Genomic DNA, 57671 nt, shown 5'->3' with positions numbered 1-57671 from the left:
TCAAGTGCTTGAGGACGCAGGAGTTCCATTACTGATTGTGTGAGGTTTATTTTTTCTAGCTTTTCCAGCTTTTCTAGTCTGGATTTCTCTTGTGGAGAATCTTCTTCTGGTTGTTCTTCTTTCAGTATCTGCATGCGTATGTCTTCTACATAATCCTGATGGTTTTCTTCAATTTTTTCGGTAATGCGTTTTTCAATTTTTTCTTCCATATTACGTCTAGCAATTATATCGGCAATTCTTTCAGTTATAGAAGTCAAAATAGAAGGTATTTCCTTGTCAGACGGAATGGCATCTAAAGTGGGATCTTCATAGACTATTTTTTGTAGTGCTAGAACTCGTTCATTATGGTTTTTGGATTGCAAGAGCTTAATAGCATCAAGTTTACCAGCTTTCAGGACAAGCTTTTCGGAGCCAATAATATCGACTAAAATATTATAAACAGCATCAACATCTTTTTCTAGGTGATTTAACAGCGGTTGTACCGCTGCTGAATTTGTATTATCCTTACTAGCAAAAATCATATTATTTTTGCCAGGAAAGTATTTTTGTAAAAAACTTTTTATTGACATATTAATTCCTTTACGAAAATATTATATAGTTTGCAATATGGTGATTAGCTTTATAATATACCATGCGCCATTAAGGAGCAATAAATAAATTTACTGTATGGCTGTATGTTTATTAGGTAGTAATTTTAAACAAAGCTATGGAAAAAAATAGTTTTAAGCAGATAAAAATATCCGCTTTCATCAATTGACAGCGGATATCTTGTAAGCGAGATTATCATTCGGCAATAATATGAACTGCTATTTTGGCGGTTATTTTAGGATGAATTTTTATAACGGCTTCGTAATCACCAATGCTTTTTATATCATTTTTTAAATCTATTTTTCGTTTGTCGATATCAATGTTAAAATCTTTTTTTAGGGCATCGGCAATATCTTTTCCTGTAACTGAACCAAATAATTTACCGCCCTCGCCCACGCGAACAATAATACTTACTTCAACTTTTTTTAGCTGCGCAGCCATTAAGCGGGCTTCATCGACTGCCTGTTGTTGTTTTCTTTGCTGGGAACCTTTTTTTGCTTTAGCAACATTTATATTATTATTGTTAGCTTCGATGGCAATATTTTTAGGTAAAAGAAAATTACGTGCGTAACCTTCTGAAACATCGACAATGTCTCCTTTTTTACCTACTTTTTTCAGATCCTGTCCGAGAATTACTTTCATTATTATCAGCCTCTCTTATTATATTTTTTGCCAATTCTACCGCTTTGTTCTTTATTTCCTCAAGGTTGCCATTTTTTATTTGTGCACCGGCGACATTTAAATGTCCGCCGCCGCCAAATGCTTCCATTAAGACTTGTACATTGAGCTCGCCTAACGATCTGGCACATATTCCCACTGTATTTGGTTCTAAATGAAAAAAAACTAAACTCATGCGCGCTTGATCAATACTTAAAAGGTAATCAGCTATTTGTGCTGAAAGGATTTGTATGTTTGACGCTTCGCTAGGGCATACGGCAGTTAATAGGCCACCTTCAAAGAATGTAGAGGTTGATATGGCTTTAGCTTTGACTAAATTAGTTGTATAATCTGTTCTGAATAACTGGTTGACTAACTGTGGATCTGCGCCATTACGGCGCAGATAGGCGACTGCATCAAAAGTACGGACGCCTGTTTGCACATTGAAATTTTTTGTATCCACAATAATACCGGCGTATAGCGCAGTGGCATCAATACGGGAAATAATGGGATCATCATTAAAGTACATCAGTAATTCTGTAACTAGTTCACTGGTTGAAGAAGAGGCTGGCTCGATGTAAATTAAAAGAGAATTTTCTATTACATGTTCTGAGCGGCGATGATGGTCTATTACGACGGTGTTTTTTATATAATCCAGCAGCTGTGGTCCGGCGACAAGATGTGGTATATGTGTATCAACAACAAACAATGAAGGATTAATGGCTGTCATATTCATTGCTTCATCTTCTGTAATGAACAAGCCGGTATATTCAGGGCTGTCTTTAACCAGCTCAGCAAATTTATCGATGCCTTCATTCATATCACTTAATATAATATGGACTTCCTTTTTCATGAATTTAGCCATAGCCGCAACACCGATAGCGGCACCAAGACTGTCGAAATCCTCGTTGTGATGCCCCATGACAAATACGATATCAGATTTATCAATGATTTCACTTATGGCATGGGCAACTACACGAGATTTTACGCGGGTATGTTTTTCTATAGCTTTGGTTTTTCCACCAAAAAATTTTACTTTGCCGTTTATATTAACTGCTACCTGATCACCACCGCGGCCCAATACTAGGTCAAGATTTGACTGGGCGAGCGCGCCAAGTTCTTCCATGGTCATTTTTTCACGTGCCTCAACCAGACTTATACTTAGAGTAATAGGGAATTTGTTGGGACCACGCATATTGCGTATTTTATCAAGTACATCAAATTTGTCAGTCATTGCCAATTCTAAAGTGTAATGTTCAAGCATAATGATGTACAGATCGTCATCAAGACGGCGGAGAAAAGCATTAAGTGATTGAGCCCATTTATCAAGAATGCTGTTGGCCTCAAATAATATAGATGTTCTTTGGGCATCGCTTAATCCTTGCATAGCATCATCATAATTATCTATTTGTATATAGCCAAACAACATCATATGGGCAGCAGTATAGCGCTTAAATTGCTCATGCTGCGTAACATCAACTATATAAAGAGCCATGAGTCCGTTTAAATCAGTATTTGTTGATACTGGCCGATATTTAAGCAGATAAAATCTATTGTTATTACTGAAAATTGTTTCACCTGTTTGTCCCCAGAAGGGCTCTAAATTAAGTTCGGGCCAGAATTCATGGATTACAGTACCAAGTTCAGGTTCTTTACCAAGCCACTTGACAAGTTCATTATTATGCCATTCTAAGCGGCTGTCATGATCAATAATAAGAATTACCTGAGGAAGCTGCTCTAAAGCCAGATTTGACAACTCATTGACATTTTTTATTACATTTTGATAATAATCAGATAGAGCTTTTTGTCTATCTTGATTGCGTTCACGTAAAAATAGCAGCAGGCATATGAGTAACAGTAATCCGGCAACAGCTAAATAGATATTATAGCACAAAAGAGTCAGCAGTAAGCCTGCAATAATAATCAACGTAATGCAAATGTCTATCCATGAAGATAATTTGCGCGGCATAATTACACTCCTTACTTAAATTACTAGTCCTTTTTAGAATTAGCAAAACGAGTTCTATAATCAAAAATCATATCAAATAAACCCGCATACATTATAATTTCCATAAAAGGAGTAAATATAACAAGGATAATTATCATAATTTTGGGGACAGTAGCAAGCTTAAAATGCTGCAGTCCGCAATATAAAAGAGATAAACCTTGCACACGACAAAACATAGAAGAAAAATAATTTAAATTAAACGAGATATTATATAATAAATTTATATGGCGTGTACTGCCCCAATACATACCTACGAGAGAAAAACCGAATAGAAATAAAAATATTATGGGCATACGCCATTCGGCAAAGGGGGGTAATCCGGGTAATTCAGTAGCATCAATTCTTTTTAAAAGACGATGTGTTAAGAGAAAGTTTATTAAAGTGATAAATATGGCAAATAAAATGATCCCGGCTGGTAGTGAAAGCATTATGAGCTTTACGATATTTTGTATTTGCTGTGTTTGTATTTGTATGTCAGCTGGTGATAATCCCATGGCCTGGTACATTTTAATAGATGTTTGAGTAGCTGTAGTTAATGTTGCTTCGAGACTGCTGAATATATTGATGTCCATTATCAGAGAACTGGCACTCAGCAGTATGCCAACAGAAATAATTGATGTTGCTGTTGCAATTAAAAGATTTTTTATAGGTGAAAAGTGGCGGAAACCAATACCAAGTGCTGGACTGGTAAAGGATGTTGTTATAAGAACGGACAGTGCAGGAAAAAAGCCAAATAAACTTCCCGTAATCAAGCTGGAAACAACAATAGAAATAAATCCCCAGCGTAGTCCATGGCGGAAAATATTTATGCTTATGGGAATAGGAAGAATATATAATAAGAAAAAAAACATCGGCAGTGCTGTTCCCGTTATAGCCATAATTACAGTTATTGCCGTAAGCATGGCGCCTTCGATAAGTGGTCGGGTAGAATTATTTACCATTAGTTGGTCCTCTCGGGTAAAATATAAAATATTTAAATCAAATAAAAATATGTATTCAAATATTTATTATAATATACTTTTTAAACTTATGCAAAACAATGTAATATGGGTGATTTTTATGTTAAATAAAAGTTAATTATATTACATATAACTTGACGTGATTTTAAGTGCATAGTATAATTCAATCTATCATGATGGTGATGGGGTTCGCCGTTAAATCTGCATTTTGCAGTGATGACTCCTGTTTTGGATGATGTTTTTTCAAAGCTGGAGTTTTTTTGTTGTTATTAAAAAAATAGCAGAATAAATTTTCATTAATAAATAAAAAGCAAAGGAATTTAATTATATGCTGACTAAAATTTCATGTGTAATGTTAGGCTGTGCTTTTGGTGGAGGTGCGAGATTTTATATTTCCACTATATTAGCACAAAAATACGGAACGCTGTTTCCCTATGGAACAATGACGGTAAATATTTTAGGCTGTTTTTTAATTGGCATGATATCAACTGTGTTAAATGAGAGGACGTTGGGGATTTCACCATATATAAGTCTGCTTTTAACAGTAGGTTTTTTAGGAGGATTAACTACATTTTCATCATTTAGTTATGATACGTTAACATTGGTAAGAATAGGAAATTTGACAGGTGCATTATTTAATGTGGCTGTTAATACAATAGGCGGTTTTTCAGCGGCGCTATTGGGGATATTCTTGATAAGATTCATTTAGATATAGCGAAGAAAATAGCGGAATAAATATTTATGGATACAGATAAAAATTATATTTTTTGTTAAAGTAAAAGGATATTGATTCAGTAATTAAAGAAAATAAATTATTTTATAAAAAACTTAAAAAAACGCAGTAAAAATAAGAGCTATAGACTATTTTTACTGCGTTTTTTTGTGTAAAACCTTCCATAATAAATAGTTTTTTTAGTTAAATATTTCACTATATTTACAATTTTTTACTAATTTGTTACAATTGCGGTGTAAGGAAAAATATGTCGCGAGCGATAAATTTATTAGTAAGTATCTATGATATTTACTAAAAACACCGTAAAGTTCCAGAGGGAATATAAGGTGTGTCTGGTAAATTTGCATAAGCAATTGAAACTGGACAGATACAATAAGGATAAGGCATTATCCTTTAGGGATAGAACAAGTATGATCTGTTTTTGGCAGACATGAGTTGTTGTTATTCCAGAATTACCCAGTTTTAATTATGGGGAATGATGCCAATTGATTCGCAGGTTAAAAAGATTAGCAGAAAAAGTTACATCTTTCATGGAGATGTTGGCTAAAAAAGCTGCTTATTCATCAGGTAAAATAAAAATTATTTTATTGGGGAGAAACAAAGATGAAAATACTGGTGTGTATAAAGCAAGTTCCAGGTACGAATAAAGTTGAAGTAGATGAGAAAACAGGTGTATTGAAAAGAAATGGTACTGACAGCAAAATGAATCCGTATGATCTTTATGCGTTGGAAACAGGGCTGCGGATAAAAGAAAAATATGGTGGAACAGTTAGCGTAATTACCATGGGTCCGCCACAAGCTAAAGCGGTCATTTATGAAGCATTTTCTATGGGTGCAGATAAGGGCGCATTAATAACAGATCGTAAATTTGGCGGAGCTGATGTTTTGGCAACTAGCCGGACGCTGTCGCAGGGAATAAAAAAATTTGGTAAATTTGATATTATTTTGTGTGGTTTGCAGACAACTGATGGAGATACGGCGCAGGTAGGACCAGAAACAGCAGAATTACTGAATATTCCGAGTATTTGCAATGTAAAAAAAATAGAAAAAGTAGCAGATGATAATATAATCGTTGATATGGATATGCCACAGGATATTGAAAGAGTAAAAGTATATTTTCCTTGTTTGCTGACAGTACAAAAAGACATTTATCAGCCAAGACTACCTTCCTATCGGAGAAAGAAACAAACAGAAAAAAATGATATAGATATTTTTACCTTTAGTGATATGGAAGAACAAGATGAAAATAAATATGGTTTATCTGGTTCGCCTACACATGTACAGCGTATCTTTCCTCCAGTTAGTGATAAAGTACAGGAACACTGGACGGGAACATCGGAAGAATTATCAGTAAAAATATATGAAACATTAAAAAATAAGAAATTTATTGCAGGGTAAAGAGGTATAAAATTATGGCTAAACTTGTTATACATCAAGAAAAAATAGAAGATGCCAAACAGTTTATAAAAATATGTCCTTTTAATGCTATGCAGGAAAAAGATGGAGAAGTTGTTATTACGGCAGCCTGCCGCATGTGTCGTTTATGTGAAAAAAAAGGACCAAAGGGTGTTGTAGAATACGTTGAAGATCAGGTGCAACCAGCGATAGATAAGAGTAAATGGCGCGGCATCACAGTCTATGTAGATCATGTTGATGGGGTGATTCACCCTGTAACATATGAATTACTTGGTAAGGCGCGTGAATTGGCAGCTAAGATTAAACAGCCTGTATATGCGCTGTTTATAGGTTATAATATCGAGCATGCAGCTGATGAACTATTGCATTATGGTGCTGACAAAGTATATGTATGTGATAAAAAACAATTGGAATTTTTTAAAATTGAATCGTATACTAGTGTGTTTGAACAATTTATTAATTCAGTAAAACCAGCAGCTATTCTAGTAGGAGCAACTCCTGTAGGACGTCAGCTGGCACCGCGTGTGGCTGCTCGATTTAATACGGGGCTTACGGCGGATTGTACGATACTTGATATAAAAGAAAGTACAGATTTAGTACAAATAAGACCGGCTTTTGGCGGTAATATTATGGCAGAAATAATGACACCTAACACACGTCCTCAAATGGCCACAGTGCGCTATAAGGTAATGGATGCACCTGAACGTGTTGACAATGCATGGGGCAAAATAGAAAAACTGGATGTTGATGATAAGAAACTATCCAGTCATATAGAAGTTTTGGGAGTGACAAAAAAACCCAAGGAAAAGACTATTGATAATGCAGATGTCCTTGTAGTTGCTGGCAGAGGGATAAAGAAAAAAGATGATATAAAAATGTTGGAAGAATTGGCAAATCTTTTAGGCGGTGAAGTTGCGTCAACACGTCCCTTGGTAGAAATTGGCTGGATGGATCCGAAACGTCAGGTAGGTTTAAGCGGTCGTACTGTGAGACCAAAACTTATAATAACATGCGGTGTATCAGGAGCAATTCAATTTGTTGCCGGGATGAATCATGCAGAAAATATTTTTGCGATAAATATTGATCCTAAAGCATCAATATTTAAAACAGCAAACTATGCTATAACCGGTGATATATACGAAGTTGTGCCAGAACTTATAAATAAAATAAAAATGGGGGGGACTATATTATGAAACCCTATAAGAAGATAGATGAAAATGATTTAAAAAATATAGCAGAATTTGTCAGTAGAGATCGTATTTTATGGAAAGATGAAGTAAATGAGGAATACAGTCATGACGAATTGAGCGCCGGACAGTATTATCCTGATATTGTAGTCAAGGCAGTATCTACTGAAGAAATATCAAAGCTGCTTAAATATGCTAATACAAATAATATCCCAGTTACACCGCGTGGTGCAGGTACGGGACTTGTTGGGGCAGCAGTTGCGGTAGAACAAGGTATAATGCTTGACACGACCTTGATGAATCATTTTTTAGAATTGGATGATCAGAATCTTACGCTTACAGTTGAACCAGGTGTGCTTTTGATGGAACTAGCTGATTATGTTGAAAAAAAAGGATATCTATATGCACCGGATCCAGGTGAAAAATCGGCGACAATAGGCGGTAATATAAGTACCAACGCAGGTGGTATGCGTGCTGTTAAATTTGGTGTTACACGTGATTTTGTTAGAGGATTGGAAGTAGTTCTGGCAGATGGAACGGTTATGACTTTGGGAGGAAAGACTGTTAAGGACAGCTCAGGCTATGACCTTAAAGATATGGTTATAGGATCAGAAGGTACTCTGGCCGTAATTACAAAGGCCATTTTAAAGTTATTGCCTCTGCCGAAAAAAAATGTTAGTTTACTGGTTCCCTTTCCTACATTGGCACAGGCTATTGGTGCTGTTCCCCCAATAATAAAATCTAAAGCTGTACCAACTGCTATTGAATTTATGGAACGCGAAGTAATTATGGATGCTGAAGAATATTTAGGCCGTAAATTCCCAGATAATCAGGCTGATGCATATTTACTGCTTAAATTTGACGGCAATACTATGGAAGAGATAGCATCGTATTATGATAAGGTAGCACAGATTTGTCTTGATGAAGGCGCTATAGATTTATTAATAGCGGATACAGATGAGAGAGCTGAAGCAATATGGAAGGCTCGTGGAGCATTCCTTGAAGCAATAAAAAGTTCTACAACAATGATGGACGAAGTTGATGTTGTTGTTCCGCGTAGTTTGGTTAATACTTTCGTTGAATATATTCATGAATTGCAGAATGAAATGGGCATAAGAATAAAATGTTTTGGACATGCTGGTGATGGTAATCTGCATGCATATATTTTGAAAGATGAATTATCTGATGAGCAATGGCAGAAAGTATTAAATATGACTATGGAAAAATTATATACAAAAGCTCGTGCATTAAAGGGTAATGTATCTGGAGAACATGGAATCGGCTATGCAAAAAAAGCATATTTAAAAGAATCTATGAACAGTAAGGCAGTTGACCTTATGCAAGGCATAAAGAAGGTTTTTGATCCTCAGAATATATTAAATCCACATAAAGTTTGTCAAGACTGATATAAATAAAATAGCAAGAGACTGTTGTATGTAAGTATTTTTATTCATAAATATGCAAAATGCGATTACCCTTATCATTCCTTAAAAAAAGGAATGATAAGGGTAATCGTTGCATTTATAATGGCAATGTTATTTATGTAGCAGTCTCCTGTTATTCTACAGGAAATCTTTTAAATACTTGGTTAGCATTAGTTTAAACTAACCTTGATTGTTGTTTGTGAGTAGTTCCAATTTTCCTGTATCTGGGTCTATAATAAAACCGTGTACTATAATATTACCTGGCAGATAAGGGGAGTTTTTTATATTATTAACAGAATCAATTACATTTTGTTGTGGCTGCTGAAAATTATCAGCCCAGTTTTTTAATAGGGGGATAATTTTTTTTATAAAAGCAGGAGTTATATGGGCGATTTTCATTTTTTCGGATAAACTAGAAGAAGTTGTCTTTTCCATGCCGCAGTGGCAGTGGCCAACAACCAGAATTTCCTTTACACCAAGCTCATAAACGCATACCATAAGACTTTTTATAACATCGTTTAAACCACCGCTTACCACATTGCCGGCAGTTTTGATCATTTTTACGTCACCACGTGATATTCCCATAGCAGGCTCCAAAAAATTAACAAGACGTGTATCCATACAGGTGACGATAGCAACATGCCATTTGGGTAGTTTGTCAAAGGGAATAGGGTTATTATTTTTTATAAATTTATCATTTGCAGACATAACTTTTTTTATGATATCCATTATTTTATACCCCTTTATTAATGTTTTTGCGATAGATGATTTTTTATAAAGTCAGAAAATTTATTCATATTGCCCTTAGAAAATCCAGCTTTTTCGACTATAAATGCACCTCTATTTTGAGTGAAAAACAAGTAAAAATATTTATCCTGTTCGACAATTTTTTGTATAGTATCATAGGAAATTTTTTCTCGCTTTTTTTCTGTTTCAACAAACATATTATGTTCGTAAAAATGCAGTTTTAAAAATTTGCCATTACGTTTTAAGAGAATAAACGTACTTGCGAAACTAGAGATAAAATACATTATAATCATTGCACCGATAAACATTAATACACGTTCTATAGAATGGCTGTTTTTGTATTCTAATAAGCTTATGATTACTAAAATAATAATGTACAGCCATATTTGTCGATGCAGATTAATATAATTGACAAAATCGTGGCAAAGCTTTTTAGTGAAATGAGTTTCCGTAATAAATTTTTCATTCATTAAGTATCAAATCCTGACTATAAAAAATAAGAGTTATTGTTAGAATGTTAGTTTATTTTTTAGAAAAACAGAAAAATTTAGGGCAGTTCCTACTGTAAATGAGTTTTTGTCTATGGTATAAATTATAGAGTTTCCTGTTTCTGTAGTTGTGAGAAAAAAATATTTTTTGTTTTCCCTAATTTTTTTTAAATTATGGTAAGAAACTTTAGTTATTTTGTGCGAGTTGTTTATGATCATATAGTCATCGTTGAATATAATTTGTATTATAGGATTGGTTTTTTTGTGGATTTTTCTGCCTATTAAGTATGGTGCAGATATTATTATTATTGTCAGGGCAATTCCAGGGATAAAACCGATGGCTGTGCGAAAGGCGTCATAAAGAGGGTATCCATCAAGAATATATCCAGGGAAGGTCAAAATAAGCAGCAGACCGATAAATAGGAATAATATAAATATCGGATTATGCCATATCATATATTTTGCCGTATCAATGCAGAGAGTCTGAGTTAAGGTGGTTTTGGAAGCAAAGTGAGTTGTATTCATGATTTTTTGTTAAAAAACGACATTGCTGTATTTATGCAATGCCGTTTTTTATTATCCTTAAAATATATTTTTTGCACATACGATGGTCTGGTTACGGTTTGGACCGACGGAAACAAAACCAATTTTTACTTCAGCTATTTCGGAGAGTCGTTTTAAATATGTTTTTGCCTGTTCTGGGAGGTCCTCATATTTTCTGATATTTGTAGTATCCGAATTCCAGCCCTTGAATGTTTCATATACAGGTGTCACTTTGCCAAAAATACGTAAATTAGCAGGCATTTCATCAATTATTTTATCATTATATTTGTAAGCAACACACATTTTTATTTCATCAAAGTGATCCAATATATCAAGACGGGTTATTGCAAGATAGTCTAAACTGCCTAAATAACCAGCATATTTAACCACACAGCCATCAAGCCAGCCAGTACGACGTGGTCTGCCAGTAACAGTGCCAAATTCATGGCCTACATTTCGTATTTGGTTGCCTATATCATTTAGCTGTTCAGTAGGAAAAGGACCTTCACCAACACGGGTACAATATGCTTTTACTACACCTACAGTAGTATCTATGTTTCTTGGGCCGATTCCTGCTCCGACGCATACGCCGCCAGCAATCGGGTGAGAAGCAGTGACATAGGGATATGTACCATAGTCAATGTCAAGCATAGTAGCTTGAGCTCCTTCAAAAAGGATCTTTTTATTATTTTTGATGGCCTTATTGAGATAAGATGGTGTATCAATTACAAATGGACGAAGTTTTTCAGCATAAACGGAATATTCTTCTAGAATTTTCTTATAGTTTAAAGGTGGTTGGTTATAGAGTACTTCAAGTTCGTGGTTTTTTATATCAAGTATGGTTTTTAATTTATCAGCAAATAGTTCATTGTCAATTAAATCACACATTCTAATGCCAATACGACGGTCACGATCCATATAGCATGGACCAATACCGCGTTTAGTTGTACCAATTTTTGAATTACCACGATTGTCTTCTTCTAGCCCATCCATCAGGCGGTGATAAGGCATAACAACCTGAGCACGGTTAGAGATAAGATAATCGGCAGTTTCAATCCCTTCTTTTTTTAATGAAGCTATTTCATTTAATAAAACTTCTGGATCAAAAACTACACCATCACCGATAACGCATTTTTTCCCTTTATATAAAATGCCAGAAGGCATAAGGCGCAGTTTAAATTCCTTGCCATCGACACTTACGGTGTGCCCGGCGTTACTACCACCTTGATAGCGGACTACTATATCTGATTGTTCAGCAAGATAATCAACTATTTTACCTTTTCCCTCATCGCCCCATTGGGTTCCTGTAACAACAACTGTTGACATGTAGTATCCTTCTTTCTATGACAGTCGGAGCTGTCAATGCTTTTATTTTATAATTATGTTTAGATGCCAAAACGACTTAGTATCATATCAACATGGCGTAAAAACCATTTATAATCGAAGCAGTTGTCAATTTCTTCTTTGGATAAATACTTGGTAATATCAGGGTCTTTTTCTATATTTGTACGGAAGTCTTCGCCTGCCATCCAGCGTTTCATAGCGTTTCGCTGTACCCATTTATAAGCATCTTCACGTAATACCCCTTTATTTACGATAGTAAGCATGATACGCTGACTATAAATGAGACCACCGGTTTTGTTCATATTAGCCATCATCGCATCAGGGTAAATAAGCAGTTTATCAACAATATTAGTGAATTTACGTAAGCAATAATCTACTGTTATTGTGCTATCTGGTAAAATTACTCGTTCAACAGAAGAATGAGAAATATCACGTTCGTGCCAAAGTGTAATATCTTCCATAGATGCCAAAGCATTGCCACGGACAATGCGGGCGAGTCCCGAAATTCTTTCACAGGTTATAGGATTACGTTTGTGCGGCATAGCTGAGGAACCTTTTTGACCTGGACTAAAATATTCTTCTGCTTCGCGAATATCAGTTCTTTGCCAATTACGTATTTCAGTGGCAAATCTTTCCAGAGAGCTGGCAGTGATAGCGAGCATTGTCATATATTCAGCATGACGATCACGCTGAACAACTTGGGTAGCAAGGGGAACAGGAGTAAGTCCCAACTTTTTGCAGACAATTTCCTCAATGCGCGGGTCAATGTTGGAGTACGTTCCGACTGCACCGGATAATTTGCCGACAGCTATATTTTTACGGGCATTTTCAATACGCTTTAAGTCACGACCTAGTTCTGAATACCACAGGGCAAATTTTAGACCAAGTGTCATTGGTTCTGCGTGGATACCATGTGTACGGCCGATGCACGGTGTATGCCGATGTTCATCAGCACGGCGTAGTAAAACTTGACGTAATTTTTTGATATCTTCGATAATTATATCAGCTGATTTTTTCATCATAATACCAAGTGCTGTATCTTTTACATCACTTGAAGTGAGACCTTTATGAATATATTTAGAATCATCACCGACATATTCAGCAACATTAGTCAGAAAAGCAATAATGTCATGATTAGTAACTTTTTCAATTTCCTTGACGCGGGGCAGATCAAACTTTGCTTTAGCACGAATATTTTTGGCAGCTTCTTTGGGAATCTGTCCAAGTTCAGCCATGGCTTCACATGCAGCTATTTCTACATCAAGCATGACTTGGAATTCATGTTGTAATGTCCATATATTACCCATTTCAGGATTTGTATAACGTTCAATCATCTGGTGGTGTCCTCCTAAGACAAAAAAATATACGGGGGCTCATTTACCCCCGTATATAATAGCATTGACAAGCTGTCATGTCAATTTAAAACTGAGTTCATAATTTATGTGTAAAAAGCAAAAAAATATTTATAAATGGTGCCTCAGAGCGGAATCGAACCACTGACACGGGGATTTTCAGTCCCCTGCTCTACCGACTGAGCTACCGAGGCATAATGATAAAAAAATAACATGGAAATCCATGTTATTGTAAACAAAATGGCGACCCGAATGGGATTTGAACCCATGACCTCCGCCGTGACAGGGCGGCATTCTAACCAACTAAACTACCGGGCCGAAATATGGTGGGCGATAACAGGATCGAACTGCTGACATCTTGCTTGTAAGGCAAGCGCTCTCCCAGCTGAGCTAATCGCCCATACTATGGTGACGCCTATGGGATTCGAACCCATGAACCCGCCGTGAAAGGGCGGTGTCTTAACCGCTTGACGAAGGCGCCATATCAATTGACAGCGTGACAAATATTTATCAGTCACGAGCAATAAATATTCTATCATAGTTAAATATAATATGCAAGACTTTTTTATAATAAAATCAATTTTTTCCAATTGCCTGATTCCCGCGTACAGGAACACTAGCATTATTTCCTTGTGATGGTGTACTATCTGCGCCAGAAGGTTCTTTAAATTCATTTGAAGTTTTATGGAGAGAATTTTTATCAAGTGATTTTTTGTTATCGATAGAACTGTTTTTATTGATATATTTTTTTGTGTTGTGGGAAGTATCTTCTATGTGGCCTATTTCATTATTTTTTCTAGGAAGTTCTTTGGCTGTTGCCGGGATAGAAGTTTTGTATTCTAAAGCTGTGTTTTCCATAGAGGAAAGCATGGCAGGGGTCATATTTATATCGAGAGTATCTGCTAAAGCATAGCGCAATTTTTTGATATCAGGTATCCAATAACTTATTCCATTAATGTACATAGGAGTACCAGGAATCATGGCTGTTTTTAAACCATTGTTTTGTGCTTCCTTTAGTGAACCTAGGAAAGCTAATAACTGTCGTATGGACATGTCTGTTTTTACGGCATGGAATACTTCTGCTACTATTGCTGGAATACGGGGAATAATTGCAGGCGATAAAACTTTATCCATTACAGCCTTCATAAATTTTTGCTGTCTTTTTATCCGTCCTATATCTCCTTCTGAATCACGATAACGTACATATTCAATAGCAGTTTTTCCATCCATATGTTGCATTCCTGGTTGGAAGTTAATGTGAAGACCGCCGTTATCATCCCAGGGATCATTATAGTACATACGTTTTTCTACATCGATATCAACGCCACCGATATCATCAATGATTTTTTCAAAAGCTTCCATATTTATTACAACGTAATGATCCATGGGAACACCTAAGAATTGTTCCACTGTATCACGAGTCAAATTATGTCCGCCATAAGCATAAGCGGCATTTATTTTATCCCAGCCATGATTTTTGATTTTAACACGTGTATCACGGGGAATTGATAAAAGGGCTGCCTGATTTTTCTTTGGGTCGATTGTGGCTACCATCAGGGTATCACTTCTGCCAACATCATCATGACGGGAATCTACCCCCATTATCATGACAGTAGCTTTGTCAGCAGCAACGAGCATACCTTTTTCTTTGTCAGTCTTATGGTCCGTATTGAGAAAACCAGCAAATATTGCACCACAGCCGGCAGCTACTAAGAATACTAATAATAAAATTATTATCGGCAGATATGTTTTTTTCTTTTTTTGCATGTTTAATACTCCAATATCCATAATTTTACCAGAACACTTATATACAATTGTCTTTTATTATAAATTCTGTTTTAATTTAACGCAATGTTTTTATGTAGTAAAATTTAATTGAAAGGATAAATTTCTCTTTTAGTAAAAAACTATTTGGTACAAAGAAAATATGACATAAATATTTTTGTGATATATATGATATATACTAAATTGACATGCTTTTTTGGCCAATGGTATAATTGTTAACATATTATTATATATTATTAAATTGAAAATATTATTTTAGGGAGAATGGTTTTATGTCAAAAAAAGTTTTTCCAGTATCACAACAGCAGCTTGAAAAAATTATAGAGAAATATCCGACGCCTTTTCATATATATGATGAAAAAGCTATTCGCCTGAATATGCGACGTCTATTTAAAGCTTTTGCATGGGCTCCGGGATTTCGCGAATATTATGCAGTTAAGGCTTTGCCGAATCCGCGTATTTTACAAATTCTTCGGGAAGAAGGGGCTGGGGCTGATTGTAGTTCACTGCCGGAATTGATCCTTTCAGAAAAAGCAGGAATAACAGGAGAGCGTATAATGCTTACATCAAATGATACACCGGCAGATGAATTTCAAAAGGCAATTGAGTTAGGAGCTATAATAAATCTTGATGATATTTCTCATATTGAATATTTAGAACAAAATGCTGGTCTGCCCAAGATAATGTCGTTTCGTTACAATCCTGGCTCAATAGTTGGAGGAAATGACATAATTGGGAAACCAGAAGAAGCCAAATATGGATTGACGCGTAAACAATTATTTAAAGCTTATAAAATTATGCAGCAAAAGGGTGTTGGACGTTTTGGCCTTCATACAATGGTTATATCCAATGAACTTAATGACAATGCATTTGTTGCTACAGCCAAAATGATGTTTAAACTTGCGGTAGACTTGAAAAATCAGCTGGGAATATCGCTGGAATTTATTAATTTGGGCGGAGGCATTGGCATTCCCTATCGTCCAGAAGAACATGAAGTTAACCTTGAGGCTGTGGGACAGGGGATCGAAAGAGTATATAAAGAAATATTGGTGCCGGCTGGTTTGGATAGTACAGAAATAGCTTTTGAATCCGGCAGGGCAATAACTGGACCTTATGGCTATCTGGTAGCAACTGTTCTGCATGAAAAGAAAACATATAAGGATTATATAGGGCTAGATGCTTCAATGGCTAATTTAATGCGTCCCGGAATGTATGGAGCTTACCATCATATTGTGGTAGTAGGGAAGGAAGATAAACCTTGCACGAAAATTTATGATATAACAGGTTCATTATGTGAAAACTGTGATAAATTTGCTATTAATCGCAATTTGCCAGAAATACAGATTGGTGACAGAGTAGTGATTTTTGATACAGGAGCACATGGACATTCTATGGGCTTTAATTATAATGGGAAACTACGCAGTGCTGAATTACTGTTGCGGGAAGATGGAGAAGTAGAGCTTATACGCCGTGCAGAAACGATGACGGATTATTTTGCAACATTGACTGGATTTTCAGGGAGTATAATGTAGGTGATAAAATATGAAAGTGGCAGCTAGTGATTTTGACTGTACATTGTTTTTTCCGCCAAAACATTTTCCCTCTAAAGCGGGGATTGCTAAAAGCGACATAGAGGCAATTACCAAATGGCAGAAAGCTGGACATAGGTTTGGTATTGTAACTGGTAGAAATTACCAAATGCTGTTAAAAGATACAGATAGTTATGATTTACAATTAGATTTTGCAGTTTGTCTGACAGGTGCAGTAGTTTATGGTAAAAACAGCAATATAGTAGAACAAAATCCTATTGATAATATTATCAGCAGGAATATTATGTTACTGCCAATTTTTCAGCAGAGCAGGCATATTGCCTGCTTTACGCCTTATGCTACTTATGTATGTATTCAATCTGAAACATCATGGTTTAGTGTTATACGTGACTTGGCACAGTTTATTACGCAGATAGATTTTTTTACGGCAGAATGTTTGAAAGGAATATGCCAAATAAGTTTGCAATATGATAGTGCTGCAGAAGCAGCGATAGCAGCAAAACAGATAAATAATTTAAATGCAGGTGTGATGGCATATTGTAATGTGACTGCTGTTGATATTGTGAGGGATAATATCAATAAATCGGCTGGATTGGAGACTGTTTTAACGGTAAATAACTGGCAAAAAAATAAAATATTAACAATTGGGGACGGGATCAATGATTTGCCAATGATTAAAAAATTTGCTGGATTTACAGTTAATACTGCAGATGAAGCGATAAAAAGATATGCAGTTAAAACATATGATAATATTGCGGATATGTTGAATGACAATTTTTAAGCTAGAGAATTTGATAAAGAAAATTTTTTTGAATATAAAAAAACCATCAGTATTTATGCTGATGGTTAATTTTTACTTTTTATTGGTCGGAGCAGCAGGATTCGAACCTGCGACCCCCTGGTCCCAAGCCAGGTGCTCTACCAAACTGAGCCATGCCCCGAACGAATGATATTATACAATGAAAAAGGATAGTAAGTCAAGTCTTTTGTTGAAATTAAAATGGAAAAAAATTTGCATGACAGGAAATGTTAAGCTAAATAGCGAATTATAAGGTATAGAAAAGACGGTAAAAATTTTATAATGGTGGTGAAAAAAATGCATTTTTATTGTGAAAAGTGTAAAAAAAAATATCCGCTTAATACATTGACTTATCATTGCAGTTGTGGAGGACTGTTTAAGCTTTATAAAACTGCAGAGGACATTATACCTTCTTCTATATCTATCGGTGAGATAAAGACTCCTATGCTGGCAGTAAACTTTGATGATTTTGGCAAGGTGTTTTTGAAATTGGAACATCTTCAGACTACTGGTTCTTTTAAAGCAAGAGGGGCATATGCACTCATTAATGAACTGAAATATCTAGGAATAAGTCATATAGTTGAGGATTCATCGGGTAATTCCGGAGCCGCAATTTCTGCTTATGCGGCAGCAGCGGGGATTGATTGTGATATTTACGTTCCTAAGGGAATAGCTGAGAGCAGAGTGAAATTTATGAAGACCTTTGGTACTCATGTCCATTATGCAGATAACAGGATAGAGGCAGGCAAAGCAGCCCGCCGAGCTGCTGAAAAAATATATTATGCTTCGCATATATATAATCCATTATTTTTTGAAGGAATAAAAACTTTGGCATATGAAATCTATGAACAAATGGGAAATAAGGTACCTGAATATATTTTTGTGCCTGTGGGCAATGGTACAATACTATTGGGGTTGTATTATGGATTTGAAGAAATTGGTCGGCTGCCGGCTTTTGTAGCAGTTCAGAGTGAAAGTTGCAGCCCGGTGTACAGTCGGTTTAAACATAGAAAATTGCAGCCAGAATCATATACGATTGCTTCGGCAATACGGATAATGCACCCCAAGCGGATAAATGAAATATTAATGATACTGCAGCGAAGTTTAGGAAATGTGGTGACAGTTTCTGATGATGAAATACATAATGCCCAGCTGGCTATTGGTCGAAAAGGGATTTATGTGGAAGAAAGTGCTGCTTGTTCATTGGCTGGGGCATTGAAGTTTTTCAAAAAGGGAAAACCAGATAATTATAGAATTGTTTTACCATTGACTGGAGCAGGATTATTATCCTGAATATGAGTGGAATGAACGGGCAGGAAAGTAAACAATTATATTAAAAAATAAAATGTTTTAATATAAATAAGATAAAACACTTTTATTTTTGGCTAGTCTTTATTAAAATATAAACCAATACATAATGTATTGGTTTATATTTTGTCCACACGGACCAGGTGAAACAGTGTTTGCAAATGGCATGGGAGGTATATGATTTTTGGATAATGTTGGTATAATAATTTTTTTGGTATGCGGTGGATTTGTAGCAGGTTTTGTTGATTCAATTGCAGGGGGAGGCGGGATAATTTCATTACCGGTATTATTGTTAACCGGAATAGATCCGGTTGCCGCATTGGCAACAAATAAAATGTCAGCGGTTATGGGGTCGTTTACAAGTGCCATGACTTTTATTAGAAATAGAAAAGTTACCGTGGAAATAATAAAGTATGTATTTCCCTTATCAATTATAGGCTCTTTGGGAGGAGTAATGGTAGTACATCAAATACCGGCTGATTTTTTACGACCGTTAGTAGTGGTATTATTGATATGTATTACGATTTATACGCTGAGTCGGAAAAATTGGGGGAAAAAGGCATCATATACAGGAATTACTCGTAAAATACTTTTAAGCAGTATGGGGATAGCCTTTACAATGGGGTTTTATGATGGATTTTTTGGCCCGGGAACAGGTTCTTTTTTAATGTTTGCTTTTTTATGTATGGGGTTAGATTTTATAGGAGCAGCAGCGAATGCCAGAGTATTAAATTTTTGCAGTAATATTGCAGCAGTTTTGTTCTTTGCCTATTTAGGACAGATTTATTTTTCTTATGCGATACCTATGGGATTGGCGGTAATGGCAGGCGCTTTTTGCGGGGCCAGAACGGCATTAAAACACGGAGCAGCTTATGTAAAACCGCTTTTTGTTATGATGTCAGTGCTTCTTATAGGAAAACAGATATGGGATTTATTTAGGTGAATCAGATATAAAAAAATGGTGTCTAGGAGGTAGACCAGAATGCTTTATGCGTTGATTGACATTGGTTCAAGTACTATTAGAATGGCAATATATAATATAAATTATGGCAGGATAGAAATGCTTATGAAAAAAAAGCATACAGTAGGATTGGCGGCTTATGTGAAAGATGGTGTTATGCAGCAAAAAGGTATTGATAAAACCTGCGAAATTTTAAATGAATTTAATGATTTTTTGGCAGGTTTTCATATTGTAAATGTAGCTGCGTTTACAACAGCGGCTATTCGTAATGTAAAAAATAGTCAAGATGTAATTGAACAGTTAAAAAAACGTACTAAAATAGCGATACGCATAATAACAGGGGAGGAAGAAGCGGAGTTTGACTTTGCCGGAGTAATCCGCAGCGTTGATATGCCGGCAGGGATTATGATTGATGTGGGCGGCGGTAGTACAGAAATAATCCACTATGAAAATGAAAAAATTATAAAAAAAAGCAGCATACCGGTAGGGGCACTTTCTTTATATACTAAATATGTAGAAGATTTTTTGCCCAGCTATGTTGAAATAGAGGATATGCAAAAAGAAGTAGAACAATTATTAGCTGCTAATAGCAATTTTGGCAATTTCTCCAAACCGTATATGTGCGGCATAGGAGGAACGATAAAAAGTACCCGTCTATTGTATAATGAATTGTTTAATTGTGCAGCAGACAATATGAAAATGGATACAAGTAGATTTATTAATATAATAAAAAAATATACTTGTGCAGATAATCTTGATGAAGCGGCGGCGATAATACTTCTACGAACAGCACCAGATAGGCTGAAAACCATAATACCGGGATTAGTTATAGTTGATAAGGTATGCCAATTCTTTAAAGCCGCAAAATTAAAATATATAGATACAGGAATGCGTGAAGGCTTTATATACAAGCAAATTATAGATAAAAAATAAATTAAAGAAAGTGATTGGTAGGATTGGAAAATAAGCAAGGGCTGCAAAGGCGGCTCAAAGAACGCCATATACAAATGATTGCTTTGGGGTGTGCTATAGGGACGGGATTATTTTATGGATCGGCAAGTACTATAAGCATGGTAGGCCCGGCAGTTATGCTGTCTTATCTGATTGGCGGGATTTTTATTTATTTTGTAGTTCGAGCATTGGGTGAAATGTCTGTGGATAATCCTGTTTCTGGTTCCTTTAGCACTTATGCATATGATTATTGGGGAGATTTTGCGGGTTTTTTATCAGGCTGGAATTACTGGTTTAATTATGTGGCTGTTTCTATGGTCGAAGTTTCGGTAATCGGCATATATATGCACCATTGGTTTCCCCAGTTGCCTATGTGGGTATCAGGATTAGTGCTGTTTATTCTTGTTAATGTTATAAACTTAACGAATGTTCGTTCTTTTGGTGAGATCGAGTTTTGGGGAGCTATTGTAAAAGTGGTGGCAATATCACTTATGATAATATTTGGTCTTGGAATTATCTTATTTGGTATAGGAGAAACTGCACCAATTGGATTTCATAACCTGGTAGATCATGGTGGTTTTTTCCCTAAGGGGATGTGGGGGATGATGCTCTCTTTTGTTGTTGTGACATTTTCATTCGGTGGAACGGAATTAATAGGTATTACGGCAGGAGAAGCAGAAAATCCGTCTAAAACTATTCCAAAGGCAGTTGATTTAATAATTGGGCGTATTTTAATATTTTATGTAGGCTCAATGTTTGTATTGGTTACACTTTACCCGTGGGATAAAGTAGGCATGAATGGCAGTCCTTTTGTGGAAATTTTTTCGGCGATAGGATTTCCGGCAGCAGCTTCTATTTTGAATGTTATTGTATTAACAGGTGTCTTTTCTGCTTATAACAGTTGCTTATACAGCAACGCTCGTATGCTCCATGGATTGGCACTGCAAAATAATGCTCCGGCATTTTTGAAAAAAGTTTCTAAAAATGGTGTACCGCGTGCAGCTGTGTTATTTTCGTCATTGTTTGTGGGGATTGCCGTCGTTGTTACATATTTTGCACCTAAGCAGGTTTTTAATTATGTGATGTCGATAGCTACTATTGCGGCATTAATAAATTGGATCATGATATTATATACCCAGATAAAATTCAGGCATAAAATCGGCATCAGGGTGAAAAAACTTTCTTATAAGATGCCATTATTTCCATTACTGAATTATATAGGTATAATTTACTTTTTGTCTATTGGAATTACCATGGCAGTAATGCCGGAATATCGGCTGGCTGTATATCTCTGCCCTATTTGGATATTGGTAATTTATATAGGATATAAGATAAAAAAAATACGTGATAAATAAAAAACAAAGCTATCACATATAAATCATGCGATAGCTTTGTTTTCTATTAGAGTATAATATTTACATGTTTAATAGGTCTTTGTATTATTGGAAAGATCTTCTCCGTTACTTTCAATGACTTTTTTATACCAGTAGAAAGATTTTTTCTTTTCTCGTTTTAGCGTGCCATTGCCATTATTATCCTTATCTACATAAATGAACCCATAACGTTTTTCCATTTCTCCGGTGCCGGCAGATACCAGATCTATAGGACCCCACGGGCAATAGCCCCAAAGCTCAACCCCATCTTCATCAACGGCTTTTTTCATTTCCCGTATGTGAGAAGAAAAATATGCTATGCGTTCGTTATCTTCAAATTTTCCCGCAGTGTTTTTATATTCTTGTAGACCGATGCCGTTTTCAACAATCATGAGGGGCAGTTCATATCTTTCAGAAAGAATATTCAGGGTATAACGGAGGCCCACTGGATCTATCTGCCAGCCCCAGGCAGATTGTTGTAGGTAAGGATTATCTGTACCAATGCCGAAACCGCCTTCGATTGATTTAGTCAATTTCGGATTGGAAGAAATAACTGAACTTTTGTAATAACTAAAGGCTAAATAGTCAACGGTGCCATGTGATAAAATATCAAGGTCATCATTGGTTATATCTATTTTGTAGTCCTTGTTTTTCCATTCTTTTGTAGTATAAGATGGATAATGTCCGCGGCAGTGTACATCGCCAAAGAAAAAGCGTTTATGCATTTCTTCAAGTTGCTTTATCTGGTCATCAGGGTCACAGCTATATGGGTAGACTGGCTGTAATGCCAGCATACAGCCTATTTTAAAAGCAGGATTTATTTTATGTCCTTCAATTACAGCTTTGGCTGAGGCTACCAGCTCATAATGTGCTGCCTGATACATTATTTCTTTTTTATCTTCATTTTTTTTATACAGTATACCTGAATTTGTAAAAGCAGTGAATGGCACATTAACTTCACTCTGGTTATTTATTTCATTAAATGTCATCCAATATTTTACTTTATTTTTATAGCGGTTAAATACGCACACAGCAAAGTTGACAAAAAAATCTATTAATTTGCGATTGCGCCAGCCGCCATATCTTTTTACTAAAGAATATGGCATTTCAAAATGGGATAGGGTGATTACAGGTTCAATATTATACTTTAATAATTCATCGAATAAATCATCATAAAATTTTAGACCAGCTTTGTTGGGCGTTTTTTCATCTCCATTAGGGAAAATACGTGTCCAGGCAATACTTGTACGAAAACATTTAAATCCCATTTCAGCTAAGAGCGCAACATCTTCCTTATAATGATGATAAAAATCAATAGCATCGTGGTTAGGGTAGTTTTCTCCTTCAATGATACCATCAGTAATTTTGCGCGGCACGCCATGGCGGCCTGCAGTCATAACATCAGCTACACTAATACCCTTGTTGCTTTCCTGCCATGCTCCTTCTACTTGATGGGCAGCTACTGCGCCGCCCCATAAAAATTTTTCTGAAAATCCCATTCATAAACCTCCGGTTATTTAGTATAAAAAAATTTTTTATAAACATCTATAAACTCAAGTGCAACAATTTTAAAACCTTCTGCACTCATAAGCTGATCTTCTGCATGTAATATTAATATAAAATAATTATAGCTATTATTCAATAAATTACGAACATTTAGAAATAATGTTTCAGAACATAATAAAAAACATGGAATATAGTGAAACATTATTCCATGTTTTTAGATATACCTAATGCAAGTGTACCTAAAAGGCCATAGCATATCGAACAATATGTGTGGTGGTAAAAGACATTGGCTGTGTAGTTAATGGGCAAATTTCTATTGAATATTGCAATATGGTTATATATTTATGAAGGAAAAAGCATAAAATGAAAAGTTACCAAAGATGCCAGGGATCTTTAAGTCGACCGAAGATATCTTCAAATTTATCATAGGTTTTTTTTATGTTCCAGTAGTCCTGAGAAAGCATCATAGCGAACAGAACATCCAGATAATAGCGAACGCCGACATTATAAATTAAAATGCCCATGTCAAGATATTCTTTGGTATCAGCAATATAAAGAAATTCACTGGACAATTTTGCTAATGTAGATTTTTTTATTGGTGACATTAAGATCGAAGTTATATGGCGCTGATTTAAAATTTCAGCGATATCAATGAGTCGTTTGTTTTCACCGGTGCGGCTTAAAATTATGGCGGTATGGGTATTATCACAGGTAAGTGCCTGCATATATTGGCTGTTTGCAGCCATATTGGCAACAGCGGTTTTTTTTATTTGGATGAAATTGTATGCCGTCATTTGGGCAATATAATAATTTTGGTCAAAAGCATAAAAGTCAATACTTTTTGATTTACTGAGTATTTCGGCAATACGTATTAACTGTTCCATGTGCATTTCATTTTTTGTTTCTTCAATAGATTCAATTTCAAGAGCGGCGATTTTTTTTACTATGGAATCTGGTGGATTTTTATCAGTTATAGGCCTGCCGGTAATAGGCCGTCCCAGAGTGGAAGTACGATTTACTTCACTGATAAATTTTATCTTGAACTCAGTATAACCTTTTAGGTTTAATTTCCGGCAAAGGCGAAAGATCGTGGCAGGACTGGTAAAAGTGCGTTCTGCCAAGGTTCGTATTGATAATGAAGCCAATTCTTTTGTATGTGACAGAATGTAATTTATTATTGTTTGCTCGGTTGAATTAAAGCGTTTGGGTTCAGACATGGTTTTTAAAAGCCGCATAATAGTAAATCCTCTTTTCAAAACTGTATTTATTATCCGGTACTAGTAGAAATGGAGTAATTAAGTTAGTTAGATTATACTATAAAATTATCAGCAGGAAAATATATACAAAGGTACGATATAATATGAGTGTATAGTTAGCAATTGGACTTTTTAAGAGAAAAATGATAATATATAAACGTATATCTATGCTTTCAAGCGGAATAAATGCCGCTTATTATATATTTGAGGTGAGAAAGTGGCAGACGATTTTGATAAGAATGATGATGCCCAAAAACCCGGGCAGGACGGGCCGAGACAGCTTGGCAATTTAGGTAAGGTTATACCTGTTAAGCTTGAAGAAGAAATGAAAAATTCTTATATTGATTATGCGATGAGTGTTATCGTTATGAGAGCATTACCTGATGTTCGTGACGGGCTTAAACCGGTTCATCGCCGTATTCTGTATGCAATGCAGGAAGCGGGAATGGCATCCAATAAACCCTATAAAAAATCGGCACGTATAGTCGGGGAAGTTTTAGGTAAATATCATCCACATGGTGATAGTTCTGTGTATGAAACGATTGTACGTATGGCACAGGATTTTTCTTATCGGTATATGCTTGCCGATGGACATGGCAACTTTGGTTCTGTTGATGGAGATTCAGCAGCAGCAATGCGTTATACTGAAGTGCGCATGTCGAAAATTGCTGAAATAATGTTATCTGATATAGATAAAGATACTGTTGAATTTATGCCTAACTATGATGAGTCGTTGAAAGAACCGACGGTGTTACCGGCTAAAATGCCTAATTTGCTGGTAAATGGTTCTGCTGGGATTGCTGTTGGGATGGCAACAAATATTCCGCCGCATAATTTAGGGGAAGTTATTGATGGTATACTGATGATGATAGATAATCCGGAAATAACAATACCAGAACTTATGACAGCAATTAAAGGCCCGGATTTCCCTACCGGCGGGCTTATAATGGGAAAAGAAGGTATTGTTTCGGCTTATACAACGGGACGCGGTGCAGTAAAGATGCGGGCCTGCGCGCATGTGGAAGAACGGCCTAACGGTAAGTCACGTATAATTGTGACAGAACTTCCTTATCAGGTGAATAAAGCACGCTTAGTGGAAAAAATAGCCCAATTAGTCCGCGATAAAACGATTGAAGGTATTACAGGATTAAATGATGAGTCAGACCGCAAGGGCATGAGTGTTGTTATTGATTTGCGCCGTGATGTCAATCCTGATGTAATACTGAACCAACTGTACCGTCATACACAGCTGCAAGATACCTTTGGGGTAATAATGCTGGCTTTAGTTGACGGTCAGCCGCGTGTTTTGAATTTGCAGCAGATACTGCAGTATTATATTAAACATCAGGAAGATGTTGTCAGACGTCGTACTAAATATAATTTAGATAAGGCAAAAGCACGAGCCCATATACTGGAAGGATTGACTATTGCTCTTAATCATCTTGATGCGGTGATAAAGGATATTAGAACTTCCCGTACAGCTGATATTGCTAAAGAAGCATTGACAACTAATTATGGACTTACAGACAAACAGGCTCAGGCTATTTTAGATCTGCGGCTGCAGCGTTTAACAGGACTTGAACAAGAAAAGATTGCTAATGAATATAAGCAGGTATTAGAAACAATTGATGAATTAGCTGCTATATTGGCTGATGAACATAAAATCTTGAATATTATAAAAGAGGAACTTACTGAAGTAAAACGCCGGTTTGGCGATAAACGCCGTACTCAGATAACTATGGATGCTTCAGAGCTTGATCTTGCTGATCTTATTGCTGAAGAAGATGTTGTAGTTACCATGACAAATAATAACTATGTTAAGCGCCAGCCAATTGCTGTATATCGCAGTCAAAAACGCGGTGGACGCGGTATAGCGGGAATGGGAACAAAAGAAGAAGATTTTGTGGAAAATATGATAGTAACTTCCACACATAAAACGATTCTTTTCTTTACTAACCGGGGCCGTGTATATCAGTTAATGGGCTATGAAATTCCTGAATCGGGACGTACGGCCAGAGGAACGGCAATAATTAATCTGCTGCCAGTTGAAAATGGCGAAAAGATTACGGCAGTTATTCCTATTGATGAATTTGCCGAAGACAGATTTTTGTTTATGACGACTAAAAAGGGTGTTGTAAAAAAGACTGCTTTGACGGAGTATGATACTAAGCGCAAGAAAACGGGCCTGATTGCTTTGTCGTTGGATGCAGATGATGAACTTATTGCTGTTAAACTAACAGATGGCAACCGCAGAGTTATTATAGGCACTCAGAATGGGATGTCGATTTGTTTTGATGAAAGCGATGTTCGCTCAATGGGACGTAATACCCGTGGGGTACGCGGAATATCACTACGAGATGGCGATGTAGTTATTGGCATGGATAATGTGCATAAGGGAGCTACGGTGCTGACTGTTACACGTAATGGGTATGGCAAGCGGACTCTGGCAGGCGGTTATCGTAAACAGGCCAGGGGCGGCAAGGGAATTATTAATATTAAGGTAACAGAAAAAACAGGTGAAGTTATAGGTATAAAGGTTGTACATGAAGGCCAGGAATTTATGCTTATAACCACTGATGGGATAGTTATACGCTCTGGTGTTGACGAAATATCAGTAATAGGACGCAACACTCAAGGGGTAAAAGTAATGAAGACTGGTGGAAATGACAATGTAGCAGCAATGGCTGTTTTTGACCATGAAGACGAAATACAATAACATGGTTTACTTCCTGGAGAGGCGATTTTATGAACGATTTAGGCAAGATAATGATTTGGGCAGGGGTCCTGCTGGTCGTTATGGGAACATTATTCTATTTTGGCAGTAAATTTTTCGCTTTAGGCAGATTACCAGGAGATTTTAAGTGGGAAAATAGTAATTTTGGTGTATATTTTCCTCTAGGGTCGTCTATTGTTATAAGTATTATATTAACAATACTTTTAAATGTGTTTTTGCGCCATTAATTGTCGCAGTTAAATTATGGACTGATTAATAATATCCATATCCCCCCCATTGTATAATGATGGGGGGCTTTTTATAATAAGGGAAGCAATGCTATACCCTGCCATAGGCTTTTTTCCCATATGTATAAATGCTATAATATCCTCATTATTATAAAAGGAGGTTTTTTTATGCATATTCCGGATAATTATTTAAGTCCGTCGACATGTGTTGTATTTGCTGCAGCTATGGTTCCAGTATGGTATTATTCAATAAAAAAAATAAAAGAAGAGCTGCCGGCAGATAAGGTACCATTTATTGGTGTCGGTGCAGCTTTTTCTTTCTTGATGATGATGTTTAATTTACCAATTCCCGGTGGGACTACGGCACATGCCGTGGGAGGAACTTTGATTGCGTTGCTGCTGGGGCCGTATTCTGCATGTATGGCTATAAGTGTAGCATTGCTCATACAGGCAGTTGTTTTTGGTGATGGTGGTATACTTTCTTTTGGGGCAAATTGTTTTAATATGGCTTTTGTACTGCCGTTTACTGGGTTTTATGCAGTTCAGCTTATTAAGAAAGTAGTTCCATCAGCACTGGGACAAAAAATTGCTATATTACTTGGTTCATATGCAGGTATTAATTTAGCGGCATTTATGGCGGCTGTAGAGTTTGGGATTCAACCGCTGCTTTTTACTGATAGCGCGGGAAAGGCTCTATACTGCCCATATCCTTTATCAGTTGCAATACCGGCTATGCTTATTGCACATCTTTTAGTCGCTGGAGTAGCAGAAGCAATATTTACTCTGGCAATTTATGAATTTATATTGAAAGTTTCGCCTGGAATCGTTTATAATAATGAGAAAGTAAAATTAAATCCCATAATTACGTTGATAATAATTCTTATCGCAGCATCACCACTAGGTCTTTTGGCAAGTGGAACGGCATGGGGAGAATGGGGTGCTGATGAAATAGCTGCCGATGGATCGTTAGGTAAAGCTCTTGGATATATACCTGATAAAATAGCGAACGGATTCAGCTATAGTGCGGTTTTTCCTGATTATACAGTGAGCGGAATTTCTGATGTTTTTGGTTATATATTATCAGCGGTTATAGGTGTAGCATTATTGATAATAATTTTCAAAATATTGGGCAGCCGTCATGAAGGACATAAAACTGCCTGATAATTTCCCAAAACAGTGCAGCCAGAAGAATATGCCGCAATGGTTGTTTAGTTCTGATAATTATATTCCAGTACCGGATAAGGAAAAATATATTAGTAAAACGGTACTGGAATTAATATCTAAACTTAGTATGCTGAAGAAACAAAAAACAATATTCAGCAAGAGCCTGTTTAGTGCATCATTTAAGATAGTATATACATTTTTATTGATACTGTTGATATCATTGGCGCATAATATGGGGTTCCTGCTGGTTTTATTGGCAGCACTTTTAGTATACATATGTTTTTTTAATGGGGAATATATAGAGGCAGTGCTGAAACCGGCTGCTGGTGCAGCGGTATTTTCTTTCATTATTATATTGCCTGCTGTTTGTATGGGATTGTCAAATAATTTCATTTTGCCATTTAAGGTGTTTTTGACAACCATGACTGCAGCAATTTTATCGCGCAGTATACCTTTTTACTTATTTACGCGGATATTGGGGAGATTTCATGTACCGGGTATATTTATTACGGCACTTGAACTTACAATAAAGTATATTGTACTATTAGGAGAAACTGCTTTTGCATTGCTTACGGCACTAAAATTACGGTCTATAGGCAGAAATCAAAAAAAATATCAAAGCATAGGCAGTGTTTTAGGTATGACTTTTATAAAATCACAAGAGTATGCAAGGCAGACATATAATGCTATGATATGCCGCTGCTTTACAGGTGATTATCATATAGTGCAGCATAATCATTGGAAGAATATTTATCTTGTTTATGCGGTTATAGTTATTGCTACAACACTTATATTTCTTTATACAGAAGGATATTTAAAATAATGGCGTTATTAAAGTTATCTCATATAAAATATAGCTATGATGATATTGTGGCACTAAATGATGTTTCATTGTCTATTAATAGTGGTGAGTTTATATTACTGGAAGGGCCTAACGGTTGCGGTAAATCAACTTTATTTAAGCTGCTTAATGGTCTTATTTTTCCTTCTCAGGGAAGTTATTTTTTTGCCGGACAGGAAATAACAGCAGCAGTATTAAAAGATATGGTGACTGCCAAAAAATTTCATAAGCGCATAGGGTATGTATTTCAGAATCCAGATATGCAGCTATTTAATCCTACGGTTTATGATGAGCTTGCCTTTGGACCACGTCAAATGGGTTTTTCGGAAAATGAGGTAAAAGAACGGGTAATGGATTTACTAACTTTTTTAGAAATAGAATCCTTAAAGGACAGGGCTCCTTACCATTTGAGCGGCGGTGAAAAGAAAAAAACTGCTATTGCAGCAGTTTTAGCGTTAAATCCTGATATATTAATGATGGATGAGCCTATGAATGGGCTGGATGGAAGATCAAGACGATGGATAGAAAATTTTATAGAACAGTTTTCTTTATCTGGTAAAACATTGATAATAGCCAGCCATCAAAAAAAATGGCTGACTACTTCTGATGTACGTATCGTGAAATTTACAGAAAAGCATGAGATTGTTGAATGAACGTATATGATAGGTATTTATTTCAACTGGAGGTAATCCTTGAATTTATTTATGCTGCTGTTTACTATAAGTTCTTCAGGAAAATCGACCTGCTGGAGTAAATCATAGATATAATCATGATTACCGACATCGGTATGGATATGGGCATCACTGTCCATTATGACGCAGGCACCATATTTTTTACATAAATTGAGCATTACAGCGGCATTTTCACGGGAGTGGATACGGCCGCTTTTTGGCCCGTAAGAACTGTTGTTTAGTTCTAGTAACACATTGTTCTTTTTCGCACTTTTTACTATAGCAGTAAAGTCAATGGGATATGCACCATTATCAGGATGACCGATTATTTTTATATAAGGATTTTCCAAGACATGTAAAAGTGCTGTTGTATTTTCTTTTTTATTTCCTGGAGAAATACATGGTTCATGGAAACTGGCAATTGCATAATCAAGTTTGGCTAAAGTCGTTTCTGTCATGTCCAAATTACCAGCATGGTCCATAATATTTACTTCTGAACCCATCATTAATTCCATATTGTGATAGTGTCTGTTGATAACCTTAAAATTATGAAAATATATTTCATGACAGGTACCGGGCATAGCCGGTGCGTGTTCTGTTATTCCCATAAGTCTTAATCCTTTTTTTTCTCCTGCAGTTATCATTTCTGAAAGTGTGCTGTAAGCGTGGCCGCTCATTATTGTATGCATATGCATATCTAAAAAATCATTCATTGTATCGCCCCTTATTAGTTTATTTTCGTATATATGATAAATAATGTCAATAAGGATATATATAGTGTTATTATCTGAAAAATTAAAGGAATCCTGCTATTGAATGGAGAACAATATTAATAGTTGTATATTTATGTAAGGAATAAGACGATTCTGATAAGAGCGTTGATATTCTTAAATATACTGTTATAATAATATTATTATTTTTATGGCAAATATTGCTATACTATTTTCTAAGGTTCTCTTTTTCTACTAATATTCATTGTAAAGGTATTTGTCTACATATAATTTTATGACTTAGTAGTTTAATTAGAAGGGGGCAGATGGTTATGCTTTTGGAGGAAATAAAGAGTATTGCGGAGCAAAAAGGCGTTGCTATGCAGAATTTGCGTACGAAAAAAGATTTTATACATGCAATTCAGAATGCCGAAGGAAATCAGCAATGCTATGGTCTTGGCAATGAGTGTAACAATGATGACTGCTGCTGGCATAGTGACTGTATGAAGCACAATCATGAAAATCGTAAAATAGGAAAACGCAAAAGGAAAAAAGTGAAAAAGCATTTATAATCTATAATAGTTATTTAGTGATGAAATAAATAAAAAACTGCCGATAAATTATATCAGCAGTTTTTTTATATCTACCCATTGCAGACATGGTTTTATACATTTTTGGTTTGTACATACTGCGGCAAAATAGTCGGCAGAACAGTATTCTATAAAATAGTAGGAATGTATCTTTTGTTTTTCAGCAATAGTTACATTGGCAGTATTTATATTAACTGCAAAATTTTTAAAAGTATGGGCAATACCAATACCTATGTTTTTTACATAACTTTCTTTTAAAGCCCAGATACGGAAAAATAATTTTTTTTGTTCTGTACCGGTTTTTGTTAATATTAGTTTTTGTTCTGCCGGGTGGAAAAAACGTTTAATAATATCAAAATTGTAATAAGCATTTGATTTTTGGATGTCACAGCCTATTTCAGTATTGCTTATAGCGCAAAAAACATATTTTCCAGAATGTGATAAATTGAAATATATATTAATATTTTTTAAATAGGGCTTGCCAAAATCATTAGTGTAAAATTTGGCAGAAGCGCTCTTAATATTATGTTCTTTTAAAGCATGATTGAGTAAAAGACCTGCCCCTAAAGACAATTTGCGTGCAGGGACTGCTTTGATAGATAGAACTTTTTGTTGCCTATATGCAGGTAAATTATTTAAATATTTATCGAGCATAGATAGGGATAAACTGCTGGCATCGGCGATATAAACAGTTATCATAGTAATGGGTTCCTATACATAAAGAAAATTAGACATTTTGTTCAATATATGCCGCCAATAAATTTAAATAATCATTATCAAAATTTTCGATGCCATCCTTATCACATTCAGCAGCTAACTTAGGGTCGAGCGGAATTTGTGCGGTTTGATGGATATTATAAAAACCGGCTAGTGAGGCAACGTTGCTTTCACCGAATATATTGTGTCTGGTTTTACAATTAGGGCATTGGAAATAGGCCATGTTTTCAACAATTCCTAAGATAGGCTTATTCATCATAGAAGCCATTTTTACAGCTTTTTCTACTATCATGGAAACTAAATCCTGAGGCGACGTAACTACAATGATACCATTGACTGGTAATGACTGGAAGACAGTCAACGGGATATCGCCTGTTCCAGGGGGCATATCTACAAACATATAGTCAATATCGCCCCATTCTACATCATTCCAAAATTGTTTGACAACGCCGCTTATTATTGGACCGCGCCATACCACTGGATCGGTACTGTTTTCCAATAGAAGATTGACGGACATTAATTTTATACCGCTTTTGGTTGTTACGGGCAGGATGCCGCCCTTTTCGGAACTACCAGCTTTTTCTTTGATGTTGAAAGTTTTAGGTATTGACGGGCCTGTGACATCAGCATCAAGGACGCCTACATTGAATCCGCGCCTGCGCATTATCACAGCCAGCATAGAAGTTACTAATGACTTACCCACGCCGCCTTTACCGCTCATAACAGCAATAACTTTTTTTATGTGAGAATTAGGATTTCCTTTTTCTAGAGGTATTTTAGTGCGTTCTGCACAGTCAGCACTGGAACAACTGCCACATTCGTGTGTACATTCTTCGCTCATTTATTTCATCCTTTCAAAATTTTTTATCTAAACACTAAGCAGTTAAAAAATATTGTTTCTGGAGAAAAAAAGTAAATTTTAGCGAAATCGTATTACCATTTAGCTGTAAAAGAATAATCAGCTTCAATTATAAGTAAAAGCGATGAGTGATTTATATAATGGCTTTACGTTTCAAACAGGACAAAACTTTATTTATCCGATCAATGATTTACTATAATATTTGTTTCAAAATATTGGCATAGGAAAACATTTTATAAAAACAATGCAGATACTGCTATTGGATTGATAAAAATAAATATTTATAAAACTAATTCTTATTAAGAATTTTAACCAATTTTTATTATATCATAATCTAATATAGTATGCATTTATAAGAATTAATAATGAGAAAGAAAAATTTATGAATAACATAGCAGATGTTTGTTTTTTATTCCAAGACAGCACCAGTACTTGCAGAAGTAGTTAGTTTTGCATAACGGGAAAGGTAGCCGGTTTTTATTTTGGGTTCAGGTTTTTTCCATTGTGCCTTGCGGGCGGTCATTTCCTTATCATCAATAACAAGTTCCAGTTTGCGTTTGGGAATATCTATGTTAATGGTATCACCTTCTTTAATTAAGGCGATAGGACCACCAGCCATTGCTTCGGGAGATACATGTCCGATGCATGCACCACGTGTAGCTCCTGAAAACCTGCCATCGGTAATAAGTGCTACTTTTAGTCCCATACCGGTAATAACAGCAGTAGGATTGAGCATTTCTCTCATTCCGGGACCACCTTTTGGTCCTTCATAGCGTATTACTACGACATCACCATTTTTTATTTTCCCTTTTGTTATAGCCGCAATGGATTCTTCTTCTGAATTGAAGATGCGGGCAGTTCCTTTGTAGCAAAGCATATCTTCCGTGACAGCGCTTTCCTTTACTACGGCATAATCAGGCGCAAGATTTCCTTTTAATATGGCAATGCCACCAGTTTTGCGATAAGGGGCATCCACAGTCTTTATTACATCTGGGCGTTTTATCCGGGCATCTTTTATCCTGTCAGCGATAGTGCCATCTACAGTCAAAGCATCGAGGTGAAGCAGTCCTTTTTTTGCTAGTTCATGCATAACGGCACATATTCCACCGGCTTCGTTTAAATCCTGCATATGGTGGATACCACCAGGGCTTAATTTTGTGATATAAGGAGTTCGGGCACTTATTTCATCGAATAATGGTGTGGGGATAGTAATACCGGCTTCATGCGCAATAGCGGTCAAATGCAGTACAGTATTGGAGGAACCGCCTATGCCCATATCGACCGTAATTGCATTTTCAAAAGCTTTTTTAGTCATAATGTCACGTGGTTTTATATCATTTTTTATTAGTTCAATAATTTTTTCTCCGGCTGTTTTTGCCAGTAAACGGCGCTGACCAAAATAGGCAGCGGGGATAGTACCGTTTCCGGCAAGTCCCATACCTAGGACTTCTGTCAGACAGTTCATAGTGTTGGCAGTAAATAGTCCAGAACATGATCCGCAGCCGGGACACGCATCAGCTTCAAGGGAAGCCATGTCTGCGGCATTGAGTTTACCGGCAGCAAATTTACCTGCAGCTTCAAATGTTGTGCTGACACTTACATCTTTACCATTATGGCGGCCAGCCAGCATTGGGCCGCCGCTTACAACGATACAGGGAATATTAAGCCTGGCTGCGGCCATGAGCATCCCTGGAACAATTTTGTCGCAGTTAGGAATCATTACCAGACCGTCAAAAGCATGGCCGGCAGCTACTGCTTCAATGGAATCAGCAATTAATTCACGACTAGCCAGGGAATATTTCATTCCCTGATGCCCCATGGCGATACCATCGCATATTCCAATCGCAGGAAATTCAACAGGCATTCCACCGGCAGCGGCTACACCTAATTTGGCAGCTTCTGCAATAGTTCGCAGATGTATATGGCCGGGAATGATTTCATTAAAAGCATTTACTATACCGATCATTGGTTTTTTTAGGTCTTCTGGTCCATAGCCCATAGCATAAAATAAAGCACGATGTGCAGAACGTTCAGGCCCTTTTTTTGCTAAATCACTTTTCATAATTGTAACTCCTTAAATATAAAAAATAAAATCCATCCCTAATGATTAGGGACGGATTTTCCGCGTTACCACCCAGATTTATTTATCATTAAATGATAAATACACTTATGACGTACTTAAATAAAATACGCATTTCCGGTAACGGGGAAAAACGGCTTCACTTACTTGATTCAGTGTTGCTTTTTAGAGATGATTTTTTGCAAAATTTGTTTGCCAGTTTTCAGCATTACTGACTCTCTGTAAAACAAATAAAATGCATACTCGTTCTCGTCATAAAATTTATATGGTATATTGTTTTGTAAAAATGTAATCATAAAATACTTTGACATACATTTTATTATTTAAAAAATAATTTGTCAAGATAAATTATTACTAAAAAATAGAATTTAATAAAAATAAATGATTATTATTAATGTAATAGTGTAAAATGAAAAGAAAATAAATATGGACGAGATTAACAATAGATAAAAATTTCGTTAGATTTGATACCATAATTTTGTTACGGGTGCTTTGTAATAGAGAAATGATGAATAAATTAGATTTTATTATTACATAATTTTTTTATATCGGGAAGTTTGTTTACAGCACTTATGAGTGCTTTTACGGAAGCTGTGATGATATCTGTATCCATACCGGCACCCCAATACACTGTACTGTCTTTATCGGTGATTCCTATATAGGCCATTGCTCTTGATGTAGAACCTATTTCCATAGCATGTTCACTATAAATAAGATCAGTATAGTTTATTTTTAATTCTTCTTGAAGAGCATTGCTGACAGCGTCAAGACGTCCATTGCCATAAGCACCTAATTTCTTTTCACATTTATTGATATAAAGATGAACAAAACCCTTGCGCATACTATCAGCTGTTTTATTGAGCTTAAAATCTATTAAGGAAACAGGTGTTTCTATATTCACGTAAGTATCTTGAAATATTTTGTATATTTCATCGGGAAGCAGCTCTTTGTGGCGATGGTCAGAGACGTTTTTTACACAATAGCCAAAATTCTCTCGCATTTTCTTTGGCATATCAAGACCGTATTTTTGTTCCATTATATAAGCAACACCGCCTTTTCCAGATTGGCTGTTTATTCGTATTACATCGCCGTCGTATTTTCTGCCAATATCTTTAGGATCAATAAGTAAATAAGGAACTGTCCAATGTTCAGGCTGATGTTCCTCCTGCCATTTCATGCCTTTGGCGATAGCATCCTGGTGAGAACCGGAAAAAGCGGCAAAGACTAAATTACCGGAATAAGGCTGGCGTTCATATACACGCATACGCGTCACCTGCTGGTATAATTTGACTATTTCAGGCATATTGCTGAAATTTAATCTGGGGTCAACACCAAGTGCCATCATGTTCATGGCAATTGTGACAATGTCAGCATTGCCAGTACGTTCGCCGTTACCGAAAAGAGTACCTTCTATTCTGTCGGCACCAGCTAAAAGACCCATTTCAGAATCGGCAACTCCGGTACCACGATCGTTATGAGGATGAAGTGACAGGATAATATTATTGCGGTAGTTAAGGTGATCTGACATATAGGCTATCTGGGCAGCATAAATATGCGGCATGGACATTTGAACTGTGGAAGGCAGATTTATAATAGCTTTGCGCTGCTGTGATGGTTTCCATATAGTAAGAACTGCATTGCATACATCACAAGCATAATCAATTTCTGTACCGGTAAAGCTTTCTGGTGAATATTCAAACCGATAATCACGTCCGGCTTGTTCAGTGAGTTCTTTTAACATTAATGCACCGTTGACAGCAATCTTTTTTATATCTTCTTTTGATTTTTTAAAAACTTGTTCACGCTGAGGTACAGATGTGGAATTATATACATGTACTATAGCGTTTTTTACACCGTCGAGTGCTTCAAAAGTCCTTTTTATTATGTGTTCACGGGCCTGAGTTAAAACCTGCACAGTAACATCATCAGGGATTAAATCTTTTTCTATAAGTGTACGCAAAAATTCATATTCAGTTTCAGAAGCAGCGGGAAAGCCTACTTCTATTTCCTTGAAACCTATTTGTATGAGCATTTTATAAAATTCTATTTTTTCATCAAGGCTCATGGGAATAACCAGTGCTTGATTACCGTCTCGCAGATCTACACTGCACCAAACGGGAGCTTTGTCAGGAAATTGTTTTGCTGTCCAGCTCATATCAATTTTTGGCGGCATAAAATAGTTTTTTGTATACTTTTTGCTATTCATAACAGACATGGTAAGATCCTCCTATAATTATTAATTTGCTAAAAATACAATGATTTTCTATATTAACAGATTTTATGGGGGAGTGGGCAGAAGTTGATAACATAGAAAATATGTAAAATAAAAAGCCTTTCGTCTCGTATAAAGAGACGAAAGGCTTTGCTTTCGCGGTACCACTCAAATTCATACTAGAATAATTTAGTATGCACTTTTACAGATACGTATCATAAAATGATATTATATCCTCCCATTTTAACGGTTGGGTTCCCGGCTGTACCTACTTGGAACATTCAGACAGCTGCTTCAAGGCGAGTTCATATCTACTAAACTGTTGTTTTTCACCATGCAACAACTCTCTGATAGTTTTTGGTAAATATTACTATTCCTCTGCAACGCATTTTTCGTATGACATATACAATAGCACATTAAGATTAATATTACAAGCATTTTGTATACAAAATTACAAAAAAAAATAAAACTGGTGTTTTGAATATATACATTAGATTTATATTATTCATCTGTCTTGTCATATGTAAAATTATCTGCTATACTGCATTTTGACATATAAGTCACATATAGAAATGTTTGATGAATACAGTAGGCTATTTAAAATATTCACCAATCGAGGTTTGAGTATGTAATCTGCCTTGGTTATAAGACAGAAAGTGCCTGAACATAGGATACCGGATAAATATAAATCTGCCAATATTTAAAAATTGACAGTTAATGGAGAGATGCTAATGACTAAGATTGAAGAAATAATACGGTTAAAAAAAGAAAGGGATGCTGTTATTCTCGCACATTATTATGCTTCATCTGAAGTGCAGGATATAGCGGATTATGTTGGCGATTCTTTTTATCTGAGCAAAATAGCTGCTAAACTGGAATGCCGGACAATTGTTTTTGCTGGAGTAAGATTTATGGGAGAATGTGCTAAGCTTCTTAATCCTGATAAAACGGTATTAATGCCAGATGCCAGGGCAGATTGTTTTATGGCACATATGATAGATAATAATTTTATAAAATGCACCCGTGAAAAATATGAGGATTTGGCGGTGGTATGCTATGTTAATTCAACTACAGAAACAAAATCATACTCAGATGTGTGTGTTACATCGGCTAATGCGGTAAACATAGTAAAGAATATACCCAATAAGAATATTCTTTTTATCCCAGATAAAAATCTTGGACGCTATGTTGCCAGTCAGGTACCTGATAAACAATTTATTTTTAATGATGGATTTTGTCCTATTCACGAGCATATGCGGTATGACCAGATAGAAAAACTAAAAAAAATACATCCTGATGCTCTTATACTGGTTCATCCTGAATGCAATGAAGATATAGTAAAAGCTGCTGATTATGTAGGCTCAACAAGTGGGATAATTAATTATACAGCTACAAGTAAACATAAGGAATTTATTATTGCTACAGAAATAGGCGTCAAATATAAGTTAGAACAGGAAAAAGCCGACAAAAATTTTTATTTTACAGAAACAGTGCCTAAGTGCCTTAATATGAAATTGAATACTTTTGATGCAGTTCTCACTGTGTTGAGAACAGGGGAAAATAGTGTTGAAGTGCCGACAGAATTGGTAGAACCGGCCAAAAAGACACTATTGAAGATGCTTGAGCTGGCTTGAAAATAAAGGAGATAATATAAATGGAAAATATGGAGTATGATGTTGTTATAGTTGGTTGTGGTGTGGGAGGATTATATACGGCATTAAACCTGCCGCGTGATAAAAAAATCCTTATGATAACAAAATCGGATGTGGAAAGCAGTGATTCCATGCTTGCGCAGGGAGGAATTTGTGTTTTACATGATCCTGATGATTATGAGGCTTATTTTGAAGATACAATGAAGGCAGGACATTATGAAAACAGACGGGAAAGTGTAGATATTATGATTCGCTCGAGCCGGACAGTAATTAATGATCTTTTGCGGCTGGGCGTGCGGTTCGAAAAAAATGCGGATGGAACATTAAAATATACTCGTGAGGGGGCTCACTCACGGGCGCGTATTTGTTTTCATGAAGATGTGACGGGAAAAGAAATTACCACGACTTTGCTGGAACAAGTACGCAAACTGGACAATGTAAAATTAGCTGAATATGTGACTATGGTCGATGTTGTGGAGAAGGATAAAACCTGCCAGGGAATAAAAGCACAGACAAAAGATAAAAATGAGCTTATAATAAAAGCACCATTTGTTGTGATGGCAACAGGTGGAATCGGTGGTTTATATGAACATTCAACAAATTTTCCCCATTTGACAGGCGATGGGTGCCGTATTGCCAAAAAACATAATGTCGAGCTGGAACATATGGACTATGTACAGATCCATCCGACGAGTCTTTATACGGAAAATAAAGGGCGGAGTTTTCTTATATCGGAATCGGCTCGTGGAGAAAATGCAATACTTTTAAATAACAAAAAACAGCGATTCGTAAATGAACTGCTGCCGCGGGATGTTGTGTCTAAAGCTATCTATGCTGAAATGGAAAAAGAAGGATCAAAACATGTTTGGATGTCTTTTGAAAAAGTTCCCCAGGATGTTATTTTAAACCATTTTCCGCATATTTACGAAAAATGCAGGGAAGAAGGATATAATATATTAAAAGAGTTGATTCCGGTTGTTCCGGCACAGCATTATTTTATGGGTGGAGTGCATGTAAATAGTAATTCGGAAACTACGATGCCCAATCTTTTTGCTGTGGGTGAAACAAGCTGTAACGGTGTACATGGTAAGAATCGTCTGGCCAGTAACAGTCTGCTGGAAAGTTTGGTCTTTGCGGCCCGGGCAGCACGGGAAATTGCGAAAAGAACAGTTGGTGAAAATGCAGTATGAATAATATAACAATGAAAATAGCGGCTGATAAATACATAAAAATGGCTTTAGAGGAAGATATCAGCAGTGAAGATGTATCAACTAATGCCATCATGGCTGAATATAAAAAAGGTGATGTGGAGCTGATCTGCAAGCAGGAGGGAATAATAGCCGGACTAGATGTTTTTAAACGTGTTTTTGAACTGCTTGATCCCAGGACGAAAGTAGAATTTTATGTACATGATGGTGACGTGGTGCATCATGGTGATAAAATGGCTGTAGTAACAGGTGATGTCAGAGTTTTGTTGTCAGGGGAAAGGACAGCACTTAACTATTTGCAGCGCATGAGTGGGATAGCCACATATACTGCGGCAGTAGTAAAGCTTTTAGATGGCAGCAGAACCAAATTGCTTGATACACGGAAAACGACACCGTGCATGAGAATTTTTGAAAAATATGCGGTAAGAATAGGTGGTGGATTAAATCACCGTTATAATTTGTCAGATGGTGTTTTGCTTAAAGATAATCATATAAATGCAGCTGGAGGGGTAAAAGAGGCCATATTGACGGCTAAGAAATATGCTCCGTTTGTTCGTAAAATTGAGGTGGAAACAGAAAGCCTGCAAATGGTCAAAGATGCAGTTGAAGCTGGAGCTGATATCATCATGCTTGATAACATGTCAGTAGATGACATGAAACAAGCGGTGGCATTGATTGATGGAAGAGCAGTAACGGAATGTTCAGGTAATATAAATAAGGCTAATATAGAAAAAATAGTGTCTGTCGGAGTGGATTTTATTTCGAGCGGGGCACTTACTCATTCAGCGCCGATACTTGATATTAGTCTGAAAAACCTGCGTGTATTTGGTACGGTGTATAATTGTTAAGTAGTAAATGACGATGGCATTTTATATGTGGGCATACTGTTCAAAATGCGAGATTAATCCTGCTGATTAAAGAGGGAGGAAGAGTAATGACAGGACAGCAACGAAGGAAAATCATTATAGAGGCTATACAAAATTCCGATGAACCTTTATCAGGTATGGCTTTAGGACAGCTGACAGGGGTTAGCAGACAGGTGGTTGTTCAGGATATTGCCATTCTACGGGCAAAAAAATATCATATAATATCTACTAACAGAGGCTATCTTTTTAGTGATGGACATAAGTTTACGCGGTTATTTAAGGTACATCACACTAATGAACAGACAGAGGATGAGCTTAAGACTATTGTTGATTTAGGAGGAACTGTTGTTGATGTTACGATAAATCATCGGGTATATGGTAAAATGACAGCCAGATTAAATATTAGAAGCCGGCGTGACATAAAGGATTTTCTTAATGATATAAAAAATGGCAAGTCGACGCCGCTTATGAACATAACATCAGGATATCATTTTCATAAAGTCTGTGCCGATTCGGAAGCGGTGCTTAATGATATAGAAGTAGCATTGAAAGGAAAAAAGTATCTGGCAGAAGTAATGCCATATGAGGAAAATTTATCAGATAATGAATGATGCTGCTTTACAAAAAATAAATAGCTATAAAAAAATCCATGAAAATAACACAAATATCCAGTAGATGCAAAGAATAATAATGGATAAAAGTAACTAAACCAGAGTGAAAATTAAGTTAAAAAACATCATACGAGAAAATTTTTGGGTAAATATACTGTGCGGTGGTAAGAAAATTATTTAGGATATGATAAAAAATATTATATTAAATAGTTGGAAAACAGTTATACTTTAACAAAAATAAGAAAATATATATAACTTTATTTGCATATATGTGTGTCATGTATATGGAAAATTGTGCTATAATACCAAAAACAAATAAAAAAATTGTGCTTATGTACATTGACTGGCTTGCGACATACATGATAAAATAAATCCAATAGCTGAGAATATATGGAGCAAGGGCGCTCATCTTCTGTAAAGGAAGATGGGCGTTCTTTTTACTTATGAAGAGGTGTTTGGCATGTTTAATATATTCGATTTGAAAAAGAATTATGGTAAGACTGAAGTATTGAAAAATATTACTATGAGAATAGATGATGGAGAAGTTATTTGTATAATAGGTCCTTCTGGTTCAGGAAAAAGCACGTTTCTGCGCTGTTTGAATCTGCTTGAAATACCAACAGGAGGGCAGATTTACTATGATGGAACACTACTTGATGATAAACTTGACAGCAAACGCCTGCGTAAGGAAGTAGGTATGGTATTCCAGAAATTTAATTTATTTCCGATGTTTAATGTGTTGAAGAATATTATATATGCACCGATGCATGTAAAAAAAATGAAAAAGAAAGACGCAGAGAAACTGGCCCGCGAGCTACTTGCTAAAGTGGGACTGTCTGATAAAGCTGATTCTTATCCGGCACAGTTATCAGGCGGTCAACAGCAGCGTGTCGCTATAGCAAGAGCACTTGCTATGCAGCCAAAAATGCTTTTATTTGATGAACCTACATCGGCACTTGACCCTGAATTAGTGAATGAAGTTTTGAATGTAATGAAAGATCTTAGAAAAGATGGGATGTCAATGGTTATTGTTACCCACGAAATGGGATTTGCCCGTGATGTATCTGACCGAGTCGTTTTTATGGATAAGGGTTATATTGTTGAAGAAGGGCATCCTGGTGAAATATTTAACCATCCTAAACAGGAACGTACACAGCAGTTTTTAAATAGGGTATTATTGGGGGTATGAATATGAATGGTATACTGGGGCAGTTACACTTTAAAGCAGCAGCACAATATCTTGTCCCATCTTTGATCCATGGATTAGGAGTGGTTTTGGAGGCAACTTTTTTTGGTTTTATTTTGGCAACTATTGCAGGTATATTTATTGCTATCGGGCGGTTATATGGATGGAAACCAATAAAGATATTTTTATATGGATTTTTAGAAGTGATTAGAGGAACACCGCTGTTGGTACAATTGGTATATATATATTATGTAGTACCACTAATTATTGATTTGATTGCGGCTATGCTTGGATATAAAGTTGATGCGCAGATTAAGCCATTGACGGCAGGAATAGTAGGCCTTGGAATTAATTATGGCTGCTATATGTCAGAAGTAATAAGAGCAGGTCTTCTATCAATAGATAAAGGGCAAACAGAAGCAGCCTTAGTTTTGGGATTTGGGAGATATGAAGCCCTTTTTCGTATTATAATGCCGCAGGCACTGCGCAGTATAATTCCCTCTCTTGGAAATTATCTTGTTATGATGATAAAAGATACCTCTTTATTGGCATATGTGGCTGTTAATGAACTTTTGCTGCGTACGCAAACTTTTGCATCACAAACCTTTTATACTATTGAGGCTTATACTTATCTGGCTATTGCATATTTAATAATAAGTGTTCCCTTGTCACATTGTGTAAAGTTTATTGAGTATAAGTTGTCTTCTTCAAATCGTTAGTGCAGGATTAATTGGTGTATTGTCTTAAATGTAATAGGAAAAAACAAAAAAGGAAGGTTGATTATTATGAAAAATATGGGGAGAAAAATTTTAATAATAGTAATGCTGGTAATGTCCTCATTATTTTTACTGGCTGGATGTAGTTCTGAGAATGCCAAACAAGCCAGTTCATCAGATTCATTACAAAGCACATTGGCAAAAATAAAGGAAAAGGGAGTATTAACGGTAGGTTCATCTAATGATGCTCCTTTTGCTTATATAAATACTAAAAATAATAAATTTTCCGGTGTGGATGCTGATATAATTACAGAAATTGCCAAACGATTGGGCATTCCTAAGGTACAAATGAAGCATATTCCTTTTGAAAATCTTTTGATGGCACTTGATAATGGTTCAGTGGACATGGTAACAGATGCCATGTATATAAAACCGGAACGGTTGCAGAAGGCTTTATTTACAAATATTTGGTACAAAGAAGGAGAAGCCGTTGTTGTAAAAAAAGATTCACCGATAAAAAGTAAAGCCGATTTAAAAGGCAAAGTAATCGGCGGGCAAAAAGGTGTAACCTTTCTTGATACAGCAGAAAAGTGGAAAAAAAATGGCGAAGTGAAAGATGTTAAGATTTTTAATAGTCAGGCTGAGTTAATGATGGCTGTGAGTACAGGGAAAATAGATGCGTGTATCACAGATGGAATTGTCGCTGGATATACTATTAAGCAGAATCCTTCACTTGGATTATGGATATTAAGTCCATATACACCAGAGGCAGCTGGGAAAATAGGAGCTGCGATAAGATTTGGTGATAAAGATCTTCTCAATGCAGTAAATGGTGAATTAGAAAAAATGCGTGCTGACGGATCACTTAAAAAAATATTGCAAAAATATGGATTAGCTGATGATTATATGGTTTTATCAGCTGATGCCGCTAAAACTAAAAATATAAAATAAATTTATCGGGTATATTTAAGCGTCTACCAGGGGAAACAAGGATACCTGCTGTTGTGTGGTTGAGAATTGCAGCTAAGATAAAGGTGCTAAAATATAGAAGTTATATATACAAAATGAGTATTGTACAAAGTATAAGTACAATACTCATTTTTAGCGCTTAGCGCTTAATATTAAAAAGCAAACTTTCAAAATTCTTCACTATATAAAAAACTTGTCGTGATTTAACAGGATTTTATTCCAGACGAATTAATATGTACAATACTCAGCTGGTGAAGTATATAGACTTATTTTAAGGGCATCGTATCTTAATTTTATATGTGGGGTATTAATAAAATATTTGTAGTTATTTTATAATAACCTGTCAGACGCATCAGATATTAATAGAAATTATAATGCATATAGCCACTTTTTACTTTTAGGTCAAAAATATGTAAAAAGCGGCTATATATGGCTTTTATAAAATAATCTTTATTTATAACCAGCACATTTTTTTATTGCTTTTTCAAAGATACTGAGGCCGGAGTCAAGCTGTGCATCTGTTATGACCAGGGGGGCAAGAAAACGTATAACATTATTATGGACACCGGCATTTTCCATTAGAACACCATGCTGAGCCATTTCCTGAATTAAATTGTTGACCAGCTGGCTGTCAGGTTTCTTGCTTTTTTTGCTTTTAACAAATTCGATGCCTACCATTCCACCTATGCCGCGGACATCACCGATGACATCATATTTTTTCATCCATGATTTATAAGATGCAGTTACTTTTTTGCCTATTTCCAAAGACCTTTGTGCCAGATTGTCACGCTGCATTATTTCTATAGTTTTGAGTGCTGCAGCGCAGGCCAATGGATTGCCACAATAAGTTCCGCCTATTACACCAGCAGGTACAGACTGCATTATTTCTTCCCGGGCCACAATACCGCTTAAAGGAATACCAGCAGCAATTGATTTGGCCATGGAGATGATATCTGGTCTGATTCCCTGTTCCTGCCAGTATTCTGTAGTAAACATACGTCCTGTACGGCAGAAACCACATTGAACTTCGTCGGCAATAAGTAAAATACCATATTTGTCACATATTTCGCGAAGACATTTAACCCATTCTAGGGGAGCCGGGATGAATCCGCCTTCTCCCTGTAATGGTTCAACAACTATAGCAGCGACATGTTCAGGGTCAGAGCAGTTATTGAATGTTTCATAGAGCTTTTCTATATAGTAATTTAGTGCTTTTTCCTTAGACATACCATCTGGTCTGCGATAGATATAAGGAAATTCAGCGCGGTATATTCCATCAGGAAAAGGCCCCATACCTTTGGCATAAGCTTTTTTAGCAGTCATAGACATCGTTAATAAGGTGCGTCCGTGAAATGCACCGGAAAATACAATTATATTGGGACGCTTGGTAAATGCCTTGGCAATTTTTACAGCATTTTCATCTGCTTCAGCACCGCTGTTAGCAAAAAAAGTTCTTTTTTTCTCTCCTTTTACAGGAGCCAGTGAGTTTATTTTTTCTGCTAACTTTACATATCCTTCATGTGTCACAACGTTGAACATTCCGTGAAAGTATTTATCTGCTTGTGTTTTTACAGCTTCTATAATTTCTGGCTGGCTAAAACCTATATTTAGTACACCTACGCCACCGATAAAGTCTAAAAAGTGATTACCATCTACATCTTCAATTACAGCTCCTTCACCCCGGGCAATTACTACGGGATAATTGCAGCGTATTGCGCTGGGAATTGCATCGTTTCTTCTCTTTATAATAGCAGCGGCTTTAGGACCGGGCAGACAATTAGTAATAATTTGGGGCAGTTCGTCTTTTAACATAATAAATCCTCCTTAATTATTTTAATAAAAAAGCTGCACGTCGCAAAACAGCATTATCCAAAGATAAGAGGCTCCTTTGCCGTGCAGTTAATGTGGTATCCATTTAAGCTTTTTCCATAAAAGTTTATATTTAATATACATTAACATAGTAACGTAATTGCAATAACAGGACAACGGGACAGGAAACTAATTTTTTTCACGTCATTTGTACTTTACGCACAAATATTTTTATTATATGATGAATATAACATATAAAGATGTTAACTAAAGGTTTTATATAAATATGTCTATGCCGGTAAATTACTAATGGGGGAGAAAATAGATGTCTATTCAATTAAAGAAGCTTTTTAGTGATACTAAAGACAGTTATCAGCTGTGTCTGCTGGCAGGAGCCGGTGGCTTGGAAAATGAAATTACGTGGGTGCAGTACACTGAGGATATAGCTACTTCTAGTTTTTTGCGTGGTAATGAACTTATTATAACAACAGGATTATGCTGTAAAGAAGAAGCATGGCTGATAGATTTTATTAATGAGCTTGTAGTACGCAAGACTGCGGGAATAATAATTAATACGGGCAAATATATTAAGCCGGCAGCATTGGATCAACAAATAATAAAATTATGTGATGAACATAATTTACCCTTGTTTATTATGCCATGGAGGATTCATTTAGCTGATATTATGCAGGACTATATGAATAGGTTATTTTTGGCAACGCAAAAGGAAAATAATGTTACTGACCATATAAAAACAGCTATTTTTGAACCTGAACTGGCTAAAGATTATGGAAAAATTTTTGATCTGCATGAAATGATAAAAAAATTTTTTCAGATTATATTATTTAATATGACTAATATAAAATTGACAGCAAAATTGCGGTCAGAGATTATTTTACATGTTAAAAACATCAGTAATAAAATTAATTTGCCATATGTTATTTTTTGGCATAAGGATCAGCTTATTTTACTTATATATTCAGATAAGGAAATTATTGTTAGGGATTTAGCGGAAAAAATTGTAATTGTATTGCATAGAGTGGGGTCTGTTAATAATATAACGTGTGGCAGCAGTGCCTGTCATAATGGATTTATCCAGCTTGTTGAAGCTTATCACGAAGCAGTGGCAGCAAGTGCCGTGGCAAATCTGCAAAAAAAAGCATTGCTTTTTTTTGCAGATTTAGGAGTATACAGGGTATTATTTGCTACTAATAATATTCCCTTGCTGGAAAAAATTCATAATGATCAGCTGGGAGTGTTATTGGAACATGACCGTAAACATAATTCTCAATTATATGCTACGCTGCGTATATATTTATTTAATAATAACAGCTTGAAAATAACGGCTGAAATCGCTTTTACGCATCGTAATACAATAAATTATCGGATGATGAAAGCACGTAAAATACTGGCATGTGATTTTGATGATGCAACAATAAAGTTTAATTTTATGCTGGCCTTTTATATAGCTGATTATTTAGAAATTATTAAAAGAAGTTCATAATAGAATTTAAAAAAACAGCAGGTATGATGAAACGGCTATCCTGATATGCGTAAAACACAATCTTTATGTTTTAAAAAAGTTAACAAAATATTGACAAAGCGATTATATATATACTATCATATCATACATAATGATTTACATATTTACAAACTCATATGGGGAGCTATGGGCGGAGTTTTTTATAAAAATATTAATTATAAGAGGATAGTGAAGATAAAAAGGCCATATTTGTTGGAAAAATATTAAAAATAACTGGAGGTATTTTTGTGGGAATGAATATGACAGAGAAAATACTGGCTATGCACGCAGGACATGAAAAGGTGTCTGCAGGACAATTGGTAACTTGTAAATTGGATATGGTATTAGCTAATGATGTTACGGCACCACCATCATTCAAGGAATTTGAAAAAATTGGCGGACCAGTTTTTGACAATAAAAAAATAGCACTTGTACCAGATCATTTTACACCAAACAAAGATATAAAATCGGCTGGTCTGGCGAAGACAGTACGGGAGTTTGCGGATAAACATAGTATAGTAAATTATTTTGAAGTAGGGCGAGGCGGTATTGAACATGTTATTCTACCGGAAATGGGTATTGTAGCACCGGGAATGCTCACTATTGGAGCTGATTCACATACATGTACATATGGAGCATTAGGCGGCTTTTCCACGGGAGTGGGAACTACTGACTTAGCTGTTGCATTAGCTACAGGTGAAGCTTGGTTCAAAGTGCCGGAAACAATAAAAGTAGAATTAACTGGTACTAAGCCGCATAATATAACGGGCAAGGATGTTATACTGACACTTATAGGTATGATCGGTGTTGACGGAGCGTTATATAAAGCTATAGAATTTTCCGGTGAGGGAATAAGCTCGTTATCTATGGATGATAGATTGACAATTTCTAATATGGCTATTGAGGCTGGTGGAAAAAATGGTATTTTTCCTGTTGATGAGGTGACGCTGGCATATATAAAAGACAGGATAAAAAAATCTTATACTGTTGTAGAGCCTGATACAGATGCAAAATACTGCCAAATTATAAAAATAAATTTATCTGATTTAGTACCTGTTGTAGCGTTTCCACATTTACCGGGAAATACTAAAAAGGTTTCTGAGATAGAAAATATAAAAATTGATCAAGTCGTTATCGGCTCATGTACGAATGGTCGTATTGAGGATATGAAAATTGCTGCCGCCATAATGAAAAATCGTTCAGTTTATAAGGATGTCCGTTGCATTGTAATTCCAGGAAGCCAGTGGGTATATAAAGAATCTATAAAACGGGGTTATGTTGATATTTTTGTTGATGCGGGTGCAGCGGTCAGTACGCCAACATGTGGACCATGTCTGGGAGCACATATGGGAATTTTAGCTGCTGGAGAAAAATGTGTTTCGACGACAAATCGTAATTTCCGGGGACGTATGGGTCATGTGGACAGTGAAGTATATTTATCTGGGCCGCAGGTCGCGGCTGCTAGTGCCGTGTTGGGCAGGATAGCTCAGCCTGATGATTTACAATAATAATTTTTAGAAAGGGATGAAAATATGATATCAGAAGGAAAAGCATGGCGTTATGGTGATAATATTGATACGGATGTAATAATACCAGCGCGTTATTTGAATACCTTTGATCCGAAAGAATTAGCGTTACACTGTATGGTTGATATAGATAAAACATTTGCGCAGAAAGTCTGTTTGGGAGATATTATTGTTGGAGGAAAAAATTTTGGCTGTGGGTCTTCCCGTGAACATGCACCGGTAGCAATAAAAGCCAGTGGGGTTCCGGTTGTTATAGCAGATAGTTTTGCCAGGATATTTTACCGTAATGGAATAAATATAGGATTACCGCTGTTAGAAATAGGAAGTAACGTGGAAAAAATAAAGGCAGATGACAGATTAAAAATAGATACAGCAACAGGAAAAATTGAGAATATTACAACAGGTGATATCTTTTATGCGCATCCACTGCCAGGGTTTGTCAATGATATAGCTAAAGCCGGCGGACTGATAAATTACATTAAGGAGAAAAAAAGCAATGCCTAAAAAAATTGTTGTAATACCGGGTGATGGCATAGGAAAGGAAATAACGGATAGCGCAGTTGCAGTTTTAAAAAAGATAGATAATAAATATAAAATTGATTTAGAATTTTCTTATTATGATGCTGGCGGAGCGGCTTATGATAAATTCAAAAAACCTTTGCCAGAAGAAACGCTGAATGCCGCTAAAAATTCTGCTGCAGTATTGTTTGGCGCAGTTGGCGGAGATAAATGGGATAATGTAGCACCTGAGTTACGACCGGAAAAGGCAATATTGGGGTTGCGGAAAGAGCTGGGATTATATGCTAATTTACGGCCGGTAAAGACAATTGATGCCTTAATTAAGTATTCTCCTTTGAAATCAGATATTGTACGGGGAACGGATATTGTAATTGTGCGTGAATTGATCGGTGGCATATATTTTGGGGAAAAGTGTGAGCGGGAAAAATATAAAGGCACAGAAAGAGCCTGGGATTTGGAAAACTATAGCATACCAGAAGTTGATCGAATAGTCAGGCTGGCTATAAAAATAGCTGAAGGCCGCCGGAAAAAAGTGACTTCTGTTGACAAGGCCAACGTATTGGCAACTTCGAGGTTATGGCGCAGAACGACAGCAAAAATTGCTGGAGAATATCCCATGGTAAAATTAGAAAATATGTATGTGGATAATTGTGCTATGCAGCTGGCTATAAATCCCACAGCTTTCGATGTAATTGTCACGGGAAATTTATTTGGTGATATATTGAGTGATGAAGCTGCTGTGTTAGGTGGCTCAATAGGACTTATGCCATCAGCAAGTATTGGTGAGCATACCAGTTTGTTTGAACCGATACATGGTTCAGCTCCCGATATTGCAGGCAGAGGAATAGCTAATCCATTAGGGACAATTTTGTCAGCAGCGATGCTTTTGCGTTATTCACTACATGAAGAGGCTGCTGCTTGTGATATTGAAGCAGCTGTGGATGAGGTTTTAGCTGCTGGTTATAGGACTGCCGATCTTTTTACGGCTGGATTTAAAAAGGTTAATACATTTGAAATGACTCAGGCTGTAATTGGTTTAATAAAATAAATAATTTATAAAAATACCCTCAACAATTCGTTGAGGGTATTTTTATAAATTATTTATTTTTGGTATCAGAGGCAAGGCCAAAGCGTGTTATACCAGCACCTTTTAATCTATCAAGAAAGGCCATAAGCTTATCATATTTAATGTCTCTATCAGCACGAATAACAACAGCAAAGTTGGGATAGCGTTTTTTTTGCATTTGGGCCTGACGCAGCAGAGATACCTCAGTAATAGGTTTATCTTCTAAGTATAGTGAACCGTCTTTTTTTAATGTTACAAGATAATTTACACGTGTTTGCATTTCAGCATGGCTGGTTTTAGGCATATTTACCGGAATAGTTTTTATATTAACCATATATAATGTGCTGAGCATAAAAAAAACTAATAAAAAAAACATTATATCAATCATGGGAATTATTACTACCTCGGGTTTGGTAAAAGAACGGCGGTCACGCAGACGCATTTTTTTCACCTCGATCATAATGAGACTGAACCAATGAGAAGGATTGTTCCATATCCGTTAAGATGCTGTCAACCCTTTGAGTAAAATAAGCATGAATTATGAGGGCAATTATTGCTACACATAGCCCCATAGCAGTAGCTATAAGTGCTTCCCCAACACCACCAGTGATCGCCGTTGCCTGTCCTGACTGAAGATTAAAAACACTAAAAGCCGATATCATACCGCTTATAGTTCCTAATAATCCAAGCAGTGGAGCCATAGTAACAACTACGCTTAAATAATATAAACGAGCCCGGAATTTTGCCAGGGAAATACCAGATTGTATTTCAAAAAAAGCTGATAAAGCATGCTTGTCAGAAAAAGTTTTATTCATGGCAGAAGTCAAAAGCAAGGCTAGATCCCCCTTACTTTTAGTTGCCAACTCCTTGGCTTCATCTACTTTATTGTTTACCATAAGACGATAGAATCTGTCAGCAAAATTTCGCCCAGAATCAGCTTTGCTAAAATATAGTAAACGTTCAATGCCAATAGAAAGAACGAATATAGAACATAAAAGCAGAATGTACATGACAAAACCACCCTTATGAAAATAGCTGAGTCCCTGCATAATGAAATCCATTAAAATCCTCCTTAGAGATGATATTATATTACTTTTACTTATTGAGTGAAACGGAAAATAAATTCCTTATTAACATAACAACGGACATTTTGATTATAAGCATTACGAGCCGGTACAAATGTCCAGCGATATGATGTATTGATAGCAGCAGAATCAAAAGCACTTTGCCCGGATGATGAGGTAACAATAACATTTTCAACATGGCCAGAAGCACTGACAGTCATTTTTACTCTTACAGATCCTTCAATTTCTGAATCACGCATACTCGAAGGATAGGAAGGCGATGGAGCATTAAGAGGTCTAGGAGGGACTGTTACTTTAAGTCTGCTGCCATGTCCTGATCCGTTGCCTGAACCGGTACCACTGCCGTGGCCTGATCCAGAGCCGCCACCTGTGCCAGAGCCGCTGCCGCCACCTGAACCGGAACCATTGCCGGGTCCCTTGCCCGTGCCAATTCCACCACCAGAGCCACTGCCATTTCCATTGCTGCTATTGCTGCCAGCAGATTTACCAGTCCCCTGTGCAGTGTTATTATCACTATTTGCTAAAGCAGTTTGTTTAGTGTTGTTAGCATTGTCCTCCCTTATTGGTTGAGGTGCATTAGGATTAAAAGTTGATTCTGAAACAGGTTGATTTTTTTTATCATTAGAAATAGCATTTTGTGCAGCAGGTAGGACAACATCATTTTTAGTAATGGCATTGTTTTGTCCGCCACCACCGCCACCACCTCCTCCAGCGTCAGAAGAAGATGAAGCATCATCGGTATAATAAATAAGATTAGAATCAGGATAATGAATATGTTTGTTAATAGCAAAAAAACCACTTAATGCCAGTATAAGAAATAAAATCAGGTGGACAAGAATAGAGATAACCAGGCCTTGCTTATGATAATTATTGTTATTGTAAGTTGATGATGTCATAATTAAATTTCCTTAAAATTAAAGAGCACATTCAAGGAAAAGAATGTGCTCTTTATAATATCATAAAAAATAATGACATCATAATAAAACAATCCCCTTCCCATCGCTCGTGGGTTTTAACGGTGATTTTAGCAGGCAGTTCTTCTGGCTCTGGATCATTACCATACTTGCGCCTTCCCAGTTTCCCAGTGACATTAGTGAAGTATGATTCCCCTTTACAGCGGCGGGACCGCAACGGTGTAGACCGTACTTTTCTATTAAGCTTACAGCACCTGCTGATTTAATAATTGATAATTATATCAAGATAATAAATCTAACTTCTATGATATAAAGCTTTAAATTATTTGTCAAGAAATATAAATTAAACTATTAGAGCATATATATCACAAAATTTATCTATTTATAGGATTTTATGTAATATGTGGTTGTACTTTAGGGTAAAATTATTAATAATAAGTGAAATAAATAATTTTTGTCAATAATAATATTTATATTACCTATTGATTTTATATAGGTAAAGTTATAAAATGAAAATGTTTTTAAAAAAATATCGAGGGAATAAGTGTCCACTAGGACTTAATAGAGAAACTGGTAAAAACCAGTACGGTCACGCCGCTGTAACAGGGAGCAAGCCTTTTATGCCATTGGAGAAATCTGAGAAGGCTGGTATTGCAATGAACTGGAGTCAGAAGAACTGCTTATTCAGCAATCACCATTATAACCTGCGAGTGATAGGGACGGCGATTATACAATATTTATTGATATTATTCACTGGCCTTTGGCCAGTTCTTTTATTGTAAAAAGGTCATTTCCTCTTGGTAATGGCCTTTTTGTTATAAAAAAATTTATTAACTAAATTCAATATTAATAAAGTAAATGCAGCGGTTATAGCGGATTTTTAATTTAAAGGAGTAATATGATGAGATATTGTTTACGGAAAAGATTGTTGTTTACCGTCTGCTGTGGAGGAATGTTATGGGGGATGACAACAGGTTACGCTGCATCTGCGAATACGGACGAATTTGCTTTGGATAGTACTGTAGTGACAGCAACAAGAACAATAAAAAAAAGAAAAAATGTACCAGCAAATGTCAGTGTGATAACAGCAGAGAATATAAAATGCAGAAACATACATTCTGTTCCAGAGGCATTACAAATGCTTCCAGGTGTATATATGGATCAAACAGCGCAAGGAGGAATACAAATCAGAGGATTCGATTCGTCAGATATCTTGGTTTTAGTAAATGGACAGCAGATAAACGATCCATTTAGTGGTAGTGTAAATTGGGAAATACTTCCTGTAGAAAATATAGCTAGGATTGAAGTTCTACGGGGAGCAGCGTCCTCATTATATGGTGGGCATGCAGTTGGGGCTGTAGTAAATATATTTACTGTGGAAAATAAAAAAAAGCTAGCGGTAAATATTGTAAAATCATATGGAAGTAATAATACACATAAAGATGCGATATATATAAATAGTAAAATAAACAAAAAAATTTCTGTTGGGATAGGATATGAAAATAATAAATCAGCAGGATATAAGGGGTATTACTATACATCATCAGGAAGTAATATAGGTAGTGGTACTTCCACAACTACGCTGCCAAAATTAAGCAATGGCAATTATGTCATTGGCGGAAGAGGGGAAAAAGAATGGAATAATAAAAATTATTCTTTTGAATTTTTATATAAATTTGATAAGAGTAAATCAATAAAATATAATTATTTAAAAAGTAGAAGTAGATATAATTATAAAAATCCATTTAGTTATATTTATGATAAAGATGGTAAGCAGGTATTTAGCGGAAAAGTATTGACTCAGGATGGCCGAGTAGTTAGTTTTTCTCCAGCACGATTTTTAGGATATGATGGTAAAAAGGAAGCTGCCTTACATACGCTTAATTATAAAGACCAAGAAAATAGTATATACCTGCATTTAGGATATTTGGACATAAGTCATAATGGATATAGTAGCCCGCTTAATCCAACATCAATAAATTGGTCGGGGACAGGTATAGATTCAACTTATCCAAGTAAAACGTATAATATTGATTTGCAAAAAACATGGGAAAAAGCAAAAAAACACGTTGTAGTAACAGGACTTTCTTTTGATCAGGAAAGCTTTGACCAAAAGAGATCATATTTGAATAATTGGCGAAATCATGATTCAATAAGTTGTACATATGGATTGTTTGAAAGGCATGGAGGAAAAACACGTAATACAGCAGTGTTTTTACAAGATGAATATAAAGCTGCTGATAAAGTCACATTATATACAGGTTTACGAATGGACTATTTTAAAAAATACGGTGGATTTAGTAAGTATATCAATGCTGATGGTTCCTTTAGCAGGGTAGTAAATCATAAAGAGGGAAATTATACAGAATTTAGTCCTAAAATAGCATTGGATTATAAATTTAATAACAAAGTAACAGCGTATGTGTCTTATGGTCATTCTTTTAATCCACCGCCATTATCAGAAGTTTATAGATATGAAGGTGGCAGCGGTGGTACTATAGCTAATCCTGCTCTTGCCCCAGAAGTTTCTGATACTTTTGAGTTGGGATTAAAAAAACAATTGGCAGCAGGAACTAATATGAATGTAGCCGTTTATCATACTATAACAAATGATAAAATTGTTTTTACACGCCATTATGTACCTAATACCAATACAGTAGCATATAAACAATATGAAAATTATGGGAAGGAAAAACGTCAGGGTATAGAATTGGATTTAAGCAGGAAATTTACAGATTATTTGAAGGGATATTTTAATTATGCATGGCAGTTTGGGCGACTGGAACGTGATAAGGTAGATAATACTAATATAACTGATGTGAGCAAACCAGATTATGGAATTCCCAGACATTTATTACATGCAGGGATCATATATGACAAGCAAAAGTGGAATACAGTGTTGGAATGTCAATATGTTAGTGCTCGTCAAGCTCCAGATGAGATTACAGGAGAATATGGAGCGGAAGATCCATTCTTTATAATTAACACAGCGATTAATTATAATATAGCCCATAATGCGGAAATTCAATTTGCAATTGATAATATATTTGATAGAAAATTTTATTGTAGTGAAGCTGCTGCAGGTAGATCTTATAATATAAGTATGCGGTATCATTTTTAATTTTATGCGAATGTCAGTGCAAAAAATATTCAAGTATAAATTTCTTAAACACAGGTATTTGTGGCTTAGGGTATTAATATTGTTATAAGGAGAGGATAATCATACATACTATTGAAATTGAAAATTTAAATATCGGTTATGGAAATACAACTATCATAGCTGGAATTAATACTGTGGTGGATAAAGGAGAGGTAATCGGCATAATCGGATGTAATGGCGCAGGAAAAAGCACTTTCCTTAAAACAATACGTGGGCTTTTGCCAAGGCAGAGTGGGGAAATAAAGTATTTTGGAAAGAATATAGATGATTATAAGGAAAAAGAAATAGCCAAACTGGTGGCTTATTTGCAGCAGGATGTCAATATAGGTTTTGGGTATAAAGGAAAGGATATTGTTTTAGCAGGACGATATCCATATTTGGAATGGTGGCAAAATGAAAGCAAAGCTGATAATGAACTGGCACTGGCGTGTATGGATTATACTGGTACAATGGGGTTAGCAGATAAGCCGGTAAATGAAATTTCTGGCGGACAAAAACAACGTGTTTTGTTGGCAAAGGTTTTAGCGCAGCAGACACCAATAATGTTTCTTGATGAGCCGACAACAGGATTAGATATGGTTTATCAGGAAGAAATTTTTCGGTTTATTAAAGAACTATCGCAAATGGGGAAAACAATAATAATGATAGTACATGAACTTAATTTGGCGGCAAAATATTGTACGCGTATATTTTTATTGGGGGAAGAAAAAATTTTAGCAGACGGTTCACCACAGGAAGTATTTACAGAAGAATTGCTCAGCCGTGCTTATAAAACGGCAGTGCAGGTAGATGAAAACGAAAATACAGGTACTATGGAGATTACGGTAAAGCCTAATATTAATGACCGTGATAAAGGTCGAAAATTACTTAATAAAATATGCCATATGTCTTGATTTCTGTATATGTCCGAAAAATTAGTTGACTATATAAAGAGTATATAGTTTAAAGTAAATATTATGAAAAATTTATTGAATTATTGCAGTATAAACTGCTATGAAAAAGAATTAGTTAAGAGAAAGATAAATCTGGCGCAATATATTGAACACTACAATTTATCAGGAATAGAACAATTTATATATTGTAATCAGCTTTCTGTAAAGTCATATGCTTCTATTACTATAG

Annotated in this window: 52 protein-coding genes, 5 tRNA genes, 3 riboswitches and 2 other annotated features (2 of these 62 only partly in view); of the genes, 31 read left to right on the top strand and 26 right to left on the bottom strand. The window is 35.9% G+C overall.

Features of this window, described 5'->3' with window-relative positions; translation table 11 throughout:
• The 4 genes from lonC to I6760_RS04845 all read right to left on the bottom strand — a co-directional run.
• Nucleotides 1–521, bottom strand: partial view of a Lon family ATP-dependent protease gene (lonC, locus tag I6760_RS04860; protein ID WP_196594776.1) — the 5' portion only. 1396 nt of this gene lie to the left of the window's left edge; the window shows 521 of its 1917 coding nt (coding positions 1–521); the start codon lies at nt 519–521; the stop codon falls past the left edge of the window.
• A gap of 262 nt (nt 522–783) precedes the next feature.
• Nucleotides 784–1230, bottom strand: coding sequence for a 50S ribosomal protein L9 (gene rplI, locus I6760_RS04855; RefSeq protein ID WP_196593336.1), 447 nt, complete (start codon nt 1228–1230; stop codon nt 784–786).
• Nucleotides 1190–3214, bottom strand: coding sequence for a DHH family phosphoesterase (locus I6760_RS04850; RefSeq protein ID WP_196593335.1), 2025 nt, complete (start codon nt 3212–3214; stop codon nt 1190–1192). Before I6760_RS04850 ends, rplI begins: the two co-directional genes overlap by 41 nt.
• A 23-nt stretch (nt 3215–3237) precedes the next feature.
• The gene (locus I6760_RS04845) at nt 3238–4194 is read right to left on the bottom strand and encodes a YybS family protein (RefSeq protein WP_196593334.1); all 957 of its coding nucleotides are present in this window, start codon (nt 4192–4194) and stop codon (nt 3238–3240) included.
• A gap of 187 nt (nt 4195–4381) precedes the next feature.
• Nucleotides 4382–4445, top strand: a riboswitch (Fluoride riboswitch).
• 95 nt (nt 4446–4540) lie between these two features.
• Here I6760_RS04845 and crcB point away from each other — a divergent pair.
• The 5 genes from crcB to I6760_RS04820 all read left to right on the top strand — a co-directional run bounded on the left by crcB (nt 4541) and on the right by I6760_RS04820 (nt 8954).
• Nucleotides 4541–4921, top strand: a complete 381-nt coding sequence (gene crcB, locus I6760_RS04840) for a fluoride efflux transporter CrcB (RefSeq protein ID WP_231036096.1) — start codon at nt 4541–4543, stop codon at nt 4919–4921.
• Nucleotides 4922–5430: 509 nt separating this feature from the next.
• Nucleotides 5431–5592, top strand: coding sequence for a hypothetical protein (locus I6760_RS04835; protein ID WP_196593333.1), 162 nt, complete (start codon nt 5431–5433; stop codon nt 5590–5592).
• The gene (locus I6760_RS04830) at nt 5549–6343 is read left to right on the top strand and encodes an electron transfer flavoprotein subunit beta/FixA family protein (RefSeq protein ID WP_196593332.1); all 795 of its coding nucleotides are present in this window, start codon (nt 5549–5551) and stop codon (nt 6341–6343) included. The genes I6760_RS04835 and I6760_RS04830 overlap by 44 nt, the downstream gene beginning before the upstream one ends.
• A 14-nt stretch (nt 6344–6357) precedes the next feature.
• Nucleotides 6358–7554 (top strand): electron transfer flavoprotein subunit alpha, encoded by a 1197-nt coding sequence (locus I6760_RS04825; RefSeq protein WP_196593331.1) that lies wholly within the window; start codon nt 6358–6360, stop codon nt 7552–7554.
• On the top strand, nt 7551–8954 hold the full coding sequence (locus I6760_RS04820; RefSeq protein ID WP_196593330.1) for an FAD-binding oxidoreductase: 1404 nt from the start codon (nt 7551–7553) through the stop codon (nt 8952–8954). The genes I6760_RS04825 and I6760_RS04820 overlap by 4 nt, the downstream gene beginning before the upstream one ends.
• 198 nt (nt 8955–9152) lie before the next feature.
• Here I6760_RS04820 and I6760_RS04815 read toward each other — a convergent pair whose 3' ends face one another.
• The 10 genes from I6760_RS04815 to I6760_RS04770 all read right to left on the bottom strand — a co-directional run bounded on the left by I6760_RS04815 (nt 9153) and on the right by I6760_RS04770 (nt 15234).
• The gene (locus tag I6760_RS04815; RefSeq protein WP_196593329.1) at nt 9153–9701 is read right to left on the bottom strand and encodes a beta-class carbonic anhydrase; all 549 of its coding nucleotides are present in this window, start codon (nt 9699–9701) and stop codon (nt 9153–9155) included.
• Nucleotides 9702–9718: 17 nt separating this feature from the next.
• The gene (locus I6760_RS04810; protein ID WP_196593328.1) at nt 9719–10189 is read right to left on the bottom strand and encodes a YcxB family protein; all 471 of its coding nucleotides are present in this window, start codon (nt 10187–10189) and stop codon (nt 9719–9721) included.
• Nucleotides 10190–10228: 39 nt separating this feature from the next.
• A complete protein-coding gene (locus I6760_RS04805; RefSeq protein WP_196593327.1) occupies nt 10229–10663 on the bottom strand; it encodes a YcxB family protein in 435 nt (144 codons plus the stop codon).
• Between the two features lie 126 nt (nt 10664–10789).
• Nucleotides 10790–12076 (bottom strand): adenylosuccinate synthase, encoded by a 1287-nt coding sequence (locus I6760_RS04800; protein WP_196593326.1) that lies wholly within the window; start codon nt 12074–12076, stop codon nt 10790–10792.
• Nucleotides 12077–12135: 59 nt separating this feature from the next.
• Complete coding sequence (gene purB, locus I6760_RS04795) at nt 12136–13428, bottom strand: adenylosuccinate lyase (protein ID WP_196593325.1); 1293 nt, start codon at nt 13426–13428, stop codon at nt 12136–12138.
• Nucleotides 13429–13564: 136 nt separating this feature from the next.
• Nucleotides 13565–13640, bottom strand: a tRNA-Phe gene (locus I6760_RS04790).
• A gap of 47 nt (nt 13641–13687) precedes the next feature.
• Nucleotides 13688–13764 (bottom strand) — tRNA-Asp (locus tag I6760_RS04785).
• 6 nt (nt 13765–13770) lie between these two features.
• A tRNA-Val gene (locus I6760_RS04780) sits at nt 13771–13846 on the bottom strand.
• A gap of 6 nt (nt 13847–13852) precedes the next feature.
• Nucleotides 13853–13927: transfer RNA gene (locus I6760_RS04775), tRNA-Glu, on the bottom strand.
• A gap of 95 nt (nt 13928–14022) precedes the next feature.
• Complete coding sequence (locus tag I6760_RS04770; protein ID WP_196593324.1) at nt 14023–15234, bottom strand: LCP family protein; 1212 nt, start codon at nt 15232–15234, stop codon at nt 14023–14025.
• A 269-nt stretch (nt 15235–15503) separates the two neighbouring features.
• On the opposite strand from I6760_RS04770, the gene I6760_RS04765 reads away from it, so the two are divergent.
• Nucleotides 15504–16763 (top strand): diaminopimelate decarboxylase family protein, encoded by a 1260-nt coding sequence (locus I6760_RS04765; RefSeq protein WP_196593323.1) that lies wholly within the window; start codon nt 15504–15506, stop codon nt 16761–16763.
• Between the two features lie 10 nt (nt 16764–16773).
• Nucleotides 16774–17562, top strand: coding sequence for an HAD-IIB family hydrolase (locus tag I6760_RS04760; protein ID WP_196593322.1), 789 nt, complete (start codon nt 16774–16776; stop codon nt 17560–17562).
• Nucleotides 17563–17645: 83 nt separating this feature from the next.
• On the opposite strand, the gene I6760_RS04755 is transcribed toward I6760_RS04760, so the two are convergent.
• A tRNA-Pro gene (locus I6760_RS04755) sits at nt 17646–17722 on the bottom strand.
• 155 nt (nt 17723–17877) lie between these two features.
• Here I6760_RS04755 and I6760_RS04750 point away from each other — a divergent pair.
• The 4 genes from I6760_RS04750 (at nt 17878) to I6760_RS04735 (ending at nt 22155) form a co-directional block, all read left to right on the top strand.
• Complete coding sequence (locus I6760_RS04750; protein WP_196594774.1) at nt 17878–18873, top strand: pyridoxal-phosphate dependent enzyme; 996 nt, start codon at nt 17878–17880, stop codon at nt 18871–18873.
• 199 nt (nt 18874–19072) lie between these two features.
• Entirely contained in the window at nt 19073–19831 is a 759-nt protein-coding gene (locus I6760_RS04745; RefSeq protein WP_196593321.1) for a TSUP family transporter, read from the top strand.
• A 39-nt stretch (nt 19832–19870) separates the two neighbouring features.
• Nucleotides 19871–20782, top strand: coding sequence for a Ppx/GppA phosphatase family protein (locus tag I6760_RS04740; RefSeq protein ID WP_196593320.1), 912 nt, complete (start codon nt 19871–19873; stop codon nt 20780–20782).
• Between the two features lie 74 nt (nt 20783–20856).
• The gene (locus I6760_RS04735; protein ID WP_196594773.1) at nt 20857–22155 is read left to right on the top strand and encodes an amino acid permease; all 1299 of its coding nucleotides are present in this window, start codon (nt 20857–20859) and stop codon (nt 22153–22155) included.
• A gap of 68 nt (nt 22156–22223) precedes the next feature.
• Here the strand turns inward: I6760_RS04735 and I6760_RS04730 are convergent, their stop codons facing one another.
• Nucleotides 22224–23672 (bottom strand): 6-phospho-beta-glucosidase, encoded by a 1449-nt coding sequence (locus I6760_RS04730; protein ID WP_196593319.1) that lies wholly within the window; start codon nt 23670–23672, stop codon nt 22224–22226.
• A gap of 378 nt (nt 23673–24050) precedes the next feature.
• The gene (locus I6760_RS04720) at nt 24051–24935 is read right to left on the bottom strand and encodes a MurR/RpiR family transcriptional regulator (protein ID WP_196593318.1); all 885 of its coding nucleotides are present in this window, start codon (nt 24933–24935) and stop codon (nt 24051–24053) included.
• Between the two features lie 301 nt (nt 24936–25236).
• Here I6760_RS04720 and gyrA point away from each other — a divergent pair, with 301 nt between their 5' ends.
• From gyrA to I6760_RS04695, 5 genes are all read left to right on the top strand, one after another.
• Nucleotides 25237–27651, top strand: a complete 2415-nt coding sequence (gene gyrA / locus I6760_RS04715; protein ID WP_330997982.1) for a DNA gyrase subunit A — start codon at nt 25237–25239, stop codon at nt 27649–27651.
• 29 nt (nt 27652–27680) lie between these two features.
• A complete protein-coding gene (locus I6760_RS04710) occupies nt 27681–27896 on the top strand; it encodes a DUF2905 domain-containing protein (RefSeq protein WP_196593317.1) in 216 nt (71 codons plus the stop codon).
• 168 nt (nt 27897–28064) lie between these two features.
• A complete protein-coding gene (gene cbiM, locus I6760_RS04705) occupies nt 28065–29057 on the top strand; it encodes a cobalt transporter CbiM (RefSeq protein ID WP_196593316.1) in 993 nt (330 codons plus the stop codon).
• Complete coding sequence (locus I6760_RS04700; RefSeq protein WP_196593315.1) at nt 29035–29883, top strand: energy-coupling factor transporter transmembrane component T; 849 nt, start codon at nt 29035–29037, stop codon at nt 29881–29883. The genes cbiM and I6760_RS04700 overlap by 23 nt, the downstream gene beginning before the upstream one ends.
• Nucleotides 29883–30554 (top strand): energy-coupling factor ABC transporter ATP-binding protein, encoded by a 672-nt coding sequence (locus tag I6760_RS04695; RefSeq protein ID WP_231036094.1) that lies wholly within the window; start codon nt 29883–29885, stop codon nt 30552–30554. Before I6760_RS04700 ends, I6760_RS04695 begins: the two co-directional genes overlap by 1 nt.
• Before the next feature lie 17 nt (nt 30555–30571).
• On the opposite strand, the gene I6760_RS04690 is transcribed toward I6760_RS04695, so the two are convergent.
• A complete protein-coding gene (locus I6760_RS04690) occupies nt 30572–31285 on the bottom strand; it encodes a phosphatase (protein WP_196593314.1) in 714 nt (237 codons plus the stop codon).
• Nucleotides 31286–31614: 329 nt separating this feature from the next.
• Between I6760_RS04690 and I6760_RS04685 the strand changes: the two genes are divergently transcribed.
• Nucleotides 31615–31854 (top strand): hypothetical protein, encoded by a 240-nt coding sequence (locus I6760_RS04685; RefSeq protein ID WP_196593313.1) that lies wholly within the window; start codon nt 31615–31617, stop codon nt 31852–31854.
• 48 nt (nt 31855–31902) lie between these two features.
• Here the strand turns inward: I6760_RS04685 and I6760_RS04680 are convergent, their stop codons facing one another.
• The 4 genes from I6760_RS04680 to I6760_RS04665 all read right to left on the bottom strand — a co-directional run bounded on the left by I6760_RS04680 (nt 31903) and on the right by I6760_RS04665 (nt 37734).
• Nucleotides 31903–32571, bottom strand: coding sequence for a 4'-phosphopantetheinyl transferase family protein (locus I6760_RS04680; RefSeq protein ID WP_196593312.1), 669 nt, complete (start codon nt 32569–32571; stop codon nt 31903–31905).
• A 28-nt stretch (nt 32572–32599) separates the two neighbouring features.
• Nucleotides 32600–33430, bottom strand: coding sequence for an Mrp/NBP35 family ATP-binding protein (locus tag I6760_RS04675; RefSeq protein ID WP_196593311.1), 831 nt, complete (start codon nt 33428–33430; stop codon nt 32600–32602).
• A 427-nt stretch (nt 33431–33857) separates the two neighbouring features.
• A complete protein-coding gene (ilvD, locus tag I6760_RS04670; RefSeq protein WP_196593310.1) occupies nt 33858–35510 on the bottom strand; it encodes a dihydroxy-acid dehydratase in 1653 nt (550 codons plus the stop codon).
• Nucleotides 35511–35554: 44 nt separating this feature from the next.
• Nucleotides 35555–35793 (bottom strand) — a binding site (T-box leader).
• 252 nt (nt 35794–36045) lie between these two features.
• Nucleotides 36046–37734: a 2-isopropylmalate synthase gene (locus tag I6760_RS04665; protein ID WP_196594770.1), complete on the bottom strand. Its 1689-nt coding sequence runs from the start codon at nt 37732–37734 to the stop codon at nt 36046–36048.
• Nucleotides 37735–37873: 139 nt separating this feature from the next.
• Nucleotides 37874–38133, bottom strand: a binding site (T-box leader).
• Between the two features lie 338 nt (nt 38134–38471).
• On the opposite strand from I6760_RS04665, the gene nadA reads away from it, so the two are divergent.
• The 7 genes from nadA (at nt 38472) to I6760_RS04630 (ending at nt 44930) form a co-directional block, all read left to right on the top strand.
• Nucleotides 38472–39374: a quinolinate synthase NadA gene (nadA, locus tag I6760_RS04660; RefSeq protein WP_196593309.1), complete on the top strand. Its 903-nt coding sequence runs from the start codon at nt 38472–38474 to the stop codon at nt 39372–39374.
• Nucleotides 39375–39394: 20 nt separating this feature from the next.
• Entirely contained in the window at nt 39395–40582 is a 1188-nt protein-coding gene (locus I6760_RS04655) for an L-aspartate oxidase (protein ID WP_196593308.1), read from the top strand.
• Nucleotides 40579–41448, top strand: coding sequence for a carboxylating nicotinate-nucleotide diphosphorylase (nadC, locus tag I6760_RS04650; RefSeq protein WP_196593307.1), 870 nt, complete (start codon nt 40579–40581; stop codon nt 41446–41448). Before I6760_RS04655 ends, nadC begins: the two co-directional genes overlap by 4 nt.
• An 86-nt stretch (nt 41449–41534) precedes the next feature.
• Complete coding sequence (locus I6760_RS04645; protein WP_196593306.1) at nt 41535–42077, top strand: transcription repressor NadR; 543 nt, start codon at nt 41535–41537, stop codon at nt 42075–42077.
• A 460-nt stretch (nt 42078–42537) separates the two neighbouring features.
• Nucleotides 42538–43266 carry an amino acid ABC transporter ATP-binding protein gene (locus tag I6760_RS04640; protein WP_196593305.1) on the top strand — a complete coding sequence of 243 codons (729 nt, stop codon included), beginning with the start codon at nt 42538–42540 and terminating at the stop codon, nt 43264–43266.
• 2 nt (nt 43267–43268) lie between these two features.
• Nucleotides 43269–43982 (top strand): amino acid ABC transporter permease, encoded by a 714-nt coding sequence (locus I6760_RS04635; RefSeq protein WP_196593304.1) that lies wholly within the window; start codon nt 43269–43271, stop codon nt 43980–43982.
• A 66-nt stretch (nt 43983–44048) separates the two neighbouring features.
• On the top strand, nt 44049–44930 hold the full coding sequence (locus tag I6760_RS04630; RefSeq protein WP_196593303.1) for a substrate-binding periplasmic protein: 882 nt from the start codon (nt 44049–44051) through the stop codon (nt 44928–44930).
• Nucleotides 44931–45398: 468 nt separating this feature from the next.
• On the opposite strand, the gene I6760_RS04625 is transcribed toward I6760_RS04630, so the two are convergent.
• Nucleotides 45399–46760, bottom strand: coding sequence for an aspartate aminotransferase family protein (locus I6760_RS04625; protein WP_196593302.1), 1362 nt, complete (start codon nt 46758–46760; stop codon nt 45399–45401).
• Between the two features lie 322 nt (nt 46761–47082).
• On the opposite strand from I6760_RS04625, the gene I6760_RS04620 reads away from it, so the two are divergent.
• The 4 genes from I6760_RS04620 (at nt 47083) to leuB (ending at nt 51372) form a co-directional block, all read left to right on the top strand.
• Nucleotides 47083–48261 (top strand): PucR family transcriptional regulator, encoded by a 1179-nt coding sequence (locus I6760_RS04620; protein ID WP_196593301.1) that lies wholly within the window; start codon nt 47083–47085, stop codon nt 48259–48261.
• 266 nt (nt 48262–48527) lie between these two features.
• Nucleotides 48528–49787, top strand: coding sequence for a 3-isopropylmalate dehydratase large subunit (leuC, locus tag I6760_RS04615; protein ID WP_196593300.1), 1260 nt, complete (start codon nt 48528–48530; stop codon nt 49785–49787).
• Nucleotides 49788–49811: 24 nt separating this feature from the next.
• Entirely contained in the window at nt 49812–50309 is a 498-nt protein-coding gene (locus I6760_RS04610; RefSeq protein WP_196593299.1) for a 3-isopropylmalate dehydratase small subunit, read from the top strand.
• On the top strand, nt 50302–51372 hold the full coding sequence (gene leuB, locus I6760_RS04605) for a 3-isopropylmalate dehydrogenase (protein ID WP_196593298.1): 1071 nt from the start codon (nt 50302–50304) through the stop codon (nt 51370–51372). Before I6760_RS04610 ends, leuB begins: the two co-directional genes overlap by 8 nt.
• Before the next feature lie 49 nt (nt 51373–51421).
• Here leuB and I6760_RS04600 read toward each other — a convergent pair whose 3' ends face one another.
• From I6760_RS04600 to I6760_RS04590, 3 genes are read right to left on the bottom strand one after another with little or no spacing between them, the layout of a single operon-like run.
• Entirely contained in the window at nt 51422–51832 is a 411-nt protein-coding gene (locus I6760_RS04600; protein WP_196594769.1) for an ExbD/TolR family protein, read from the bottom strand.
• Nucleotides 51819–52451 (bottom strand): MotA/TolQ/ExbB proton channel family protein, encoded by a 633-nt coding sequence (locus I6760_RS04595; protein ID WP_196593297.1) that lies wholly within the window; start codon nt 52449–52451, stop codon nt 51819–51821. The genes I6760_RS04600 and I6760_RS04595 overlap by 14 nt, the downstream gene beginning before the upstream one ends.
• 38 nt (nt 52452–52489) lie before the next feature.
• Nucleotides 52490–53371: an energy transducer TonB gene (locus I6760_RS04590; protein ID WP_196593296.1), complete on the bottom strand. Its 882-nt coding sequence runs from the start codon at nt 53369–53371 to the stop codon at nt 52490–52492.
• A 117-nt stretch (nt 53372–53488) separates the two neighbouring features.
• A riboswitch (cobalamin riboswitch) is annotated at nt 53489–53662 on the bottom strand.
• 252 nt (nt 53663–53914) lie between these two features.
• Nucleotides 53915–54087: riboswitch (cobalamin riboswitch) on the top strand.
• A 200-nt stretch (nt 54088–54287) separates the two neighbouring features.
• On the opposite strand from I6760_RS04590, the gene I6760_RS04585 reads away from it, so the two are divergent.
• The 3 genes from I6760_RS04585 to I6760_RS04575 form a co-directional block, all read left to right on the top strand.
• Complete coding sequence (locus tag I6760_RS04585) at nt 54288–56510, top strand: TonB-dependent receptor (RefSeq protein ID WP_231036093.1); 2223 nt, start codon at nt 54288–54290, stop codon at nt 56508–56510.
• A gap of 95 nt (nt 56511–56605) precedes the next feature.
• The gene (locus I6760_RS04580) at nt 56606–57442 is read left to right on the top strand and encodes an ABC transporter ATP-binding protein (protein ID WP_407947309.1); all 837 of its coding nucleotides are present in this window, start codon (nt 56606–56608) and stop codon (nt 57440–57442) included.
• A 63-nt stretch (nt 57443–57505) separates the two neighbouring features.
• Nucleotides 57506–57671, top strand: the beginning of a protein-coding gene (locus I6760_RS04575) for a TIM barrel protein (RefSeq protein WP_196593294.1). 779 nt of this gene lie beyond the right edge of the window; only the first 166 of its 945 coding nucleotides appear in the window; it begins with the start codon at nt 57506–57508; its stop codon lies off the right edge, out of view.

The sequence above is a fragment of the Pectinatus sottacetonis genome, from assembly GCF_015732155.1.
Classification (GTDB): domain Bacteria; phylum Bacillota; class Negativicutes; order Selenomonadales; family Selenomonadaceae; genus Pectinatus; species Pectinatus sottacetonis.
Note: the sequence above shows the minus strand (reverse complement) of the source record. Positions and strands in the feature narration are given on the sequence as shown.

Bases quoted from the DNA above. Each gene is read 5' to 3' on its own strand.
- rplI (WP_196593336.1), bottom strand. From the start codon at position 1,230: ATGAAAGTAATTCTCGGACAGGATCTGAAAAAAGTAGGTAAAAAAGGA.
- I6760_RS04850 (WP_196593335.1), bottom strand. From the start codon at position 3,214: ATGCCGCGCAAATTATCTTCATGGATAGACATTTGCATTACGTTGATT.
- I6760_RS04845 (WP_196593334.1), bottom strand. From the start codon at position 4,194: ATGGTAAATAATTCTACCCGACCACTTATCGAAGGCGCCATGCTTACG.
- crcB (WP_231036096.1), top strand. From the start codon at position 4,541: ATGCTGACTAAAATTTCATGTGTAATGTTAGGCTGTGCTTTTGGTGGA.
- I6760_RS04830 (WP_196593332.1), top strand. From the start codon at position 5,549: ATGAAAATACTGGTGTGTATAAAGCAAGTTCCAGGTACGAATAAAGTT.
- I6760_RS04825 (WP_196593331.1), top strand. From the start codon at position 6,358: ATGGCTAAACTTGTTATACATCAAGAAAAAATAGAAGATGCCAAACAG.
- I6760_RS04820 (WP_196593330.1), top strand. From the start codon at position 7,551: ATGAAACCCTATAAGAAGATAGATGAAAATGATTTAAAAAATATAGCA.
- I6760_RS04815 (WP_196593329.1), bottom strand. From the start codon at position 9,701: ATGGATATCATAAAAAAAGTTATGTCTGCAAATGATAAATTTATAAAA.
- I6760_RS04810 (WP_196593328.1), bottom strand. From the start codon at position 10,189: ATGAATGAAAAATTTATTACGGAAACTCATTTCACTAAAAAGCTTTGC.
- I6760_RS04805 (WP_196593327.1), bottom strand. From the start codon at position 10,663: ATGATATGGCATAATCCGATATTTATATTATTCCTATTTATCGGTCTG.
- I6760_RS04800 (WP_196593326.1), bottom strand. From the start codon at position 12,076: ATGTCAACAGTTGTTGTTACAGGAACCCAATGGGGCGATGAGGGAAAA.
- purB (WP_196593325.1), bottom strand. From the start codon at position 13,428: ATGATTGAACGTTATACAAATCCTGAAATGGGTAATATATGGACATTA.
- I6760_RS04770 (WP_196593324.1), bottom strand. From the start codon at position 15,234: ATGGATATTGGAGTATTAAACATGCAAAAAAAGAAAAAAACATATCTG.
- I6760_RS04765 (WP_196593323.1), top strand. From the start codon at position 15,504: ATGTCAAAAAAAGTTTTTCCAGTATCACAACAGCAGCTTGAAAAAATT.
- I6760_RS04760 (WP_196593322.1), top strand. From the start codon at position 16,774: ATGAAAGTGGCAGCTAGTGATTTTGACTGTACATTGTTTTTTCCGCCA.
- I6760_RS04750 (WP_196594774.1), top strand. From the start codon at position 17,878: ATGCATTTTTATTGTGAAAAGTGTAAAAAAAAATATCCGCTTAATACA.
- I6760_RS04740 (WP_196593320.1), top strand. From the start codon at position 19,871: ATGCTTTATGCGTTGATTGACATTGGTTCAAGTACTATTAGAATGGCA.
- I6760_RS04735 (WP_196594773.1), top strand. From the start codon at position 20,857: ATGATTGCTTTGGGGTGTGCTATAGGGACGGGATTATTTTATGGATCG.
- I6760_RS04730 (WP_196593319.1), bottom strand. From the start codon at position 23,672: ATGGGATTTTCAGAAAAATTTTTATGGGGCGGCGCAGTAGCTGCCCAT.
- I6760_RS04710 (WP_196593317.1), top strand. From the start codon at position 27,681: ATGAACGATTTAGGCAAGATAATGATTTGGGCAGGGGTCCTGCTGGTC.
- cbiM (WP_196593316.1), top strand. From the start codon at position 28,065: ATGCATATTCCGGATAATTATTTAAGTCCGTCGACATGTGTTGTATTT.
- I6760_RS04700 (WP_196593315.1), top strand. From the start codon at position 29,035: ATGAAGGACATAAAACTGCCTGATAATTTCCCAAAACAGTGCAGCCAG.
- I6760_RS04695 (WP_231036094.1), top strand. From the start codon at position 29,883: ATGGCGTTATTAAAGTTATCTCATATAAAATATAGCTATGATGATATT.
- I6760_RS04690 (WP_196593314.1), bottom strand. From the start codon at position 31,285: ATGAATGATTTTTTAGATATGCATATGCATACAATAATGAGCGGCCAC.
- I6760_RS04685 (WP_196593313.1), top strand. From the start codon at position 31,615: ATGCTTTTGGAGGAAATAAAGAGTATTGCGGAGCAAAAAGGCGTTGCT.
- I6760_RS04680 (WP_196593312.1), bottom strand. From the start codon at position 32,571: ATGATAACTGTTTATATCGCCGATGCCAGCAGTTTATCCCTATCTATG.
- I6760_RS04675 (WP_196593311.1), bottom strand. From the start codon at position 33,430: ATGAGCGAAGAATGTACACACGAATGTGGCAGTTGTTCCAGTGCTGAC.
- ilvD (WP_196593310.1), bottom strand. From the start codon at position 35,510: ATGAAAAGTGATTTAGCAAAAAAAGGGCCTGAACGTTCTGCACATCGT.
- I6760_RS04665 (WP_196594770.1), bottom strand. From the start codon at position 37,734: ATGAATAGCAAAAAGTATACAAAAAACTATTTTATGCCGCCAAAAATT.
- nadA (WP_196593309.1), top strand. From the start codon at position 38,472: ATGACTAAGATTGAAGAAATAATACGGTTAAAAAAAGAAAGGGATGCT.
- I6760_RS04655 (WP_196593308.1), top strand. From the start codon at position 39,395: ATGGAAAATATGGAGTATGATGTTGTTATAGTTGGTTGTGGTGTGGGA.
- nadC (WP_196593307.1), top strand. From the start codon at position 40,579: ATGAATAATATAACAATGAAAATAGCGGCTGATAAATACATAAAAATG.
- I6760_RS04645 (WP_196593306.1), top strand. From the start codon at position 41,535: ATGACAGGACAGCAACGAAGGAAAATCATTATAGAGGCTATACAAAAT.
- I6760_RS04640 (WP_196593305.1), top strand. From the start codon at position 42,538: ATGTTTAATATATTCGATTTGAAAAAGAATTATGGTAAGACTGAAGTA.
- I6760_RS04635 (WP_196593304.1), top strand. From the start codon at position 43,269: ATGAATGGTATACTGGGGCAGTTACACTTTAAAGCAGCAGCACAATAT.
- I6760_RS04630 (WP_196593303.1), top strand. From the start codon at position 44,049: ATGAAAAATATGGGGAGAAAAATTTTAATAATAGTAATGCTGGTAATG.
- I6760_RS04625 (WP_196593302.1), bottom strand. From the start codon at position 46,760: ATGTTAAAAGACGAACTGCCCCAAATTATTACTAATTGTCTGCCCGGT.
- I6760_RS04620 (WP_196593301.1), top strand. From the start codon at position 47,083: ATGTCTATTCAATTAAAGAAGCTTTTTAGTGATACTAAAGACAGTTAT.
- I6760_RS04610 (WP_196593299.1), top strand. From the start codon at position 49,812: ATGATATCAGAAGGAAAAGCATGGCGTTATGGTGATAATATTGATACG.
- leuB (WP_196593298.1), top strand. From the start codon at position 50,302: ATGCCTAAAAAAATTGTTGTAATACCGGGTGATGGCATAGGAAAGGAA.
- I6760_RS04600 (WP_196594769.1), bottom strand. From the start codon at position 51,832: ATGCGTCTGCGTGACCGCCGTTCTTTTACCAAACCCGAGGTAGTAATA.
- I6760_RS04595 (WP_196593297.1), bottom strand. From the start codon at position 52,451: ATGGATTTCATTATGCAGGGACTCAGCTATTTTCATAAGGGTGGTTTT.
- I6760_RS04590 (WP_196593296.1), bottom strand. From the start codon at position 53,371: ATGACATCATCAACTTACAATAACAATAATTATCATAAGCAAGGCCTG.
- I6760_RS04585 (WP_231036093.1), top strand. From the start codon at position 54,288: ATGATGAGATATTGTTTACGGAAAAGATTGTTGTTTACCGTCTGCTGT.